The organism is Chryseobacterium viscerum, from assembly GCF_002899945.2.
GTDB lineage: Bacteria > Bacteroidota > Bacteroidia > Flavobacteriales > Weeksellaceae > Chryseobacterium > Chryseobacterium viscerum.
This window is the reverse complement of the sequence record NZ_PPEG02000002.1, coordinates 286,477-344,147: the sequence shown is the minus strand read 5'-3', so window position 1 is coordinate 344,147 and position 57,671 is coordinate 286,477. Positions and strand designations below refer to the sequence as shown.

Below are 57,671 nucleotides of genomic sequence, written 5' to 3'. Positions count from 1 at the left end.
TTCCATTCGGTGCCGTTATAAAGCTTCACACATTTATCCTGGATATCATATAAAAGCATTCCTTCTTTCGGATTGGCGATGGCATCATCAGGCTGTGGAGTCTGGCTTACATGCTGTACTCTGGTCATGACAAAACCTTTATTTTTCGATTCCATTGCTAAGAATCCATTAGGTATATTTTCAGGCCATGCCGTATTCTTTTGCTGTACGGTAATCCCGAATTTGGTATACCCATGAGGGGTTCCGGCAGCTCCCGGCTTGGTACAAAATCCGTCAATATCATCAATAATAACCGGAGCATTCCCACAACTTACTTTATCTTCTGACAGGCCTTCAGGCCAAATATTGGGGCACATTGCTTTTGTTGCATTAGGTCCACAGAAACTGGAGTTCCCCATTCCCAATCCTGTTACAGATCCCATGGCAATGACAACAATCTGACTGTCATCACTAATGATAGAAGCCCCTCCACCTCCACTTACGTCTGCTTTTGTAATATAGTAAGCTTTTCCGGTAGGAATTCCAATATATTCAACTGATGGATAGGTAGTAGACTGTTGGGTAAATGTTCCGCATATTTCCACAACACTATTGGTTCCCAATTCAATGATAGAAGTTGTTCCAGGATAAAAACCTCCAAAGGTTGGATCTTCCTGAATAACCGATCCTATAAGAGATAAAAAAGATTTGGTTCCTAATTTAATTTTCGAATTTTTCTGAGATCCGAAAGTCCCCACCTTCACGGTCCCAGTAGACTGAACACTTGCTCCACTCCCAATTTCCAAAATCCCATCTACCTGGATACTATTAGACTGCAGCTGTCCGGACTGAATAATAAGTGTTGCCCCATTTGGGATACTGATATTCGTACTTACACTGAGGCTACCATTAAGACAATAGGTATTTCCATTTGTCATCGCCTGCCCTGTGTAAGGAATACACTGAGCATAGGCTACAGCATTGAAAGCAAGCATTAATAAAAAAATCACTTTTTTATTAATATTAAAAAAAATCAAGTTATTCATGTACATTTATAATATTTTAACATATTATTATTATTTTAATGAAAAATATTTAAATTTTCATCAGCATCGACGGACTATTAAACAATTAACATACCAAACGTTTGTTTAATTTTTAGATAATCATAGAATACTTTATTAGGATGTGTATTCCAAATGCGATGAAACATATACAAAGAAGTGTATTACAAAATATTAACCCTTTAATAAATCACTTATAATGAAGAGACTATTTTATACTATTTAAAATTTAAATAGTATTTTCTTACATCAATAGATTATAGTTTAATAAATAAAATCTGTGTTTTTAAATACAGCCTCCTCATTTATACCACAGAATGATCAAAATGACGATCAGTTTTACTCATACTATCTCCTTCCTTATTTTCCTTCTGAATAAAACAATAGATAATCTGAATAACAGATTCCGGCGAAAATTTATATTAAAAAACGTAAATTTGCATCATGAATAACGATACGATATGTGCGCTGGCTACCGCCAATGGAATAGGTGCTTTAGGCATCATCCGGGTTTCAGGAAATGAAGCTTTGTTTGTAGTTCAGAAAAGTTTTCCGGCCAAAAAACTGGAAAAACAGAAGTCCCATACCATTCATTACGGTTATTTTATGGATGAGGAGGAAGCTATTGATGAAGTAATGCTTTCAATCTTCCTGGCTCCGAAAAGTTTCACCACTGAAAATTCTGTGGAAATTGCTTTCCACGGATCTCCGCATATTGGAAAACGTATTCTTGAAACCCTGACCAAAAATGGAGCAAGAATGGCCAAAGCAGGAGAATTTACACTTCGTGCTTTTATCAACGGAAGAATTGACCTTTCTCAGGCAGAAGCTATTGCTGATGTGATTGCTTCGGAGAATGAGGCTTCCAGAAAAGTTGCCATCAACCAATTGAAAGGGGGAATCACTAATGAAATCTCTATATTAAGAACTGATCTTCTGAATTTTGTCTCCCTGATTGAACTGGAGCTGGATTTTGCCGAAGAAGATGTAGAATTCGCGGACAGAAGTGCTCTGAGCGGACTACTGGATAAAATTGAATTAAAATTAAATTCTCTTATTGAAAGTTTCCAATACGGAAATGCCATTAAAAACGGAACAGCAGTCGCCATCATCGGAAAACCAAATGCCGGAAAGTCTACTCTACTGAATTCCCTTTTAAAGGAAGAAAGAGCTATTGTAAGTAATATTGCCGGAACTACCCGGGATACCATTGAAGAAATTCTTCATATCAAAGGGCATGCTTTCCGTTTGATTGATACAGCAGGATTACGTGACACAGTAGATGAAATAGAAGCTATCGGCGTAAAAAAAGCCAAAGAAAAGGTAGAAAATGCTAATATCCTTGTTTATCTGGCTGATGCTGCTACTGAAGATTTTTCAGAGGATATTGAAATGATCCAATCTCTGTTGAGAGAAGATCTGAAACTGATTATTTGTGCTACAAAAATTGATGAGGTTACTCCTACAAAATACGAAACGGTAGAAACGATCTTCAGAAATGCGATCTCTAACGAATTTGATTTTATTAAAATCTCAGCGGTTGAAAATCAAAATATCCAGGATCTGAAAAATGAATTATCGTCTTATGTTGAGCAATTAAAAGCTTCCGAAAACAATGTGGTCATAACCAATCAACGTCACTACGAGGCTTTACAAAAGTCTTTACAGGCTGTAGATAAAGTAAAAGAAGCTATTTCTTTCCAGATTTCCACAGAATTGCTGGCTTATGAATTGAGAAACGCTTTAGAACATCTTGGCGAAATTTCCGGTGAGGTTACCAATGATGAGGTGCTGGGGAATATTTTTTCTAAGTTTTGTATCGGGAAATAGAATTTGCAAACCATTGATATACAGCAAGTTACTGATTTAGATTTTATTTTTATAACACGCTGATTTAATGTAACTTATGGAAATTTTAAGTTTCTAATGTTAAAACTTTTGTCCCTTTTCTTGTCCCTTTGACATTAAAGCACAAAATTTGAGCAAAAGAAAATGGAATTGTTATAGAATTTCATGGTCTAATATACTCTAATGAGTATTAAATGATCTTTAAAGATGGCTATTGTATTCTATATACTCTTAATTTGGAGAAATCATTAATTTTTCAAATCCAAACGTATTGATTTGTAAAAATTGCTGTCTAATTTAAAAATCCTTCAATCGAAATGAGCAAAGAATGTTTAATTATTTTTCTCAAATTAATCTATTCTTTGGGATAGATTTTGCATTAGTTTAGATTGTATTGATCCTGAATAAAAGGAGTATAATGATACCCCAAATGTCATTATTGAAGCCTCTGGTCTAAAAAAGCATTCTTCTTGATTTAAAGAAATCTGATCATGACCTCAACTATCAGAATTGAAAAAGTCTGCCAATATTGTGGTACAAAATTTATAGCCAAAACAACCGTTACCAGATATTGCAGTCATAGCTGCAATAAAAAAGCTTATAAACTCGAACAAAGAAATACAAAAATAGATTATGCCAGATATGCAGTTCGCAATGTTGAAGAACTAAAATACCAATCTATGGGCCCTCAGGTATACCTTACCGTTAGAGAAACTTCCGCAATATTAAAATGCAGTACAAAAATGGTGTATTTCTTAATCAGTACTGGCCGTTTAAAAGCCATTAACCTCTCCGTGAGAAAAACAAGAATCAAATTACAGGATCTAGCACTAATTTATTAAAGTCAATCAATAACATCTATTACAAAAAATTGGCTTGATAATATTTTAGAGGGCTTCAATAGCTTTTTGCTATGAGTCAATTTGACAATACCAACCATAATCTAATCCTTAATACCAAAATCATGACAATTGTAAAGTTACGCTTTAAACCCATAAGCAAAGAAAGACAAAGCTTATTTTTAGACGTTCATCCCCCTGTCCAAAGTGAAACAACGGGCAAGCTACTTAGAAAATTCTATCTTAAATTATTCGTTTACAACAGGCCAAAATCTGAGGCTGAAAGACTTCATAATAAAGAAACAGTTTCTTTAGCAGAGCATGTACGTCTCCAAAGGCAAATTGATCTACAGAATGCCGACTATGGCTTTATAAATAAAACAAAATTCAATTCTAATTTTATAGAGTTTTTCCAGGCAGAAGCTGACCAAAAACCTGGCTCAATACACTGGAGTATGGCTGTTGCTTATTTTAAAAAATTCGTAGGCGGGGTATTTTTGTTTAAAAATCTTAATGAAACAATCTGTGAAGGATATAAAAATTACCTTTTATCTTCACCTTCCATTGGACGCTCAAAAAGAAAAATTCAAAAGAATACTGCAGCAACTTATTTCTCAAGGTTCAAATCCACTTTAAAAAAAGCCTACAGAAATAAATTCATTTCAGCAGATCTGGGAAACGTTATTTATAATATTAAAGTCGATGATTCGCACCGGCCCTATCTTTTTAAAAATGAATTGCAAAAAATGGTTGACGCTGAATGTAACTCTCCAATAGTCAAAAAAGCAGGTCTGTTTTCTGCATTAACAGGACTTCGTTATTGTGATATTGAAAATCTAATGTGGAGTAATATTCAGGGTACTACAGGAAATTATTACATATTATATAAGCAGAATAAGACAGGCAAGGCAGAATACTATCCGGTTTCAGATGACACCCTTTCGCTGCTGGGACCACGTGGAGAAGATGACATAAAAATTTTCGAAGGCTTAGAATACAAGCTTGTGATCAAATATCTTCCCCAATGGCTTAAAAATGCTGGAATAAAGAAACATTTTACATTCCATGGTTTTCGCCATACATTCGCCACATTACAGCTGACATCTGGTACGGATATCTATACGGTCTCAAAATTATTAGGACATAAGGATGTTAAAACTACGGAAGTCTATGTGAGGATTGTAGATGAATTGACAAAAGAGGCTTCAGAAAAAATTAAATTGGATTTAAACAATAAAATTAAATAAAATATATTTGAGACACCAGTATGTAGAGATTTTAAACTGATGTAATTCGTTGCATTTTTTTCATCTATTAGCATATGAGATTTTTTGTGGAAGTCTGGATATTTATTTTTTATTACACTATAAAATAGTGTAATAGGTCACCTCTATAAGAAATCGCTGTACATTAAGTTACGAAAACTAAAAAAATCAATATCTTTACAAAATATGCAAATTATATGAGCAAAAAAGCAATTAATAGATTGAAAGTAGTACTTGCCGAGAAAAATTTGAGTAGCAAATGGCTTGCGGAACAATTAGGCAAAAATGAAGCAACTATATCAAGATGGTGTACAAATGAAGTACAGCCTCCTATTAAGACTTTTGTTCAAATTGCAGAAAAGCTAAATATAAGATTAACATCCCTATTCAATGACTAATACCACAATAAAAATACCATTTAAAGTTTCTGCAAGAGCAGGTAAACTTTTAGGTAGAGAAAATTTCTCTAACCCCGAAGGTGCTATTACGGAATTAGTAAAAAATTCCTATGATGCGGATGCAGAATATTGTGTAGTCATTTTTGATATACCGCTTATAGAAAAAGAGGATGAAAATGGAGATTCTTATACCGTTCCTGACAAAGAAAATAGCGTAATATATATTATCGACAATGGAGAAGGAATGGAGAAAACAATTGTTGAAGACTATTGGATGCAGATAGGAACAGGTAATAAAGAGCAGTTCCATTTATCTGATAATCAAAGAGTAAAAACCGGGGCCAAAGGTATTGGACGTTTTGCTTTAGATAGGCTTGGTATACAGACTGAAATGTGGACATTGTCTAAAAAAAGTGAAAATGGGGAAGGATTGTTTTGGAAAATGAATTGGGATCAGTTCGACGATTTGGAAAAAACAATTTCGGAAATAGAAGCAGATTTGACAGTTGAACAATTAGATTTAGAGGAAAAAATAAAGGATCTACTAGGTCCTGATTATGACTATACAGATGTTCAGCAATACCATTTTAAACACGGTACTATTTTGAAAATTAGTAACTTAAAGGATGAATGGCATTCTGATGATATTGATGTTGTTTTTCAAAGTCTTGAATCACTTATACCACCAAAGGAGTTAAACATACCATTTCAAGTTTATTTCAAACATTTCCAAGTTCCTCTAAAATATGGAATTGTTAATACAGCCTTTTATAATGATTTTGATTATAAGATAATAGCAAAGTATAATTCTGAATCGTTGATAATTGACTTTATTATGGAGCGTAACGAATTAGATCTTACTCAGCTCAATAAAAAATATAAACATCTGTTTGAAAGCTTATCTTCTCCGTTTGATATAAGTACCATTAACGAGCGAATATTTACTTATTCTAAAAGTGTTGGGAAGATGCTCAATTGGGATTTGAATGAAGCAAGAAAAGAATTTTTAAAAGGTATTGGAGACTTTCAATTTTCATTCAATTTCATAAAGCTTACAAATTCCAAAAAAGAGGGTTATCCCTATAAAAATATTATTTCTAAAGAAAGAAGAGCAACATTAGAAAGATTTGGAGGTATTAAAATTTACAGAGATTCCTTTCGTGTTCGTCCGTATGGAGATCCTAAAAATGATTGGTTAGGTTTAGGATTTAGAGCGGCGAAAAGTCCAGCAGGAGCAGGTCAAAGAATTGGCGACTGGCGGGTTAACAATGAAAATGTAGCAGGTATTATTACTATTTCGAGAAAAGCAAACCCCTTATTAGAAGACAAATCGGACCGTGGAGGTTTGCAAGAAAATGAAGTATTTCAAACATTTAAGAATATTATAATAGGCATCATACATGAATTTGAAGTTGATCGCTCAAGACTTCTCAACCCAATTTATCTTTTTAACCAGCAAAAAAAGAAAAAAGAGCAAGAAGAAGAAATTCAAAGGCAGGCAGAAGTAATTGCAAGAAGAATAATAGAAGAACAAAAAAATAATCCAGCACCAGACGAAAATACAGAGCAAGAACGTGTAGAAGCGTTTTTTAAAGAATCCGTTAGAACCATTATTGAAGATAAAAAAGATGAAGAAAATCAAGAAATCGTTCAAGTAAGATCTTTGGCAAGTCTAGGTTTAATTGTTTCATCTTTTTCACACGAATTAAAAGAAGTAAGCAACAATGCTTCTGAAATTGAAACGTTAGAAAAATATGCTTTGGCACTAATCCCGGAAGACAAACATAAAACAGTTGAGTATAATGATGTAGTCGATATCTTTGAGTTACTAAAAGATGATAAGGATAAAATTAAGCATTGGGTTGATTACACTCTTACGGCCATAAAGAAGGACAAACGAACTCGAACTAAATTATATTTCAGTGCTTTCTTTGCCCAACTACAGGAATCTTGGAAAAGAATATTCAAAAGAAAAGATGTCAGTTTTGTGATAAATGATAATATTAAAGAATCACAATATGAATTCAGAGCTTTTGAAATGGATATGACCACCATTTTTTCTAACTTAATCAATAACTCTATTGATTCATTTGAACAACGTACATCCGTCGATGATAGAAATATCAAAATTGATTTAGGCATCGTAAATAATCAAATTGAAATCATATTTTCTGATAACGGAAAAGGATTAGATAAAGAATTTGAGAATAAAGAGGATATATTTTTGCCATTTACAACGTCAAAAAGAGATAGAAAAGGAAATGAAATTGGAACTGGGTTAGGAATGTATCTTGTGAAGTCTGTTATTGATGATAATAACGGAAACATTGAAGTCTTAGAGCCACAGAATGGTTTTGCTGTGAAAATAACTTTTTCACTTATAAATAAATAACAATATGGACATGCATTATAAAATAGGATATATAGACGAAGATACAAACCAAGTCAAATTATATAGAAGAAAACTTAGGGACTTTGGTTTTGAAGTCGTTGGCTATGATTTTCATAAAGGAATAACAATTGAAGAATTAATGGAACAAGTGTATAATTCAGACATTGATTTACTGATGATTGACTTTCGTCTGAATGAGAGCAATATCGTTCCTTTCAATGGTGATGCTGTTGAGCGTGAGATTTATGAGAAAAAGCCTTTGTTTCCTCATATAATCTTCACTAATAAAGCAGACCAGGCAGAACCCGAAGTTGATGATTTAAAAATAATTTTTGACAAGGAAGTCGTATTTCCATCCGATGATGAAAGTGAAAATCCACAGACCAGACGCTTTATTGATACACTTACAAAAAGTATTGAACAATATAAACGTCATATTTCTAAAAGAAAAGATATTATCTCGGAATTATTAGAAAAAGAACAAAACGTTACATTGAGTACTGAAGAAAAAAACTTGTTATTGTCAACTCAAAGAGAGCTTTTAAGTCTTGATACATTACGAATTTCAGAAGTTCCAGAAAGCTTAACGTCAGTTGACAGTTTAGATAAAATTGCTAAAGCAAGGCAGGATGCAGAAGCTTATATTAAATCATTATTACAAAAAGGAAGTGATGAACGTAAGGGATAATTTACCACAAAGAAGGCCAAACCCTACTAAAAATCCGACTGGCAATAATTGGTCAAAACACAAACCTGATTTAAGAGAGGATTTTCATAAACATTGTGCTTATTGTGGTTCTTATGATGGATTTAGTCATACTTGGTTTGAAGTAGATCATTATGTTCCAAAATCCCTTTTTGTAAAAACGGGAAATATAGGATTATGCCAATATGATAATTTGGTATACTCTTGTAAGTTTTGCAATAATGTAAAACTTAGTAAATGGCCATCTAATGATGAAACAATACCAATTATTGATGATAAAGGATTTGTGAATCCTTGTAGTATTGATTACGACACCCACCTATATAGAACAAATAAAGGTAGTATTAGATGGAAAACAGATTTAGGCAAATGGATGGTTGAAATTGGTTTTAAGTTTGATGAAAGAGACTATTGTGTTAAACTATTATGGGAGCTAAATCAATTGAGGAAAGCTTTCGAGTTTTTAGTTGAAGAAGCAAATAAATATGACATCAATAGTGTTGAATACAATAACATAACAGCCCAAGCAAAAGACAGCGCATATTATTATTGTCTTTACCGTAATGAATTAGATGAATATTACAAGACAATGTAATTAATGAAGAATATATTTAAATATCTTGAATCATACTCTCCAATTCCAGAAGAAGTGGATAAGCTCATTGTGTCTGCTTTTATTGAACTCAATGATTTACAGGTAATAAGCAATAGGTTTCTCAAAAGCTATTCAATCTCAAAGCGAAAATCAGCAAAAAGAAAAAAGCTGTTACAGTTTATTGAGATTGTACGAAGTGAAATAGAAACTTTTGATATCGAAAAACTCATTGAACTATTTGAGTTTGTTATTTCTCCCTCAGATAGAATAATTAATGGAGCAATATATACCCCTTCGAACATTAGAGAATATATTATTGAGCAAGCTTTTCGAAGAGAAGGCTATAATATCGCAAATGCTAAAATAGCAGATATTGCTTGTGGTTGCTCGGGATTTTTATATACTGCATCCAAAGAATTAAGAAGAAGAACAGGCAATAGCTACGAATATATTTTTCAAAATCAGATTTTCGGCTTAGATATTCAAGTATACTCGGTGATACGTAGTAAATTATTACTAAGTTTATTAGCATTATCTGAAGGAGAGGATGTAGAAGAGTTTCATTTTAATATACATCAAGGAGATGCATTAACTTTTATTTGGAATGAACATTATGCTGATTTTAATGGATTTCAAATTATAGTAGGAAACCCGCCTTATGTGTGTGCAAGAAACTTGGAAGATACAGTAAAAGAGAATCTGAAAAATTGGGCTGTATGTTCTTCTGGAAATCCAGACCTTTATATCCCTTTCTTTCAAATTGGTTTCGAAAACTTGGCAGAAAAAGGCATTCTTGGATACATTACAATGAATACTTTTTTCAAAAGCCTAAACGGTAGAGCATTAAGGAACTATTTTGAAGAAAACAAAACTACTATAAGGATTATTGATTTTGGGACACTTCAGATTTTTAAATCTAAAAGCACTTACACCTGTATTTGTTTTCTTGAAAATTCACAACAAAATTATATCGAATATTATAAATCGACTCAAAAAGAAGTACCGACCAATAGAAATCAATACAGTAGAATCAACTATCAAAATCTTGATGCAAAAAAAGGTTGGAATTTAAACGACAATGTGATTATTTCCCGAATTGAAGCAACAGGAACGCCTTTCGGAGAAAAATACAAAACAAGACACGGTATTGCTACATTGAAAAATGACATTTACATTTTTAAACCAGTAGCTGAGGATGATGATTATTTTTATCTCCAAAATGGAAGTCTATATCCAATTGAGAAAGGAATATGCAAAGATATTTTGAACTCAAATAAATTAAGTAGAGATATTAATTTTGATACAGTAGTTGAAAAGGTGTTATTTCCATACAATGACGAGGTAAAGCCAAAAGCACTTGATGAAGATTTTTTGAGGGAAAAGTTTCCAAGAGCTTTCGAGTATCTGCAGGTAAAAAAGAAAATTTTAGCAGGAAGAGATAAAGGTAAAGGTAAATACGAAAAATGGTTTGCTTTTGGAAGAACTCAGTCTTTAGAAAAGGTTGGTAATAAATTATTTTTTCCAAAGTTTTCAGACAAAATTCCAAGTTACTTAATCAGCAATGATGATGATTTATTGTTTTACAATGGTCAGGCAATCATAGGGCATTCAGAAGATGAAATGTTATTAATTAAAAAGATTTTAGAATCACGTTTATTTTGGTATTATATCAAAACGACAAGCAAACCCTATTCGTCTGAATATTATTCTTTAAATGGAACTTATATCAAGAATTTTGGTATTCCTGATTTTACTGAAGATGATATTGATTTTCTAATCAATGAACCTAATCAAAATATTATTGATGCTTTCTTGGAAGATTATTATGATGTGCAATTAAACGAGGAATTAATTCCTAGATAATCTAAATATGTGAAATGGAGGAAGACATACATAGTCACAACAGAGAAAAGTACGAAAGTCTGAGTGAAGATGATTTTTTTAATAGAACAGAATACTCTCTTTTGTTAGAATATGCTTTAACTGATGGATATAAGGAATATTCAAAACAAGATACAAAGAGTAACAACGGCTTAATCACTACAGTAACGAGTGTTGTTCAAGGTTTTTTTGTTGATGATAATAGAACAAGAGCTATTATTAGTGATGTTGCAAACCTGCAACTGATTCCTGAAAAAATTTCAAATCAAATACAAAATCTTATTCTGATAGACCATATTTATGAAGGCTATGAATATTTACTTGTAAAAAGCAGAGACAAAATTTTCACTTTCAATATTCAACTTTATTTTAGTATTAAAGAGTTAGTTCGGTTGATGGACTTGTATGTAAGTTGTAAAATTGAAAAGTTCTTAACTAATAAAGACGGGACACTTTTAGTTTTGGACACTGGTCAAACAAAGTTCTTAATTTCTGGTATGCTTACAACAGAAACACAGGAAATTGAACGTGCTGTATTAACTTCAAAATTGGAGGAGGCTAAACCTTTTTTTGAATTTAAAGCGATTAAAAAAGTTGATTGGTCAAAATTAAAAGACAACAAAGGAGATTATTTTGAAAAACTAACGGAAACATTATTGCCCTTAGAGCCAAATCTTACTGATATTAAGTCAATAGGAAAAACTAATGCCTCAGATAGGGGGAGAGATTTTCTAGTTGTAGAAAAAAGTTTTGACACTTTTGGCAATCCATTCGAAAAAAAATGGTTAGTACAATGTAAATTTTCAGAAAAAAGTATTTCTCCAAAAACAATTCCTGATTGGGTCAACAGGACAGTTGAACACCAAGCTGATGGTTATTGGTTAATTACAAATAATGACCTCACACCTGATTTATTCGACCAATTAAATGATGTTCCAAAGAACAAGCATTATAAATTTGAGACAAGAATGTGGCAGAGAAATACATTTGATATAAAATTAGCTACGAGACCAGAAGTATTTGTTACTGGACTCTATTTCGACTAAATAATTAATAAATCGATGAAAACGACTGTGTATTGAATTAATTTATTTACTTAATTTATTTGTTTACATAATATTCGTAACTTTGATGTGGCTATTATTGGTTTGTGGAGATTTACCCCTTATTTGTCCCTCAATGGCGATAAATAACTGATAGTAAAGCTTTTCGAAGTTTTGTATTGGGAAATAGAACAAATTATTAAAAACTAGAAATGCACACGCTTCAGATTATGATACACTGGTACTACTGGGAGGTGTCAACAATCCTGATCAGTTAAGAACCAATGAAGAAGCGATTTTCTTTGTTAAATTTTTTTTTTGAAGACCTTCCCGCTTTTAATTCAAAACCGGTAAAAGACACAAATAAAGGGAAGCACTAAGAACTCTAAAAGTATCCTTTATCAAAAATAACTTATATGTAGCAGCCTTTTTAAGGCTGCTGTTTAATATAGTAATGCAAAATTATAAGTCGGTTGGAATAAAATTACTTCAGCCTATACCGTAAACAAAATAAATTTTAAGCATCTTTAAATGCATATTCATCATATACAATATTGATCAGATTATCAGCATGGATATTCCGTGAAAAAATAGGATAATGAAACCGGTCCAGCTTATTAAGAATCCGTATAAGATCCATTTTTTCATTGTGGTTGAGATTTCCTGTAACAATATTTGTGGCCTGACGTATTTTCTCCATTTGTTTTTCAAGAATCAGCAGTCCTCGGTCAGAAATACGGATTAATTTACTGCGTTTATCTAAATCCGAATCTGTCTGTTCGATAAGCCCTTGACGAAGCAGCCTTGCAATGATAAGCATACCTACCGGTTTATCATGAATATTTTTCTTAATGAGTGCCATCTTGCTCATCTCTCCGAAAGCCTTCAGGTTGATCAAATAGATAAAATCTTCCTGAGTAGAAAATTCAGAATCTGAAATTGCAGATTTTGAGTAGGTTTTCGCATAACGGTTAAGATGCACAAGCAATGTACTTATTGCACTTTCCGGTGTTCTTCCATTTTCTTTTCCTTCCCAATACGGCTCTTCACTATTCTCTGCCTGTTCCACATTTTCCTTATCTGAAATCCATCTTTTCAGCCCCTGAATAGTGACGGGATAAGAATTCGGATACAAATCTATATCTGATTCAAATTGCTCAAGCAGCGTCATAAAGTCTTTGATAAGAGTAAAATTCATTTCATTTAAAATAGTTTACAAATATACCTTATTTTATATTAATATAAAGTACTCAAGCAGATACCTATTATAAAATATTAAAAATCAAATATTTAAGTATTCTTTATTTCATAATCGAGTTTACTTTTCAACAAAAAACAATAAGGATAAGATGTATTGTAAATAATTAAAAAAGTAGATGATAAATAAACTAAAATAATCTCTGATAAAAAAAGGCCAGAACTTTAAAAGTTCTGGCCTTTCATTATTAAACTACCATTAATTGGTCTTTTTATTCCACTCTGCTTTTACATCTTCAGCAGCATCTTTAGTTTTTTCCCAGGCATCATCTGCCTTATCTTTTATATCCTCCCATGCATCAGATATGTTGGATTTTACCCTTTCTAACCAGTCTTCCTGGGAAGCTTCCTGATCATTATTCCTTTTTTCATTGATATAATCTTTTGCTTTATCAGCTAATTCACTCACCTTCCATTTTGCATCATTGGCTGCATTCTTTAAAGTGTTTTCCGTTTCGTTAACTGTATTTTCCGCTTTGTTGTAATCTGAATTATTCATAATGTAATATTTAAGTATTTGGTATATAAATAAACAATGTCTGTGCCTAAAAAATAATTATTATGTTAAAATATTCTTAAAATAATTTGACAATTATCCCCGTACCGTTTAAATTCTCTGTAACAGCTTGAATACTATATTTTTGTAAAAGCCAGAAGGAATTATATTCAATATTTATTTTTCAAATGGACTTATTTTATCCTGATTTACCCAGATAAGTTTAGAAGTATCATAGCCAATTTCGCGGGCTTTACTGATAAATTGCTCCTTAATATTCTCAGGAATTGTTTTTTCTCTTGAAAGTATCCATAAATAGTCTAAATCTTTTCCGGCAACCAATGCATACTTGTAGTCTTCCAGTCCCACAACATTGTATCCTGCGTAGAAAGGTCCGAAAAAACTCACCTTTAAGGCGGCTGTTTTCTTATCTCCTCTGAATTTGGCCGTACCATCCACCGATACCCATTTGTTCTTTTTAAAATTAAAGCCACTGTTGACCACTTTTACGCTGCCATCTTTATTCAGGCTGTATTGAGCCATGGCATTGTCCAGGTCTTTTTCAAACCGATAATCAAATCTTGCAATTTCATACCAGGTTCCCAAATACCTGTTGACGTCAAAATTTTTAACAGCTTCTGCTTTTTCAGGCATAGAAGAACAACCTATCAGAACACTCAATAGTGTACAGGTTAGGAAGAATTTAAAAAATGTTTTATTTTTCATTTTTAGTTAATTTTTTAAAGAAATAAATATTAAGTAAGAACTGACTGTATCCATAGACAGCATCTTCAACAGGAATGGTCGTCATTCTTATTCCCATGAAATCATCGGGGTTATAATTAACAACAGGAGAAGGAATCACAGATCCCGTCAGTATTCCGTTTACAGCAAAAAAACCAGGCATCAAAATAAAGTAGACAAAACCTGCCCTCCCAATCCATTCTTTTTTAGCCACAAAATGCAGATAACAAAGTGTGAGTATTGTTACAACCACAGTCAGCAGAGTATATATTTTCTCATAAAAGAGAAGTCCTGTCACCGCAAGAACAATAACAGCCGTAAAGACAATCAGATTATTAAAAAGATCAGCCCATTCCAGGTTAAAAAACTTTTCGAGGCAATAGTAAGTAAAAACACAGGCAAAAGGAATACAGTAAAAAAACAACCATTCCTCTACTGGAAGTCCTGCAATTTTAACTCCCAAAGTATAATGCACATCAAACCACCACACCCCCATTTTGGTAAACCAGATATCCCACAAAATAAAGGGAACGGCTACAATGGTGGACGACAAAAGGAAAGTTCCGAAATGCTTATTAAATTGTATTCTCCTGTCAAAAGATGCCAAAAAGCAAATAATGACAGTGAAAAAATTAATCAGGATATAGGTATATGACATCATTTTTTATTAAAATACATTTTAAAATATTTAAAGGGTACCCAAAGAAAACCGAAACACTCCCCTTCTTCTTTTCCGAGATGCTTATGGTGTTGTTTATGGGCACGCCGTATAGCAAGAAAGTAGGGATTTTTTGTTTTTGTAAAGATCTTTGCTCTTTGGTGGATAAAGATATCATGCACAAAAAAATAACCCATTCCATAAAGGCTTATTCCCAAGCCGATAAAAAACCAGCAGCTGAATTCCTGCTTTACTCCAAGATATAATAATGCTATGGCAGGGCTCGCAAAAATGAAAAAGAAAAGGTCGTTTCTTTCAAGTTTTCCCTCATTGCTATGATCATGGTGATCCCGATGCAGAGACCACAGAAAGCCATGCATAATATATCTGTGGATAAGCCATGTAGCACCTTCCATAGAAATAAAAACAGTCAAAACGATCAGGAAATTCATATTACTTTTTTTTGCTGTTAAAAAGATCATCCAGCACTTTGTATCTGAAATTGAAAATACTATTCAGTTTTTCTTTTACAAATAAATAGTGCGCTATCCTTCCTAAAAACCCTAAAGGGAGCTGATAATCTACGGTATCTTTCATTAATACTCCATTTTCATTCGGGATAAACTCGTGAAAATGATTCCAGTATTGATAGGGCCCTTCTTTCTGGAAATCGGTAAAGCTTTTATATTCATCCACGTGACTGATTATCGTTTTCCAACCCATAGAAATCCCTAATAAAGGTGAAAAACGATACTTAATTTCCATTCCTTCAAAAACAGGTTCTTCAGGAGCTGAAAGAATTGTAAAATTCATACTTTCCGGTGTTATTTCAGATAAATTATGAGGGGATGAAAAAAAATTCCATGCTGTCTCAATATCGCAGTTCAACTGCTGTTCTCTATATAATCGGTATACCATTTCTCTTTTTTAACAGTTAATTTTAACAGGTTATCTTTTACCCTATTGGCTTTATGTTATAAATAAGCAGATTTATAGCGGATGTAACTTTTGAATGCAACAAATATTTTTTGTGAATTGGCAATCCTGATCCTGTTTTGTAAAATATGATGGGAGGTTGTTCTTTTTATTTTTTCAAACAGCAGCACATAGTACCTGTATGCCAGATAAACTCCAAACATAGAAGAGCCCGGTAGTTTTTTAATCCCTTTTAAAGCTTCTTTAAATTCTTCTTCGATATCCTTCTCTATCATAGCTTTCACAGAATTATCAAAAACAGACATATCCAAAGATGGAAAATAAGTACGTCCCAGAATCTGATAATCATCTTTCAGGTCCCGCAAAAAATTAACTTTTTGAAAGGCAGATCCCAGCTTCATGGCAAATGGTTTAAGTTCTTCAAATTGCTGCTTGTCACCGCCTGTAAATATCTGCAGGCACATCAACCCCACCACTTCTGCAGAACCGTAGATATATTCATTATACAGTTCTGAATTATAATCGATGGCATGAAGATCCATTTCCATACTGTGCAGAAACTGATTAATAAGCTGGATATCTATATTATATTGGCGAACCGTTTCCTGAAATGAATGTAAAATAGGATTAAGCGATATACCATCTTCCAATGCACTGTAAGTTTCGGCCTTTAACCTCATCAAAAGTTTTTCCTGATCATACCCCTGAAAACTATCCACAATTTCATCGGCAAGACGTACATACCCATAAATAGCATAAATAGCAGGTCTTACGGAAGGCTTTAATGCTAATATCCCTAATGAAAAACTGGTGCTGTATTTCTTTGTAGTATGTTTACTTACATCATAAGACAAATCATCAAACAATTTTTTCATATTATTTTATTTTTAGTTTATTAACTTCTGCAGCTACGATCTTTCCAGAAATCACGGATGGTGGTACACCTGGTCCGGGAACAGTCAACTGCCCCGTATAAAAAAGATTTCCAATCTTTTTATTTCTTATTTTAGGTTTTAAGACAGCCGTTTGTGATAAGGTGTTGGATAATCCATAGGCATTTCCCTCGTACGCATTATAATCTGAAATAAAATCACTTACACAATAGCTTTTTTTATATTCAATTCTCGAGATAAGATGGCTGGCTCCCGTATGTTTTTCAACTCTCTCAAGCATCTCCTTCAGGTATTTTTCCCGGGTAGATTCGTCATCGTATATTCCCGGCGCAAGAGGCAGCAGCAAGAAAAGATTCTCACATTCTTCAGGGGCCACATCGGGGTCTGTTTTTGATGGGCAGCACAAATAAAAAAGTGATTTGGCAGGCCATTTCTTATTTTTATAAATACAGTCTATATGATCATCAAGTTCATTTTCAAAGAATAAGGTATGGTGCTTTAAATGAGGAATTTTCCCTTTGATTCCAAGATAATAGATCAGACAGGAAGGCGCAAATGTTTTAGCTTTCCAATAGGCGTTATTGTAATTCCTGAGAGATTTTGGAATTAATGTTTCCGTATGATGATAATCTGATGAAGCAATAACTGCATCAAAATCATGGTCTTCACCATCTATCCTGACGGAAACCACTTTACCATTTTCTGTATTGATCTTCTCAACGTCATGATTAAAATGGAAAACAGCACCCTGCTTCTCTGCCACCTTCTGCATAGCAAGAACAAGCTGATAAAATCCTCCCATGGGATAATGGGTTCCCAATACATAGCCCCCATAATTCATTAAACTATAAAGAGCCGGAATATTCTGAGGGGAGGCACCAAGGAATATAACAGGAAATTCCATCAGAGATCTTAGTTTCGGGTCAGAAAAATAGCCTGAAACATATTTTCGGAAATTACTGAGGAGATCAAGCTTCAGCGCACTGCCTGCTATTTTTAGGGATGCAAATTCCAACCAGTTGTAACATGGCTTGGTAACAAATTCTTTCATGCCTACCTCATATTTAAATTTGGCAGACTTCATAAATTTATCATATTGCTCACCTGCTCCGTTTTCTATTGTTTCAAATAGCGCCCTAATTTCAGCGTTCTTCCGGGGAACAGACACTTTTTCTTTTGAAAAAACCATCTCAAACTGAGGATCAAGAGAAACCAGGGTAAAGAAATCCTCAACTTTCATATCAAAATCACGAAAAAAGTCTTCAATAATATCAGGCATCCAATACCAGCTTGGGCCCATATCAAAGACATATCCATTTTCTGTTTTAAATTGTCTTGCTCTTCCGCCAGGTTGATTATGTTTTTCAAACACATGCACTTCATCTCCTGATTTCGCAGCATATGCCGCGGCCGAGAGCCCTGAAAACCCAGACCCTATAACCGCTATTTTCCTCCTTAAATTTCCACTGCCCATTGCCATTTTTTTAATAGTTTTGAAAGACGTTTTTTAGTATCAGATCAGTTCAGCTTTTTGTACGCACTATCCAATAAATGTGTTGTTTCCAGATTCATATGATACACAGAATGATGAAAATCATCTAACTTGGTAAGTATGGCGATGAGCAGCATTTGCTCAGAATGAGTAAGGTCTCCTATTACAATTCTGGAAGCTTTACGGATTTTATCCATATGCCTATCAAGTATATCCAACCCCTTTTTCGTTATCTGAATATGTTTTGTTCTTTTGTCTTTTTCGGAAACAGCCTGTTCTACCCAGCCATTATGGATCAGGCGATTAATAATGAGTATACCTGCCGGTTTTTCATGTACATTATGCCTTATCAATTCCATTTTCGACATAGGCCCTGTCGATTTAAGACTTATAAGATAAATAAAGTCATCCTGGCTTGAGAAAGCAGAATTATGGATTGCAGATCTGGAATAAGATTTCGCATACCTGCTCATTCTTACAAGCAAAGTATTGATGATGCTATCAGGACTTCTTCCCATCTCCTTCCCTATCCAGTCAGATTCTTCAGATCCCGATACCTCAGCTTGAGAAGCATTAATCCATTCTATAAAACCATGAAGATCATCGTTATAGTTAGATCTACCCTCATTTTCTTCCATAAATTGCTGAACAAGTTCTACAACCGCTTTTATAAGATCATAATTCATATCATGAAAATTAGTATACAAATATACATATAAAACAATAATAAAGTTTATAAATATACTTAATTATTGTTTTAATTCTATCATTCAACTCATTAATAGTTTAATAATGAACTAATAGATGTTAAAGCTGTACGAATATCTGTGTGTTTAAATATGGAGGAATTGCGGTCAGAATAAAGCCAGAACACTTTGAGAAGGTTCTGTAGTAAAAGGTATACAACGAAGAAATTGAAAAAAAACATTGAAAATGGATCTCCAATGTAAAAGCCTAAACTTCTACTCAAATTCACGATACTTTCATACTCTCCTGACCGCTTATGATCAAAGAAGCCTCTTTCTTATTAGCACGTTGAATAAGAAAAAAGGAAAGCTATTTTTAAAGGAAAATATAAGATTTTAGAGAGGAATTAAAATTTTATGACATAAAAACTATTGATCGATTGATGAAATCATTATTTATATGGGATGTATTTTTCACTTAGATTTTAATGTTTATCAGTTTCCAAAATTCACAAAATGCGGAACCTCTGTCGCAAAACTGTTCATTGGTAAAAGATTATTTCGGTTGCTGTTAAAATCAAAGACTGAATTATTATCAAAAGGAACACGGGGATAATAGGTAAAAGAAATCTGAATCCTGTTGAAAACCAGAAACGGATTATTAATTAAGACACCAACTCCTATTTTAGTGTTCATTTTTGTATTGAGCAATTTATCATCCGGCATCCCCAGCCATCCTGCAGCCATTGTTAGATAAGGACTGAAATGGAAATTTTTCCAGGTCTTATTGATAAACAGCTGAAGCTGATATCTTAAAACCAGTTTTTTAGTTCCAATATAATCCGAGTTGTACACCGGAAATTCATCTGCAGAAGAAAGATTGATACGGTCTATATAAGAATAATTATGCTGTGGATTTCCTAACGCCAGAGTCGGAGAAAAGAAATGTCTCACTTTGGCAAATTTCCAGTCCATGAGATTGGTAAAATAAGTACCATCCAGGCGGAATGACTCACGATTTTGGCTGTCCTCATTAAAGAATCTTCCGAACTGAGCTTTCACAGTGAAATATCCAAGGCGTGTAAAATCCCCATAAGATGCAGAAATCCCCACATAAGGCTTCACATTACTGCTTCTTGATAAAGCTCCACCGATAATATTCACCGAATTACCATAGGCAACATCTTCCGGCAGATCATATTGAAAAATATTCTTTTGAACTGAAAAGTTCCTGCGGATAAATCCTACAGACATCAGAAAACTGTTGTAAGACTTGAAATACTTGTACTGGTCGATTCCCGGGCTGTCTTTATACTGGTAGTTTTGAACCCTTCCTATGATGGCAATATTACTGGATACTTTTTCGCTTGCACCAGAGGAAAGAGGAATCTGATAACCACCCCATAAATCCTGGCTGTACGCTTTGATCTGAACTTCAGGATAAGTAGTATCTGTTTCTATCGGAAGTAAAACATTTCGCTTAAAATATTCGAAGGTAAACCCACCTGCCCATTTCGTAAGGGGTGAAAAGAAGTCTCTTCGGACATTGAAATTAATTCTTTCATTCCTCAAAAAATCACGTTCCCCAAGAAGCTGGGCATTGATATAAGAACCGAAAAGATTATATGCGGTATAACTTCCCTGAACATAATTTTGTCTTTCTTTGGAATCATTTCTATAAAGGAAATCAAATGTGTGACCCAACCCCAATACATTTTCTTCAGTAACGCCCAATCCAATTTTGCTTCCAGAATAACTGACTCTCGGTTTCAGACTCCAGGAATCAAGAACTCTTACAACCACATCAATGGAATCTTTACTGGAAGTACTGTCGGAAACACTGATATTAACTCTGTTTACAAAAGGCATTGTTCTAAGCAAACGTTCGGATTCGTAGAGTTTCTGAGCATTGTATTGTTCACCTTCCTCAAAAAGCAAATAATTATTCACCGTAGAATTTTTTGTTTTGGAGTGAAGATGATCTGTCAGCCAGTCGTACCACTTCAATCTTTCTTTATTATCTTTTGAACTGTATCCGAAAGGGTCAATGGTTTCTATCCGGATTTTTCTGATATATTTTTTGTTATAGGTTTCCTGCGACAGTTTTTCAGTCCGGGACTTAACGGAAGTAGAATCCGCCTCTCTTCGGAATATGAGGCGGTGAATAAATTTGGTAACTTTTCTTTGATCTGAAAATTCTTCTATTTTATAATAAAGCGAATCCTTTTTTTCCTGTGCCTTTAAAGAGAAAAAACCAATTAAAAAGAAAATTAAAACGATAGCTGACTTGTTCATTAATAATCAAAATTCAATAAGGTTTGTATCATCAATTTATAAGCCAATAAGGGCTTAGCAGATGATAATATATTTTTAATGTGAAAAAATAAATGTAAGCAAATTTTTAAGTTGATTAGTTTAAAAACGCAGACTATTACCCATAAACAGCAAGCTTTTAGAATTTTATAAACAAAAATCTGTGAAAATTTTAGAATCCGCCGGAAATACAAACATCGATTTGATAAAACAAAAATAAATGTCTCAATATTGAGACATTTATCGTAAATTTGAGGCAATTAAAAAATAATGGATACCCAACAAAGAATTATTGATACAGCCATAATAGTCTTAAACGAGAATTTTTCGGCAACTATTGAAGAGATCGCAGCAGGCTGTAACCTTAACCGCAGAACTTTGCACAGGTACTTTAAAAGCCGGAACGAACTATTAGAAGCTTGCAACAAAAATATGATGACAGCCTGGGAAGAAACAGCTATTAAAGCCTGCAACAGCTCTACAAATCCCATCATACAGCTGGAGAATCTATTATATGCAGGTATTGACAGTGGAACAAAGTATGCCTTTTTAATTAAACTGAATGAAGTGGAGCCTACTTACGAAGTTGAAATAAGTAAAGACTATTTAAAAGCAAGAAATGGTTTATTCGATGCCATACTGAAACTGCAAAAGGAACAACTGATAGATAGCCAGCTGCCATTACCCTGGATAAGAATTCTATTCACCAGTGTTATTACGGCAACCATCACCGCTTACAGATCCGGAGATATTGCTCCCAATGAAGTAAAAAAACTAGCCTGGGGTTCATTCAGCAGAAGCATAGGCTTACCATTAAATAAATAAAAATGATACATTCCTTTTTAATGATAGGCCAGTCCAATATGGCCGGACGTGGCTACGCAAATGAAGTCCCTCCTATCTTTGATGAGCATATTAAAATGCAGAGAAACGGATTATGGCAGATTATGTGTGAGCCTATTAACTATGACCGCCCCAGTTCAGGTGTCGGGCTTGCTGCCTCATTTGCTGCTTCCTGGAGACTGGATAATGAGCAAAACGAAATTGGATTGATTCCGTGTGCGGATGGAGGTACAAGCCTTGATGACTGGGCTGTGGGTGGTGCTTTATTTGAAAATGCAGTGTCACAAGCCAGGCTTGCCCAGCGAACAAGCGAGATTAAAGGAATTTTATGGCACCAAGGCGAAAGTGACTGCTCTCCTGAAAAGGCAGGCAAATACCAGGAAAAGTTTTCTGCCATTATGGATGCTTTGCGGAAAGAATTACATATTCCTGAAGTTCCGCTTATCATTGGAGGTTTAGGAGATTATTTATCAAGCGGAATATTTGGTCAGTACTTCACTCATTATCCTTTGGTCAATAAGGAATTGGAGCTTTTTGCCCAACATCATGAAAACTGTTATTTTGTTAGCGCAAAAGGGCTTACAGCGAACCCTGACGGAGTTCATTTCAATGCTCATTCACAAAGGATACTGGGAATAAGATATTACCATGCATACCGTGACCTTAAGAATTTTTTAGATCCTATCATGAATGAAGCCAGTGTATTAGACAAAATCTATAATCGTCATTACACCAAGACAGAAAAGATTAAACTCCTGGAACACGAATTTGCAATCGGGAATATTGAAAGTAAAGATTATTTAGCTCAGTTAAAAGCAATTGGACAAGAGTAAAAGAACATTCTATCTTATTATTTCAACATACATTGTCAACTATAGAAAAATCCAACATCTTTTCGATATTGGATTTTTTTATTAAGCTCAGTGGATGCTTTATTCAAGATTAAATATCGATAATCATTAGCAGATCAGAAGTAATCGATATTCACCATCGTTTTCTACAGGTGCTCTATGAACACATGGTAATGCTTTTTGTGCCGGATGATCTACAGCGATCCGCCAAAGGTGTCCTACTCCTAAATTAACGGGTTCTGCATTAGGTTTAGGCTGATAATGCAGATCGAAGAAATAGTCTTTCAGAAAGTCTTCAAATTCTTCTTCCGGACCGTCATGTAATTCTTTGAGCTTTTCCCGGATTTCCGGAATCATGATTTTCTGTTCTACCTGATCATTTGGGATGATATCACTTGCAGCCCCATAATAGGTACATAAAAAAGTGTCCGTTGCAACAGGTGAACGATCCACATGATATGAATATACATCGGTTGAAATGAAACCAAGTTCCTCATCCCGTTCATACTTTTTAAGCAAATTAAGAACTGGGGAAGCTCCAAAGTCTGTCAATAACTGAAAATCATTTAAAATAATTTCCCTTGCCAGATTCCCTTTTTCCGACAGCTTTAATGATAAAAGGTCTTGAACGGAAACTTCGGTAATATTTTCATCTAACTGAAGTTGAGACACAATTTCTTTAAAGTCCCCTGCTAAATTTCTATGCCAGCAAATTGCATTCATCGCTCCTTGAAAACGGGTATCCACGAGTTCAGAAAAGTTGGATACCACTTCAATTTGATGATTATCAGAAAATATATTGCTCATATTTCAGAATAAAAAATTCAGTTTTTTAATTCTCTGCAAAAATAAGGAATAGATGAAAGGTACTGCTATATTATTACCTTAAACATCAAAAGAAAAACATACATCATGCCCTTAAAATATAAAAACAGCATCCTCTTTCGGAGAATGCTGTTCGTATATAAGGTTATTAATTTCCAGTTTTGTTTTTACTTCTTCAGTATTTTTTCTGTTACTGTAGAAGATTTTGTTTTAAGTTTAATGTAATATACTCCTGTCTGAAGAGAAGATAATACTACCTGTTCCTGCATCATTTTCAAAGTTCCCTGTTTTACGAGTTGTCCCGTAGCCCCAAAGATTTCATAGGAAACCAAAGGTTCTTTACTTCTGATAGTCAACACATCCTGAACCGGATTCGGGAACAATTGTATTCCTGCCTGAACAGCTGTTTCTTCTACCGACATCTGACTGCATGCTGATTTCGCATATTTTGTAATAAAAGACTGGGATTTTCCTCCCATTACATTCACCGTCATCGTATTGACATTATCATTGGAATCTGTAAACAGCTGGTCATGAAAAAGACCACCTAATACATAATTTCCATCTTTATCTACAGCAATTGCTGTAAATTCATCCTGAACCTGAAAATTACTATGAATCTCCCCGGTACCAATTACAACTCCTGTATCTTTATTAAAACGTACCAGCAAAGGATCTGATAAATCTGAATTGGGACGCGTCATTGAAAAACTTCCCCAAACTTCATTAAAGCTTCCTTTAGCAAATCCTAATTCATTGCCATTAAGAGCAATTTTCCCTTTCATGAAACGATAAGCGGAAAAGCTGGTAAGCCCATCTGGAACTTTTGCCCATTGTACTACCCCATCCGCATTAAGCTTCATCACAAAAGGAGTCTGTCCCTGATAATTCTGTACAGGAAAAGAATAGCTTCCGAAAGTTGTAGGAACAGTTCCGGAAAAATAACGTCCAGAAATATAAATATCTGAAGAGCCTGAACCTTTGATAACAGAATGAATTTCATCATCCATAAATCCTGGTAAGCTATTATCAAATTCTTTTCTCCATAACTCTGCTCCTGTAGTTCCATTAAAAGCAAGCACATAAGCATTTTTTGTAAACGGAATATTATTGTACGAGAAACTTTCCATTGCAGTTCCATAGTTCCCAATCATTCTTTTTCCTGCCAGATAATAGCGATTTAAGCTTTCATCATAAAGTAAATTCACTTTACCATCGGTTCCTCCTGCTCTTAATCCTCCTGTTATAGGTAAAAGCAACGGAGCAACAGGTGTCATACTGCCGTTATTATAGTTAAATTTAACCAGATAATATTGGAATGATGAGGTATAGGAAGATGGTACGGTAATCAAACCGTCTAAATGGGTTCCTGCTTTAAAGCCCATCACCGCATGAATATTTTTGGATGAATCCATGTACATCATCTGAACATCGCAATCACGGGTAGGATAATTTATATCTCCCTGCAAAGCCTTGCTCCATGCCAGATTGCCATTAGAGGTATTATACTTCAGTAAATAAGCCGCTTTGTGTGCAGGATCTATCGTCTGATCATAATAGGTATACAGTGGCATTGTGTGAGTGCCATCAAAATGCATAGGAACAGCACTTGAATCTCCTACATAAGAATTATTATAGAGTGTAGCCATTACATATAATCCACCATTATTATCCACCTCAATATGCCATGCATTTTCACCATCTCCGGAACCTCCTACCGTTGTAGACCACAATACATTACCCTGACAATCTGTAGCAAACAGCATCAGGTCACGAAGTCCATAATTAGGCACAGATACCCCGTTCAGATTTTGATCTCCATCCCATACACTTGTCAAATAGTAGGTATTATTATTGTTATCTACTACAATATCCCGAATAGATTCATCATACTGATAATTAAATCCTCCATCCGCTGAACCTACTTGTCCTCCCGCCTGCTTTCCCCATTGCCATTGGTAAGTCTGGCTAAATGATAAAGCCGGTAATATCAGAAGTAATCCCCACAGTTTGTTTTTTAATTGTCTCATATAAATTCATTTATTATCATATACTATAAAAAAACAGCGCTCTCCGAAGAGAGCACTGATTTATAAGTCACTAATTTTTAATTAGTTTTCCTTGTAATGATGTGTCTCCCGTTTGTACAATGACAATGTAAACACCTTGCAACCAGCTGGAAATTTCCACGTCTTCCTCTCCGGAAGCCGCTTTCACTTCTTTACGGAATTTGATATTGCCCATGGCATCAAAAACTGTAATCTGTTTTGCCAGTAATTTTTCATTACCTGTATTATACGAGATTTTCACTTTTTCCTTCGCAGGATTTGGTATCATTTTCAGAGAAGAAACTGCAGAAACAGTAACGCTTCTTGATGCACTTCTCATACCCATCCAGTCCGGATCTACCGCTTTGGTACTAAACTTACACGTTTCATTAGAGAATAAGACCTCGTCCGCTCCTTGGAAATTTGGATTTGGATAGAATGCCAATGGATTAGCATTCATATCATACACTCCTCCCGCCGGAATCGTAATAATAGATGGAATATAAGTTCCATATCCATTAACACTTGAAACGTTAAGACTTATTGGCTGACCTCCTGCATTGTGAATAACCCCAAAAACAGCGTAATGATCTCCAACCCACTTCATTCCTTTAATTCCTCCTTCAATCTTACAATCTGTTTCGTATCCACATTCTTTACCAGGATAGTAATTCATCGTTCCGGATGTATACTGACATCCTAAATGATTCACCTGTAACTGGTAGGTACCTGGAGCTCCAATATATAATGGGAAAATGAAATTATTGTTTCCAGTCTGAATACTGCTTCCGAACAACATCCAATCATGGTGATCAAATACTCCTTTTGGTCCCAGAATATAATTCTTCTCTCTAAGACATTCGTCATAGCATCCTGTAGGGAATACCCACATAAGACTTTCAAGACTTAATGGTACTTCTACATAATTAGATACTTTACAACCGCTTGGTGCAGTATAAATAACCTGATAAGCACCTCCTTCATTGACAGTGATTGACTGACCTGACATTCCATTGCTCCAGTTATAATTTCCTGCAGATGGTCCTGATGCCGTTAACTTAATTCTGTAAGGCTGGCAGCTCACCAAGCTATAAGCTATCGTAACCGGTGATGGCGGAGCACTTACTGTAACGGTAAAGTTTTTAGAACTTACACATCCTGATGCACCCGGAGTTCTTACTTCCAATGTATAAACATACGTACCTACTGGTAGCGATCCAGTATTGAAAGTAATTGGATAAGGGGCAGACATCCATGAAGCTGATGCCAGAACACCATTTTTCTTCCATTGGTATTGCAATGTATTATCTGTTACAAGACCACTTAGTATTGTAGAAGATCCTTGACAGATATTCGCTGTTCCTGATATGTTAACATATGGAGCATTTTTAATCGTTACCGTTGCCGGCTTAGTACTCATAATACTTGTTCTACAAAGATCTGTTGACACCAATACCGGCCAATAAGTTCCTGACTGAGTCGGAGTAAAACTTGCCGAGTTTGGAGCTCCTGATACCGGTTGGTTACCATTCATCCAGATATATTGATAAACAGTTCCAATTGAAGTATTATTAAATGTAATAGTCGGGGCGCTTCCTGCACAAGCAACGGCATTGAGAGGTACTAAATCACCATTAAGGAAAGCCTCATTAACATTAATATTATTAATCGGAGAAAGATATACACATCCCTGAGGACTCGTGATTTTTAACTGAATTGTTTTCGCACCACTTGTATTATAAGTAACCGTAGCATTTCCTCCTGAAGCAATATACGAAGTACCATCAAATAACCAAGTATATGTATACCCTGGAACATACGTTAAAGGAGAGAAAGTAATCGGCTCACGTACGCACAATCCAAATGGAATCAGGAAGTTGGTACTAGGTACCGCTGCCAATGTAATAGTCTGCGTAGTAGTACACGTTGGTTTACCAGGTGCAGACATTGTCATTGTAAAGGTATAAGTACCTGGCGCAAGATTATTATAAGTAGCTGTCTGTCCTGTTTGGGTTGGCTGACCCGGACTCGTAAACGTATAAGTAATAGATGACGGATTAATTTCAAATATAGTAGAACTATTGAACAAAGTCACATTGTATCCACTTCCATTACATACTGTACTTACATTGAATTTAGGCTCGTAGTTCTTTCTTACTTCTACTGCTTTGCTGTACCAGCATGTACCATATCTAAGACGTACAAAAACAATATGTGCTCCTGCAAGATTAGTCTGATATACCGGTGAAGCTGTTCCCTGCCCGGAAACTAAAGTAAGTACGCTGTCTGATGACCATTGGATCTCATCAGGAGTTCCGTTATACGTTAAACCTGAAACAGAAATCGTATTACAACCTGACCATGAAGCAGCAAAGTTGATCTGAGGATCTGTATTACAAGTTCCACTGCTTGGGCATAGCTGACTCACATTAATGTTTTGTGAGAAAACCACACAACCATTAATATCTACTGCCTTTACTTTATAGGTTCCAAAAGCACCTGCACCCCCTATGGTGTATGAGTTCGTTGTAGCACCTGGTATGATTCCATTATTTTTATACCATTGCCAAGATACAATATTAGTAAGTCCTGTAGAACTGTTAGCCGTAAGAGTATACGGTGTCATTGTTGTAGGATCACATACTAGAATATTATATACCGGAGAAACCGTAATAATGGTTTCAGGATATATGGTAAAGGTAGCATTTGCTGTTGGCTTATAATTACATCCGTTAGTTCCTGAATACGTTACAGTAACTACCTGAGAAATATTACTTCCTGAGTTATTTGAGATATACCCATTATTCGGGAAACTATAATTTCCAGCTGGATTGAAAACTGTAGTAAATGTCGTTCCGTTAGCAAATGTGAAAGTAACATTTGTAGCCGAAGTAATCGTTCCCTGATTGACAGTGAAAGACAGGTTCGAACCTAAACAAAGTCCTCCTACATTCGTAAAGCTAACTGTTGGAAGCGTTAATAAAGATATTGGAATACTGATATTTTTTGTTACTCCACATTTCACAATTCTTAAGTTCAGTGTAGTGCTGTTTGTTAAAGAAATTTCGTTGAAGTTTACAGTAATATTATTTGTACCCTGCCCACCTACAACACTTCCGAAGTTTGTACTTCCAAACGTCCATTCCATAAAGTCTGGAACAATACCATTCAGATTTGCACTGAAAGTCTGAGTACTACTCGGACAGAAAGGTCCTGGGTTAGGATTAATCGTAATCGTATTAAGATCCAATGGCGTTACATTGAACGAAATTGGAGCCGATAGACAACCTGCATTACTCATCGATTTATTCTGTGCAGACACCGTATATGATGAAGCACCAGCATTAAATATAACCGTTACAGAAGGTCCTGCATTACTACCCTGGATTGTTCCGTTGGTAACACTCCAAACTGGTACCATTCCTGCATCAACAGAGCTGATGGTATACACATAAGGTTTTCCAGGACATACCTTCGTCTCTCCTGAAATAGTTCCTGTAGGCGGCTGTGGAATTGGTAATACCTTGATAATTCTTGAGTTGCTTTCACAACCTCCTCCTTGCTTAACAGCAGTAATAGTATAAGTACCTGCTGTTGTAAAAGGATAAGTAAATGGTCCGGATACCACTCCCGATGTAACAGTAGAACCTCCAGTGGTTACTTTCCAGATAACAGGTACATTAGGTGTAGCTGTAAATGTCTGGCTTGTTCCTGCACAGATTTCATCTGCACCACCGCTTATTGTTACCGGTGTTTCTACTACGATATCAATAGAAGCAGTTCCTTCACATGATAACAAAGTATTGAAATACGTTGCTTCCAGATGATAAGTACCTGGCTGAGTTGCTGAGAAAACAATTTCGTTTCTCTGCTGAGTATTCACCAACTGACCTCCTGCAGGCCCTGATACATTCCAGTTAACTTTAGTGGTAGGCCATTGAGGAATTGAATAGGTATACTGCTTACCAGCACATACCACTTCCTGACCTTTCACTTTTGCATTCTTTAAAATCACAGGGATTTTAATAGTAGTCCATTCAGGGCAAGCACACTCAGACATGTACATTACATATCCAAAACCGTCAAGCGGATCTACCTGATCCCAAATTACTTCAATGTCGTTACCGTTATTAGCAACAATTTGTCCACCGATAACTTTCCATTGTCCTTTATTACATCCATCCTGTGCGTTATACTTCTCTCTGCTTCCTTCGCATACTACAGAAGCACAGTTGATCTGTACAGGATAAGATTTCAGTACCTTAATCTCTTTTTTAAATTTACTCTGACATCCGCACTTATTGGTTACAGTAAGCTGAACCGTATAATTACCAGAAGTCGTGTAGGTGTGAGACGGCTCAAAAGCGGTGGATGTGGAAGTTACTCCATCTCCGAATTGCCAGTAATAATTGACAATATCTGACCCTCCGTTTTGCTCAGAAAGGTTATCAAAATACACCGTTGTATTATTACATACGGTATAATCCAGATTTAACAATTCAAATTTAGCAATAGGTCTGTTGATTTTTTCAATACAGATGGTCTGTGTTTCCACAGTTCCGTCGTTGTAAGTGATCACAGCCTGTAAAGAACCATTACCGGCAGCTCCCCACGTAACATACGCTAAGGTATTCCCGGTTCCGGTAATGGTAGCAGTTCCTCCTGAAACCGACCATTGTACATTAGAAACGTTGGATCCCTGAACCAGATATTTGACAGGGTCTAATGATTTTTCGCAGACCCGGAGGCACTGGGAAGAATTGATGTAGGAACTGGCGATTCCGTTGTCAGGGATCTGACCTTCTTTTTCGCCGCGGAATTCCTGGCATCCGACCTGTTCGGTCCATGTAATTTGAGCTTGTGCTTGTAGTGCCCAGGGCACCAAAAGCCAACATAGCAGGAGCCATCTGAAGACGTGCTGCCTACCAAAATAGGTGTTGTTTTTCATAGTTATTAAAAAAGTGTTATTAATTTTTTGTCAAATTAATAAAAAAAATAATACAAAAATCATTTAATAGTGAAAAAATAACATTCTTTCACAGTTCATACCCAACGATATACACAAATTCCTGCATTTATGTTATTTCACCCATGTATTAGTTATGTGAAAAAATTCAGGAATTCCCCAATTACTGACACTTTAGACAGTTTTTCAACAAATAAAATCCTATATTTTAATCATATTAAAAACCAAAATAATGACCAAGAATTAAATTTGTGTATTTTTTCCTAAAAAAATAAGATTTAGATTAAAATTAATCACATTTAAAACAACAAGAAAAACAGACCATTTTTAAATACTATATTTACTCTTACAACAAGCTTTTATGCGATCTTTATTTTCTGCTTTATAACGAAACACTACAAACATCTATATCTATCACAAAGGAGAATTGCTGACAAGATTAAAATACTTTATCTTTGTTTTTCGAGGCTTATCATAAATATTTTATTTGAAGATCTTCCCTATGAAAAACAACAGCTTTTTATTTTCCGCAAAAGGAATTTTTACCGCAGCTTTTCTATCTTTAAACACCATCGTTTACGCTCAGAAAACAGCAGACATTTCAACTATTTCGGAAAAAACACTCAATACTATTCTGGAGAAAAACAGATCCTATTATACACAAGGCAAAGTGGCAGATTACATTCCTGAACTGGGGAAGATGGATGCTAAAGCAATTGCTTTTTCAGTGGTAGACAAAAATGGCAAAGTATTCAGCACCGGTGATGTAAATAAAAAATTCACCATGCAGAGTATTTCCAAAATTATATCATTAATGGTTGCCGTTAATGAAAAAGGAGAAGCACACATTTTTGACAAAATGGGATATTTCGGTTCCGATAAACCTTTTAATCATTTTTCCAATCTTGAAACTACAGGTAAGCCCCTTAATCCAATGATGAATGCAGGAGCTATCCTTACCACTTCATTAATTTCTGGGGAAGGCGAGAAACCATTCCTTAAAATACTGGACATGGTAAGATACATTACCAAAAATCAAACAATAGATTATAACAAATCTGTTTATGAGTCTGAAAAATCTACTGGACACCGTAACCGTGGGATGTTTTATATCATGAAAAACAGTGGATTGATTTCAGGAAATGAGGATCAGCTGGATAACTATTTCAAACAATGCTCTATTGAGCTTACTGCTGAAGATCTGGCGAAAATAGGATATTTCTTTGCCAACCAATGCGTAAGATTTGATGGTGATTCAATGTATAAAAATACGGACATGGCAAAATTAGTAGAATCACAGATGCTAACGGCTGGAATGTATGAATTCAGTGGTGAATATTCCAGAATGGTAGGACTGCCAAGCAAATCTGGCGTAGGTGGTGGAATTACGGTAAGCGTTCCCGGAAAAATTGGAATCGGGGTATTCAGCCCTGCTCTGGATCAGCATGGAAATTCATTAGCCGGTTACCATATGATCTTAGACCTGGCGAAACAGTATGGATTAAGTATTTTTTAATTTTTGACAACCTATTAATTTACACTTAATAAACAATAGGGGTCTATAATTGATCCCAAACAACCTTTTAAAGGTCAATAATCAGAAAAATCCTTAACGATTAACCTATTCAAAAACAGTAAGTATATCAGATACTTACTGTTTTTTTTATGAATTTCGAAAATATAATTTAATTATTTGTTAAAATTCCTATCTGTTTATTTATCAAAATGATAGATAAAATTCATAAATAATTCAGATTAAATCACAATATATTGATTAATTTTACCTAAATTCACCTATCCGTTTTATCATATTGATAAAGGGTATTCTGACATTTCCGGACCTTATTCATGGTATATTATCTTTTTGTAATATACCCGAAAACAAATCTCCCTTTTTTGAAATATTTTATTTTTTATTCCTATATTTGCTTAACATTTTTTTAACTATAACTATTTATATTTAAAATTACTAAGATTGTATTGTCACGTTTCTAAGAATAAGAAAACAATAAATATACTTTAATAGTATTTGAACAATTGATATTTTTCTATTAAAAAATCATTATCAAATTGCTTTTATGATTGAAGATATATTATAATTTTATTATTTTTATTTCCTCATAACGGGATATCGTCGTTTATACCGATGATATTGATGTTTTGTTATGAGATATCATTAATCATTTCAATACCGTAAATGCTATGAAAAACTTGACTAAAATCAGGCTAATGCCTTTTGAAAAACCGGAAATCACCCTACTATCAAACAATCTATTAAAAAGTAATAGATTATTGAAAAGTTACTACAAAACGAATCAAACCGTTGACGATTTAACAAAAACCAATTTTATTATATCATAACAAAAAAAGCTCTTGCCTTATTACCGAAAGGCACAGCGTTTTGTTATGAAGCTCTTGCTATCATTCAATAATTATCACGCCATGAAAAAACTAACCATTATTGGACTGACGCCTTTTGAAAAACCGGACGTTAACCTTATCCCTAGACTACATCAGGCGGGTGCATTTCCCGTTCTAAGTTTAGGAAATGAGTTGACAGCCGCACAGGAAGCGTTACATCAACTTGACCAGATAGACGTACCATCGTATGGTATTTATTTTTCTAACGACAATTTCACATCTCTTCAAATTTCTGAAAAAGTAAGATTTGCGATCCTTCCATTCGGAATGTCAAACCCTTCCAGCCTGCCTATCGTTTATCAAATAAGCAGTGTGGAAGAAGCCAGACAGGCTGAACAACTGGGAGCAGAAGGAATCATTATAAAAGGAAATGAAGCAGGTGGGCTGGTAGGCTATGAATCTACGTTTATATTATTCCAGCGTGTGATCAAAGAAATCCAGAACATTCCGGTGTGGGTACAGGGAGGAATAGGTCTCCATACCGCAGCGGCGTTTAAAGCATTAGGAGCAACAGGAGTTGTACTGGACAGCCAGCTGGCTCTGTTTCCCGAAAGTTCAGTTCCTAACGAACTGAAAGATGTATGCTCAAAACTGAATGGTACAGAAACTAAGGTGATTGCGAACCATCGCGTATTGGTAAGACCCAACTCACCTGCATTACCTGAAAATGCAACGGCTGAAGATCTGAAACAATACTTTACAGGTCTGGATCTTAGTACATGTTATATCCCGATGGGGCAAGACATTTCGCTGGCAACCGACCTGTATGAAGACTTCAAAACCCTGAAAAAAATGATTTTCGGATTCAAAGAAGCCATGTATGGACATCTGAAGCAGGCAAAAGCTTTGAAGGTCGTTGATAAAGATAACAATATGGCTAAGGAATTGGGTCTGAGCTACCCTATTGCTCAAGGTCCTATGACCCGTGTGAGTGATGTTCCTTCATTTGCCAATGCTGTTGCTGATGCCGGAGCCTTACCTTTTGTTGCGCTGTCCTTATTGAAAGGAGAATCTGCAAAATCTTTGGTGATGGATACCAAAAAACTGGCCGGTGAAAAAACATGGGGCGTAGGGATTCTTGGATTTGCACCGCAAGAATTAAGAGAAGAACAGACCTCTTATATATTAGAAGCGAAACCTCCTGTCGTTTTGATCGCAGGCGGAAGACCCGCTCAGGCTAAAGTGTTTGAAAAAGCAGGAATAAAATCCTTCTTACACGTTCCATCCCCTGCCCTTCTGGATATTTTTCTGAAAGAAGGCGCCAAGAATTTCATTTTTGAAGGACGTGAGTGCGGAGGCCATGTAGGCCCACTCTCAAGCACAGTACTTTGGGAAAAACAAATAGAACGTATCTTAAAAGAAGATCATCCTGAAAACATCAGTGTCTTTTTTGCAGGTGGAATCCATAATGCTTTTTCAACAGCATTTGTTTCTATTATGGCAGCTCCATTAGCTGCAAGAGGAGTAAAAATTGGAGTATTGATGGGAACCGCTTATCTGTATACTCATGAAGCTGTACAGACCGGAGCCATTCAGGAAGAATTCCAGGCACAGGCAATGCAGGCAAAAGATACAGTCCTGTTGGAAACAGCTCCGGGACATGAAACACGTTGTCTCAACACTGCATTCGCCAACCATTTCAGTGCAGAAAAGACAAAGCTTCTTACTGCAGGAATGGATAAAAAACAGGTATGGGAACAACTTGAAAAATTAAATGTAGGCCGTTTACGTATTGCAGCTAAAGGTATAGAACGTCAGGGCGACAAACTTGTCAATATTCCTAAGGATGATCAACTTGACTTAGGAATGTACATGATTGGGCAGGTAGCTACGATGCATAATCGTGTGATCTCCCTTGCAGCTCTTCATCAAAGCATCGTTGACAATTACGAGCATGTTAAGAATGCTGCCTTATCTGAAGAGCCGGTTTCAATGGAAAAACCATTAGACATTGCCATCGTAGGGATGGAATGTATCTTCCCTGGTGCTAAAAATCTTGATGAATACTGGAGAAATATCATTTTAGGAAAAGACAGTGTTACCGAAGTACCGGATGAAAGATGGAATAAAGAATTGTATTACCATCCTGATTCTGACGGACCGGATGTCTCTCACTCCAAATGGGGAGGATTCATTCCTAAAATAGATTTTGATCCATTAGCATTCGGAATTCCGCCACAATCCCTTGCAGCCATTGAACCTACACAATTGTTGACCTTACTGGTAGCAAAACGTGCAATGGAAGATGCCGGATATGGCGAAAAACACATCAACAGAGACAACATTTCTGTAATTATAGGGGCTGAAGGTGGTAATGATCTTGCCAACAGTTATAGTTTCAGAGGATATTATAAGCAGGTTTTCGGAGAGCTTCATGAAGAAGTAAAAGAAGCTTTCCCACATACCACAGAAGATTCATTCCCGGGAATTCTTGCCAATGTAATCGCAGGTAGGATTACGAACCGACTGGATCTTGGCGGTAGAAACTTTACTGTAGATGCGGCTTGTGCTTCTTCTTTAGCAGCTCTTGATCTGGCTTGCCAGGAACTTGTATTGGGCAAATCTGATATGGTTCTTGCAGGAGGTGCAGATTTACATAATGGTATCAATGATTACCTGATGTTCTCCAGCACGCATGCTTTATCCAGAAAAGGAAGATGTGCCACATTTGACAGTGATGCAGACGGTATTGCTCTTGGAGAAGGTATTGCGATTCTGGTATTAAAAAGATATGAAGATGCAGTACGCGATGGTGACCGTATTTATTCAGTCATCAAAGGAGTGGGCGGATCCAGTGATGGAAAAGCTCTTGGGCTTACTGCTCCAAGACAAATAGGCCAGGTAAGAGCACTAGAACGTGCTTATTCCCAAGCTGGGATCAGTGCGGCTTCTGTAGGTTTAGTGGAAGCTCACGGTACAGGAACCGTTGTAGGTGACAAAACAGAATTAAGTGCATTAACTAATTTGTTCAGTCGTTCAGGGGCATTACCTGGACAGACTCATTTAGGTTCTGTGAAAACACAGATCGGACATACCAAGTGTGCGGCAGGATTAGCAGGATTAATTAAAGCTTCCCTTGCTGTATACCATGGTGTAAAACCACCTACCCTTCACCTTCAGCAGCCCAATGCTTATTATAATGCTGAAACCAGTCCATTTGCATTCCATGCAGAAAGTGGATTATGGGGTGAGAAAAACCGTTATGCAGGAATCAGTGCTTTCGGATTTGGAGGAACCAATTTCCATACGGTAATTGCGAATCATCCTAAGCAGGATAATTCAATTGTCATGCAGTCATGGCCTTCAGAATTATTTGTTTTCCGCGGAGACACTTATGAAGAGGCGAAAGGACAATCAGGTCAGATTAAAGCTTTACTAGAAATTAATGATGGTATTCCATTAAAAGATATCGCTTACAGTTTAAGCATCAGTTCAGAAAAGCCAATCCAGTTCAGTATTGTTGCTGATACCGCTGAGGACCTCATGATGAAGCTCGAACTAGTCCTGCTAGGGATTGAGACAAAAGATACCTTTACAGTCAATAAAAAAGAAGGTAAAGTAGCTTTCACATTCCCTGGACAAGGTAGCCAGAGAATCAATATGGCTCGTGATCTATTCGTAGTCTTCCCGGCTATGCGTAAGATTATCGATGATTATCCTGAGCTTGAAAAAGTAGTTTTCCCGGTTAAAACCTTTAATGAAGCTGATTTAAAACAGCAAAAAGAAACCATTAAAGACACTCGTTTAGCACAACCGCTTTTAGGAATTGTTGATCTTGCATTAGCTAAGTTCCTAGAATCATTAGGGATTGTTCCGGATATGCTGGCAGGTCACAGCTATGGTGAAATACCGGCTTTATGTTTTGCGGGTGTATTTGGAGAAGATAAACTGGTTGATCTAAGTGTTAAAAGAGCTCAATCTATTTTAGATTCAGTAGAAGGTGGAGATCCAGGTTCAATGCTGGCAGCAAGTGCTACCCCGGAACGTTTACAACCGATCATTGCTAAAGTGGAAGGATGTTATCCTGTGAATTTCAACGCTCCTACTCAGTGTGTTATTGCAGGAAGTACTGAAGCAATCAACAAATTACTGGAAGTACTGAAGCAAGAAGGTATTTCAGCAAAAAAACTGGAAGTGGCCTGTGCATTCCACAGCCCATTACTGGCAAAATCCAAAGGTTTATATGCTGAGGTATTACAAGATGTTCCTTTTGGAGAAATGCAAATTCCTGTTTACTCAAATACTACAGCAGAAGTATATCCTACGAATCCATCAGAAATAAAAGAAAGACTTACCGATCATTTGGTACAGCCTGTAAAATTCGTAGAAGAGCTTCAGGCAATGTACAACGACGGTGCAAGAATATTCATCGAAGTAGGACCTGGAAAAGTGCTTACAGGATTGACCAAATCTTGTTTAGAAAAAGATCAGCTTACCCTATATGTTGAAGACAACAGCCGAAATAAGTTTACCCATCTCCTTTGCATGCTTGCCCAATATTTAGGGACAGGACGCAGTTTCAATATTGATAAACTTTTTGACGGCCGAAGCGTTAAGGTTATTGATCTTAACCAGCCTGAGCTTTATAAGAAAAGCCCTGCCATCTGGCGTGTTAACGGGCAGACTGCCCACCCAACCACTGGTAATCTGCCATCTAATGGTGCATTACCACTCACAAACCCTATTCCCATGAACAATTTTACGACTCATAACCAGCCCCCTGCAGTGGAAGCGCAATCTACCGCTGAACGTATGCTGCAGGAATATTTAAACAGCATGAAACTAATGATACAGGCACAGCGTGATGTGATGCTTTCCTTTATGGGACAGAATCCTCAGGCATTCCCTGCTCCTGTATATACTTCTCCGGTTGCGGCACCTGCTCATCAGCAAATGTCTGCTATTCCGGTTCAGCCTGTTCATCAAGAAAAACCAGTAGCCGTTGCTGCTGTGAAACAAGCTCCATCAAGAGATATCAAATCCTTATTACTACAGGTAGTGAGCGATAAAACAGGATATCCTCAGGAAATGCTGGGTATGGAAATGGACCTTGAAGCTGACTTAAGTATTGACTCCATTAAAAGAGTGGAGATCATCGGAACACTTCGTAACGAACTCGGAACTTTGGGTAACGGAAATACCAGTGAAGATACCGTCATGGAACAGTTGGCAGGAATCAAAACATTAAGTGGCTTGGTTTCATGGCTTACTGAATTCTCTGGGGCAGATAAAACAGCTACTCCCGAAAGTAATGGTTCAGCAGCTGAGTCTAACACATCAAAACCACAAGCTCAATCTACCTTATCACTTGAAGATCTTCAAAATGCTATTCTGAATATCGTAAGTGAAAAAACAGGCTACCCGAAAGAAATGTTAGGGCTAGACTTAGATTTGGAAGCAGATCTTAGTATTGATTCTATTAAGCGTATGGAAATCATTGGTGATCTTAAAACCAAAATTGGTTTTGGTCAAAACCTTGAGCAGGCTGATGATGTAATGGAAAAATTAGCGGCTATTAAAACACTTCGTGGTTTGGCAAGCTGGATCAGCGAAATGAGCGGTGAAACTCCTGAAGTTAAAAATGAAATAAAGGAAACAGCCACTCCTGAAACTACCAATAATGTATTGTCACGTCTTCGTTTCGATATCACTCCAACCGATGCTTCTTTGGTACAAAACACTGAAGTTCTGCAGGGGAAACGTTTCGCCATCACACAAGATGACAGCAAACAAACCTCAGCGATTAAAAGCGAATTGGAAAAACATGGAGCTATCGTAGAATTGGTAGATACAGAAAAAGATCTTTCAAACGTTGACGGATTAATCATGCTAGACCTATTCTCGGCAACTGATAAACCAAGCATTATCGATCATGTTGACTTGATTAAAAAACTGGATTTTGATAAAGTAAAATGGGTGTATTTAATCTCAGATATTCCTGCACATCTTCAGGAAATCGCTGATGCAAGTGTATTACGCCATCACCAGGGATATCCGGGACTTTTCAAAAGTTTGGCAAGAGAATTTGATAATACCACCTGCAGACTCATCAGCCTAAGCACTCCTCAGGAAGTAGATCAGATTGCTGAAATCACTTTAAAAGAGATCCTTACCAACGATAAACCTGCTGAAGTTATTTATAAAAACGACCAGCGACATAGAGTAGACATCATTCCTTCCCCATTGTCAACAAGTCTGAGTGAAGCTCATATTCAATTAGATCAAAAATCTGTGGTATTGGTATTGGGAGGTGCACAGGGAATCACTGCTGAATTGGCAAAACACATGTCTCAGGCGTATCCTTGTACCTATATTCTCGTGGGAAGATCCGCTGACCCTAGAAATGAAGCATCTACTCTGAAGGAATTTGAAGGGATGAAAACCAAGGAAGAAATAAGAAGTTTCCTTATCAAGTCCGGAAAATTCACTTCTCCTGCAGAAATAGAAAAAGAAACGACAAGAGTTTTCAAAAACAATCAGATCCTACGCACGATCCGTGATATGGAAGAACTTGGAAACACCATTATTTATCAATCATTAGACCTTTGTGATGAAGAAGGTTTAGGCAACCTGATTAGCAGTATTTACGAAAAATATGACCGTCTGGACGGAGTTATCCATGGAGCAGGTCTTTTAGAGGATAAATTATTCAAACAAAAGACGACAAGTTCTTTCGGACGTGTATTCGACACCAAAGTGAAACCACTTCGTGTATTGGCTGAACAGCTTCGCTCAGACTGCCAGTTTGTAGTTCTGTTCTCAAGTATTGCTTCCGTATACGGCAACAAAGGCCAGACAGATTATGCCGCTGCAAACAGTGTACTGGATGATTACGCGAATGCTTTAAACAAAAGATTAAAAGGAAAAGTAATCTCTATCAACTGGGGACCTTGGAAAGGAGCCGGAATGGTTTCTTCCACCCTTGAATCCGAATACGAGCGTAGAGGTATTTCCATGATTCCATTGGATGAAGGGAAAGAAATCTTCCTTAATGAGATAAAATACGGAACTGAAAGCCAGGTGCTGATCATGTCAGGAAATAATTGGTAAAACTCTGTATAAACTAAAGTATGAAAAAAACAGATGTTGCTGTAATTGGTCTATCCTGTGTCTTTCCCGGGGCACAGGATGCCAACACTTTTTGGCAGAATATTGTCAATAAAGTCGATTCTACCGAGCTGGCTCCGGCTGATCGGATAGATCCGGTTCATTTCAGTGATGCTACAAGTCCCGTTGACCGTTTTTACTGTCAGCGTGGAGGATTTATCCCTGATTATACATTCGATCCTACAGCATTTGGTATTTTACCATTGGCTGTTCAGGGAACGGAACCTGACCATTTGCTTACCCTTGATCTGGTACAGAAGGCGCTGGAAGATGCAGGGGTATTTCAAAAGAATACTTCCCTTGAAAAAACAGGAATCATCATTGGTAAAGGAAACTATACAGGTCCTGGCGCTACCCGTGCTATCGAAATTGTAAGAACCGGAGAACAGATCTCCTCATTATTACAGGAATTGCTGCCTCAGGTTTCTTCTGCAGATATTGAAAAAGTAAAACACGCTTTTCAGGAACGCAAAGGACGTTTCGCAGCAGATACGGCTATGGGATTAATCCCTAATCTTGTTGCTTCATTGGTAGCCAACCGCTTCGATTTAGGAGGCGTTGCTTTTACCGTGGATGCTGCTTGTGCCAGTGCTTTAATCGCTGTAGACCATGCCGTACAGGAACTTCAGAGAGGACGTTCCGATATCATGATCGCAGGAGGGGTACACACTGGACAGAATGCTGCTTTCTGGAGTATTTTTGCCCAGTTGGGAGCCATGTCTCATCAGCAGCAGATCAAACCGTTCAGCATGGATGCTGACGGCCTATTGATCGGTGAAGGGTGTGGTTTCGTCGTGTTAAAACGACTGGAAGATGCCGTTCGGGATCAGGATAAAATCTATGCTGTGATCAAAGGGGTGGGCGTCAGCAGCGATGGTAATGGAACCAGCGTGATGAGCCCTTCCGTAAAAGGTCAGCTGAAAGCCTTAGAACAGGCCTGGATCAATGCTGATTTAGATAAAAATAAAGTGGGATATCTTGAGGCTCATGGCACAGGAACACCCCTTGGAGATAAAACAGAACTTCAGACCTTAGCTCAGTTCTTCGGAAAAGAAGAAGCGGCTCCGGCAGCGGGTATCGGATCTGTAAAGTCCAATATCGGGCATGCTATGCCAGCTGCAGGAATTGCAGGATTGATTAAAACCTGTTTAGCATTACATCACGATACTTTACCCCCAACCCTATACTGTGAAAATCCAACTTCGGATATGCAGAATACAAGGTTTGAGCCGGTACAGGAAGCCAAAAACTGGTCAAAAACAGGACTTCCAAAAGTAGCGGCAGTGAATGCTTTCGGATTCGGAGGAATCAATGCACACGTTGTTTTGGAAGGCTATGATATGCCGAAAAAAGATCATGTATTGATATTGGCAAGACCTACCCACGAAGAATTGCTTTCAGCATTACAAAATAATGAAACGACCATTGGTGAAGGAGATTTCAGGGTTGTGATATTCGATCCTACCCCTGCAAGAGTAGAAAAAGCGATTAAAATTGTTTCCAAAAACCTTACTTGGAAAAACAAACAGGATATCTGGTATACCTCTACCCCATTATTAAAAGATGGCGGAAAAGTAGCCTTTGTATTTCCTGGTTTAGATGGTCTTGCAAAAGGTGAAGTAGATAGTGTGAGTCGTTATTTTGGACTGACAGCTCCTATCGAAACAGAAGGTGAAGGTCTTTTAACCGATGCTTTAAACATCTTCAACAACTGCAGTATCCTTGATAATTCATTAAAAAAACTGGGAATTATTCCTGATATGAATGCAGGACACAGTTTAGGAGAATGGCTGGCAGGTTACTCTTCAGAATTAGCGGAAGCCAATTCTGTAAAAGCCTTAATTGATGTGCTGAATCCTGAAACTTTTGAATTAAAAGATTCAAAATTCATCGCCATAGGAGCCGGAATTGATGTCATAAAACCTTTTATTGCTGAAATTTCAAATCTTTATGTTTCCAATGACAACTGCCCTAATCAGGTGATTCTTTGCGGAAGCAATGCTGCTTTGGATGAATTGGTTCCTTTGTTAAAAGCAAATCAGATCTTCCATCAGGTATTGCCGTTCCAATCCGGATTTCACTCTCCATTTATCGCAGATAAGCTGGATGTGATCCTTGCAGGAATGGAAAAAGCACAGTTCCAGCAGACAAAAATACCATTGTGGTCTGCTACCACATTAGAACCTTATCCTGCAGATCAGGCAGCGATCAGAAAACTGAGTGCCGAGCATTTGGTTCAGCCTGTTCGTTTCCGTGAACTGATAGATAGATTATACGAAGAAGGCGCCAGAGTGTTCATTCAGGTGGGTACCGGAGGGCTGATCGGATTTATTGATGATACCTTAAAAGGAAAAGCCTTCAGTACAATTGCTTCCAGCGTTCCTACCCGTTCTGCATTAGCACAATTACAGCGTGTTGTAGCTTCATTATTTGTAGAAGGAAAAACGATTGCCCTTGACTTTCTGGAGATTCAGAATCATACGAAAAGAGCATCAGGAAAAGGCATTAAACTGGAGTTAGGTTCTCCTATTATCCGTAATTTTAAAGAAGTGAAAGCGATGGCTCAATCATTTGATACGCCAAAACAATATACCGCAACTGCTTCAGCAATTGCCACAAAAAGCGGTCATCCGCTGGTACAGGCATTCCAGGACAATGTTACCGATATGATCCGTATGCAGGAAGAAGTACTCACTTTATTCCAAAACCGTCCGGAAATTACAATACAAAGACCTGCACCTGTAACCCATTCAGCTCCAAAACCAGTAAGAAGCACAACCTTCTCAAAAGACTTATACGTCACACTGGAAAGTCATCCTTACCTGATCGATCACAGCTTATTGAGACAGCCTAAAGGATGGGCTCATGTAGCCGATATGGAACCGGTCATTCCAATGACCATGATATTCGAACAACTGGCAGAAATTGCAGAAGCTGAAATTCCGGGAACATTGGTACATAAAATCATGAATGTAAGTGTATTCCAATGGATGAATGTAGCCAAACCTTTCGAAAAAACCGTAAAAGGAGAATGGCGTGGTACCAACCATGCTTACCTGGATATTGAAAACTTTGCGAATGCAGAAGTAATCTTAAAGACCTCTCCAGTTCCAACACCCACTTTCAATCTTTCCATCGGTAATCTTTTACCTATCGAAAGAACCCCTGAAGAAATCTATGACATGCACATGTTCCATGGAGATAAGTACCAGGGAATTACTGAAATTTCAGCCGTTGGAGACAAAGGAATCGTAGGAAAAATCAAAGGAAACGGCGGAAAAGGCTCTTTACTGGACAATGCAGGACAGCTATTCGGGCTTTGGCTTCAGCTTACTTTGGTGAAAGATCGTATTGCATTCCCTGTAAAAATCAGAGATATTGAATTCTTTGGAGACATGCATGATCAGGAAGGTGTTTTTGAATGCACCTGTATGCTGACCGAGCTTAATGATGAATTTGCCATCGCAGATATCATCCTGAAAAGAGACGGAAAAGTATGGTGCGCGATTACCGGATGGCAGAACAGAAGACTGGAGATTGATGCTCCCTTATGGAATGTTTCCATGTCACCGCTGCACAACCGTCTTTCGGAGGAGATTGCTCCTGAAGTATTCTTTTTCCACCAGGCGTATACCAGAGTCGCTTCATGGGATTTTATCCTTAAAAGATATTTCAACCAAACGGAAAAACAGCATCACCAGCAGCTATTACCCAACAAGAAGAAAAACTGGATGGTAAGCCGTGTAGCGGTGAAAGATGCCGTAAGAAACCTTCTTCGTCAGGAAAAAAATCATGCCTGCTTCCCGATTACTTTTGAAATCCGTTCCGATGAAGTGGGGAAACCTTACCTCATCAGTGATTTTACAGAAGACATCCATATTTCTTTAGCTCACAAAGGAAAAGAAGCCGTAGGGATCGCCAGATATGGAAAATCTGTAGGAATCGATATGGAACTGATGGAAGAACGCAGCTCAGGATTCTACGACATGGTATTTACCGACAAAGAATTAGCCTTATTAAAAGACAGAGATCAGGCAGAATGGACCACCCGTTTCTGGGTAGCAAAAGAAGCTTACGGAAAATTCATGGGAACAGGACTGAAAGGAAACCCTAAAGCCTTCGAAGTCGAAGTGATAAAAGACGATCACTTGTGGATCAACAACATTGAAATCAAAACTATTAAACATAAAAATTATATTATCGGATGGACACTGTAAACGCAACATTAAAAATGAACCACGAAGAACTTTTTACTTTATTAAAAGGTTTTATTACTGAAGTGATAGGTGCTGAATTTGTAGAAGAGATGGATATTACTCCTGAAAGTTCATTTACCAAAGATCTTGAAATGGACAGCATCGAGATTGTCTCTTTCTCCGAAAAGATCAAGGCGCATTTTGGCGATCAGATCGACTTTACAGGTTGGTTATCATCTATGGATCTTGACCAGCTGATCAATCTTGACCTTAGTATGATCATCAATTATATCTACGAATGCCAATAATCACTGTCAATAACAGACAAGTTCATATACAGGAACTCAACAAAGGAGCCGAACAAACCGTGGTACTCATCCACGGTATGTTCAGTAACCTGTCCATTTATTATTTTAATATTGCCCCTGTGCTGGCAAAGCATTTCCATGTGGTGATGTACGATCTGAAAAGCCACGGTATGAGTGAACGCTTTTTGGATGGGTACGACCTTGACAATATGTCATCCGATCTGATGGGTTTAATAGATTACCTTCAACTGGAAAAAGTACACCTTGTCGGCTATAGCTTCGGAGGTCTTATCGCATTAAAAACAGCATTAGAATATCCTGACCGCGTGAATCAGCTCGTGGTGATGGAAGCTCCGGATCCTCAGGACGAAAAAGCCCGTAACATCATTGATGAATACAGCAAAGAATTCCTTGAGCATTATGTAGCCAATTTTACAGATACCACCAAAGTACAGATGGGCAAAAGACAAATGGAAAAGAACCATCGTATGTATGAATTTCTGTTTAATCAGACCAGCATAAAAGCGGATATGATCAGGGAAAAACATTTTCTTGATGAAGCTAATTTCAATGGATTGACAGCTTCCACTTTATTGCTTTATGGCGCTGATTCCAACTGCAGGCCTACCGGTGAGTGGCTGCAGTCTCAAATCAGCCAGTCTGAACTTGAATTAATCCCAGGGGATCACAATATTCCTATCCAGGAACCTCAGCTCATTGCTGAAACGATCTCTCAATTTTTATCTAAAATTTTAACACAAAACCATGGCTAAATTTGCATTTATAGTTCCACCATTGACAGGACATGTCAACCCTACCCTAAGCATCGGTGCTACTCTGCTGGAAAGAGGACATGAAGTAGCCTGGATCAGCCTTGACCCGACTTTAGAGGCTAAACTTCCCGAGGGGGGAAAATTATTACTGATCCAATACGATCAGACCGACGAAGAAAAGAAAGAAAGTGAACAATATCTGGATATTATTTCCAAAAAAGTAGTGTACGGCATAGACAGCGTTAAGTTCCTTTATGAAGAGGTTCTTATCCCGCTGAACAGACATTGCTATAAAGGTGTTGTTTCTTTATTAAAAACATATCAACCTGATTTGATTATCGGAGACCATCAGTTGTTTGCAGCCCCGGTTGCAGCGAAAGCTCTTGGAATTCCTTATGCCACTTCCGTTACTGCTCCGGCTGCGATTAAAATCATGAATGAGCTGCCAAAAGTACATGAATGGGAAGTAAATCAAATTGTGGCACTACAAAAAGAATTAGGAGTCAATGAAGAACGCTCCCTGGCGACTTCAGATCTGCTGACTCTTGTTTTAACCTCCAATTATTTCTTTGGGGAAATGGAGGATCTGCCTTCTCAATACCAATTCACAGGTCCGGTTCTTACCGAAAGACGTATCTCATGTGAATTCGATTGGGAAAAATTAAAAAGCAAAAACAATAAAAAGATCCTGGTAAGTATTGGCACTACCTTCGATCACGATCATAAAAAAGCATTTTTCCAAAAGGTAATTGATGCCTTTAAAGATGAAGATTTAACCGTTGTTCTCGTTTCCGATCCACAGCTTTTTGAGCAATGGCCGGACAACTTTATGGTCTATCAGCAGGTTCCACAATTGGATCTGTTACCTCATCTAGACGGTGTGGTTTGCCATGGCGGTCACAATACCGTTTCTGAAACATTATCACACGGTATTCCTTTGGTAGTGATCCCGATTGCGTATGACCAATCCCATGTAGCGGGACGTGTTGTGCGTACAGAAGCGGGTGAACGTCTTAATTTTAACCGATTTAAAGGAAATCACCTGAGAGAAGCTGTACAGCAAATTCTGAATAATCCTAGCTACAAAGAAGCGGCTCAGAAAGTGGGACAGTCTTTTGTGGAAGCCGGAGGTTCAGCTACTGCAGCCAATTTATTGGAACAAGCGATATTGAAAGCTTCAAAACCTGAAAAACCCTCTAAGTTTTTATTCGTTATCCCTCCATTTTTCGGACATGTAAGCCCTACATTAAGTGTGGGAGCAAGTCTGATTGCCCGTGGTCATGAAGTAAAATGGTTCGGAATTACGCCTTTAGACAGCAAACATATTCCGGAGGGAGGATCTTATTTCTATCCTGAAGAAGATCTTGTTCCGTATCAGGAGGAAATTGCCCGTATTTTAAAAAGACAGGATGACGGACCAGCGTGCTCAGGACCTGAAGTGATGAAACTCGCATTAGAAGAAACGTATGTTCCTTTTGCAAAAATGATGATGCCGGGATTAACCAGACTGACAGAAAGCTGGATGCCTGATGTGATCGTGAATGACTGTATCACTTTCGGAGGGGCTCTTTTCGCTCATAAAAACAATATTCCTTGTGTAACCACTACTCCAGTACCACCAGATGTCATGGGAGATACGGAAAAAAGTGCTCCTAAAATCTGGGAATGGCAGCAAAACCTGATCAAAGACTTACAAAAAGAAGTAGGCATCCATGAAGAAGGTATTTACATCCATTCTCATAAACTGAATATGGTGTTTACTTCGCAGGCATTTGCAGGTTTTGAAACGGTTCCTTCTCATATGAAATTTGTAGGTCCTGTAAAAGGCCGTCCGAACGACGCCCCATTTGACTGGGATAAACTGAATGCCTCTACCACTCAAAAGATCTTTGTATCATTGGGAACACTATTGGTAGATATCAGAAAGGCATTCTTTGAAAAGATTATCGCAGCATTTAAGGACCAGCCTGTAACCGTGATTGCCGCTACTCCACCGGAAATCTTTGAAGAGTGGCCGGACAATTTTATTGTGAACAGCTTCGTCCCTCAATCTGCGGTGATGCAGCAAATGGATATGGTAATTTGCCACGGTGGTTTCAATACCGTTAATGATACTTTCCGTAATGGTTTACCGATGCTGATCACTCCCATCGCGTATGATCATTTCCATATTGCAAAACTGATTGAGCAGGCAGGCTGCGGAATCAGCATCCGATACAAAAGACTGCGTGTAGATGCGCTTCGTGAAACGGTTTTTGAATTGTTGGAAAATCCTAAATACAGAGCCGCCGCTCAGGAAGTCCGCAATACATTTACCCTTGCCGGAGGAAATGACAAAGCAGTAGAACTGTTAGAAAATTTTGTACACGAACATTCAACACTAGCTTCAGTGTAGCCTATGAATCAAACAATAAAAAGAAGATTGCTATTTGGAGAACGTATGTTATTAGGGGATGGAACAGAACCTTTTAACGCGGTCATTCCGTTCAGACTGAGAGGTACCTTTACATTAAAAGATATCCAGCAGGCTTTGGCCCGGATCCAAAATAAACACCCATGGCTGAAAGCATTAATCAGCCATGATGAAAAAAATATTCCTTGGTTTAATGTTCCTGAAAAACCTATTTCTATTCCTGTAAGAATTATCACCAGGCAAAGTGAAGATCAGTGGCAGGAAGAATCCAGGAAAGAATGGAACACCACCTTTAATTACGAAAAACTACCACTGATCCGGTTTATTTGGATCAAAGGAGAAGACGTTTCAGACATGCTGTTTGCGTTCCACCATTGTCTTTGCGATGGTGGTTCTGCAATGGCCTTTTTAAAAGAATTTCTCATCGTACTGGACAATCCGGCTGCCAATATCGGGATAGAAAACCCAATCTTAGGCATCGAAGATGTAGTTCCGGCCCATATTCTGAACAGCCGCAGACAGAAACTGAAAGCCAGATTTATCGGAAGACTGGCAGCTACTGCCATCAAATGGCTTCCGGTAAACAAAAAACCTGTTGAAAGACAGAATGACTATCTGATCCATGGAAAGCTGGATGAAAAGACAAGTCAGGAAGTAATCGCTTATTGCAAATCCCAGGAAATTACCGTCAATACATTTTTGAGTGTAACACTATTGCATGCATTTAAAAAAGTGAGGGGTAAAAAGTCCTTCAACAAAGTTTCCTGTCCGGTAGACATCAGACGTTTTGCCAAGCAGGTTAAAGAAGATCATATCTTCGCTTTCGGGCTGATGATCGTGATTTCTTATGATGAAAAGCTAAGCTTTACAGAGAATCTCCGTGCAATGCAGAAATCTGTTGAACAAAAGGCCTCAAAACTGGATCCGTATATCACTATGATGGTGATGGAATCTGGGCATGATGCACTGAAAAGTTTCACCAGGCTGTTAAAGAACGGAAAATCATCCAACGACTGTATGTTTTCTAATCTGGGACCTCTTCAGATTCCCCATGAGTATAAAGAGTTTACCGTAGAAACGATCTTCAGTCCATCGGTAATTGGTCCGTTGGGAAATACCACTACTCTGGTGGTTTCTACCTTCCGTGGAAGAATGGATTTTTCAATCATGGGAAGCGAAGGCTATTTACCTTATACTGAAGTAACAGCCATCCGTGATGAGGTTCTGAGGACGATTTATTCACAAGTTAAAAAGACAGCAGTATCATGATCAAAAGACCTTTAATGATGGTGGAAAGGATCATGTATGTAGATCCTGAAACGCCTTTAAACTGTGTTTATACCGCAAAAATAAACGGACAGATTTCTGAGGAAACTTTTAAAATAGCCTTAGTTAAAATCCAGCAGAAACATCCGATGCTGAGAGCAACTATTGAACACAAAAGCGGACGTTATCCTCTTTTTGTAGGGCAAAAGGATATTGAACCTATTCCACTCCGTATTGTGGAAAGGAAAACAGACGAAGATTGGTTTAAAGAATCTGAAAACGGATGGTTTAAGCTGTTTGAAGAGTCCAAAAAACCATTGGTCGAAGTGGTGTGGATAAAGGGACAGGATGCTTCCGAGATCCTTTGGATCATTCCTCATTGCATTTCCGACGGGACAACCGGAGTGACCTTAATGCGCGAACTTCTTGCTTTGCTGGATAATCCTTATTCACCCTTAATTCCTTATATTGCTTTTGAATCTGTGAATGATTTCTTGCCTTCGGATTTTAATACAGGAATTAAAAAATATAAGGCCAGCCTCTATTTGCTGTTCGCAAGGATATTCTTTTCTATCCAGCGAAAAAGTAAAAAGAGAAATCTTGGGGAAAACTACGCCATTCACTGGAAAATGACTCCTGAAGATACAAAGTTTATCACTGAAAAATGTAAAGCCAACGGAATTTCCGTACATGCTTTGCTGTGTTCTTCTGTAATGCAAGCTTTCCGGGATGTTCAGGGAGACCGTGCCAAAGGTAAGGTGATCAGCCCTGTAGATGTGCGCCACTTTATTCCGGAAATCAAAGAAGATCATTTATTTGCTTTTGCCCCAACGGTAGAGCTTTCCATAAAAAAAGACAGCAAGGACATTCTGAACAATGCCAAGCAGATCAAAAAAGACCTTACGGAGAAAATCAACAAGATGGAAGCCCGCGAACTCCTGTGGATGGGTGAACATATGCACCCCATTGTGGACCGCATGATCAATATGCTGAAATCCAGCGAAGGCGGGCATGATGTGACCTTATCCAATATGGGAAAGGTAAATATCCCGAATGATTATAAGAACTTCAAACTGGAAACGGTGATCAGTCCTACCGTAGCTTTTCCATGGCTGAACTCGAACACTTTAGTAACCAGTACATATAACCAGCAAATGGACTTCACCTTCATGTCCAATGAAAATTTTCTTCCCAAAGAGGAAGCCCATCTGATAAAAGATAAAGCCATCGAGCTATTGACCACCTCTCTATGAAATTTAAAATAAAGCCTCCAAAGCCAAAACCCATCAAGAAAACCACCCTCAAACGCTTTCTCATCAAGCGTACGATTTATTATGTCCTTCCGAATGTATTTTTTAATTTCATTATCGCCTATGCCAGCTTTAAGGAATTAGGCTATACCCATTTCTTTTCAGGAACCCAAAACCTGGCCCGTCTTACCCTTCCGATGGCTATTTTCCTCCCGGTAGTCCTTACCATTGATATCCTCAAAAGAGTAACAGATGCCGCCAGCCAGGAAGCCATAGAGTTTACCGTAGACGAACAGCTGAATATTAAAAAATTGATGACCAAGCTAAGCATCCTACACGGTCTGATTACAGGTTCATTAGTACTCTCCCTACTCTTTATAGGGCAGTATAATTTCTCAAAAGATTATAAGCTGGATGCTACAGCAATGGCTGTGGTAGTGGGAATACTGGCGGGAATTTTGTCTGTGATTTTTGTGTATCTGCCAGTGTGGAGATTGAGGAGGTGGATGTGTAAACGAACACAGACTGTTGTTGTAGACTTAAATCAATAGTATATCAAGGATTTGAAACTTTCATTAACATCACATAAAATTCAAAAGTCCAAATGTTAGAGCATTTGGACTTTTAAATTTATTTATTGAGTGGTTCTTCTTTCTGAATATCTGTATAATCCGAATCAGTATTTTCATGAAATATAACAAGCAAACCTAATAAATCAAAAATTATAATTATTGAGATTATGATTCTTTTCAGCCAGCTATCATCATTATAATTTTCAAATGCTAATCTCACATAGCTGTCTTCTAAACTAACAGCTAAAATAAGCAACAGAATAGTGGCAAAGCAAAGATATTTTTGATTCTTCAGACTAGTGTTTTCATTTTTACTGTCTTTATAATAATTATACATTGTCTGATTATTAGTCCTAACAGCCTTGTTAAGTATCTCTGAATACCTATAGTTCCCTTTCTGAAAATCAATATTATTATCTTTAATGAAAACATTTGGCATAGCGAGTCTTACCAAGCCAAGTGATTTATAAATAATTAAAGAGGTAAGAATGAACAGAGTATGAAAAATAAAAATCATAATAATATCACTAATCTGTATTACAGAAAAGATTTCTTCCAATGATTTTTTCAAAAAAAATACACCTACAATATCAGCTGATAAAAACCAGCTCGTCAACAGAAGTAACCAATAAAATAGTTTACTGAAATCATTAAAAAAGTTATATAGCCCGTTTATCATATTAATTGTTTTTAAAAAATTACTTTTAAGATTAATAAGTTTATAAATAAACAAATATAATATCTAACCTATATTTTTTATTACGGAAACCCATAGCAAAACAAAAAATAGAAGAAAAAATAAAAAAGTATATATGGTCAATTTTTATCGAATATTATGAATTTTATATTCTCAGAACTTAAGACATTCTCCTTTTTCTCCATTTCCTTCTTTACACGCTCTTTTTTTCTTCAAAAAATAATAAAAACATAACTCATTTATACTATTTGAATTATCTAATGAACGTCTCCTGAAAAATTCACTTCATATTGATTTTCTATCACTATACTTATTATATTTGAAGTAATTCTTTGTGACCACACAAACGCCTCAGTAAACACCTATACAATCAGCCTTAATAAAACCTGAAGCAATTCAACTTTTTCTCAAAGAGCACGTGAAAGCGTGCTTTTTTTATACTAAATGTAGAATTTTATTAGCTATTGTATGTCAATAAAGAAAGTGGATATACTCAAAAAACACAACCTTTTTCAAAAGACATTATCGGTTTTTGTGGTATTTAATTTAGTATGTTTTTGTAATTTAGGCACCTTAATTAAAATAATAAAACTAGACCTTTAAAATTTAAATGGACAACAACACTTTGATAACAGGAAAAAAATATATAAAAGATATATTTAGCCCTGAACAGTTCTATAATATTCCCGAATATCAACGCCCTTATGTTTGGGGAATAGATCAAATCGAAAATTTTTTAGATGATATAACAAATGCACTGGAAAGTAATAAGGAGAAGGAGTATTTTTTAGGTTGTATGATCTGGAATACACGTGAAAATATTTCTAATGACATAAAATACAAATTTCAAGATATCCTGGATGGGCAACAACGTTTTTTAACACTTTTCTTATTACATGCTTCTCTACGTAATCTATCCCAAAATGCTGATCTTAAAAAAAATGTTCAAAATAGATTAATACAAGAAGCTGATGAATTCAACAATGTTCCTGCAAGAAATAGAATAGAGTTTGACATCAGGGATGATAAAGAATTTATTGATAATTATATCATTACTGAAGTTGAGCTTAGTGTTTCTCAATTGGAACAAATTTCAAACAATCATGAAAATAGCACTTCTGTAAGAAATTTGGCCAATGGATTAAGTATTATCTTGAACTGGTTCAATAATAAGGAAAAAGAAAACCAGGAAGAATTTCAAACATTTCTCAACGAATTTTATAAATACTTATCAACAAAAGTCTTAGCTCTTTATTTAGCCACACCAAATAATCTTGACGATGCATATAACCTCTTTACTGTGTTAAATAGTAGAGGGTTACAATTACAAGTTAGTGATATTTTAAGAGCTCAAAATCTTAGGGTCATTGCAAATGATAAAATAAGACGCGAATATGCAAACAAATGGTCTGATTTCGAAAATAAAATAAACTTACCTTATAAATCCTTTGATGAGTTTTTATGGGCTGTCGTTTTTGTTAAAATGAAATATAGAAGTGATGATAATCAAAGTTTAACAAAAGCTTTTGATTATATGTTCAAAAAGGGGATCATCACAAAAGGGGCAGAAACATTAGATTTAATTGAAAAATATATTAAACACTTTATTGCATTAAATAATTCCAGTATAAGTACAAAAGAATCTGCAAACTTATTTTCTAATATAAATTTTATTCTTTCCAGTGTATATGGTTCACAATATTTAACACCTTTAATGCATTTTAGAGAAATTTTTGGAGACAATAACATTATCGAATTTTTGATTAAAATTGATAATCTGTATTCTTTAAGTTGGCTTTTAGGTAGAAGGCAATCAATGACCAGAACATTCAATATTCTTAAAAAAATAGACTTTTACGGAGATAAAGTTCGTAATAAGGAAATAACTACTGAAGAAGGGAGTGTTTTAATGATTAATGATAATTGTTTAAAGTATGATTATTTTGACGAAAATATAAGCTCAGAAAAGCCTTTGGATATTAATGATCTGGAAGTAAGTCTCAAAAATGATAAATGGGGAGGGTTTAGTGGAACCAAAGTTAACAAAACCAGATACATTTTATTAAAATTAGATTTGCTAATGGGTAACAAAAATAATCAACTTCAATACAATAAGAACTCATCAAGTATAGAACACTTATTACCTCAAAAAATTGAAAACACATTATGGTCGATAGATTCTGATTTTCATAAAGAGTGGCTTCACAAAATTGGTAATCTAGTTTTGATCGATAGAAATAAGAATTCATCATTAAGCAATAAAGACTATGAAACTAAAAAAAATAAATATAAAGGAGCAATTGAAGCTAGAGCCAATACTAACTTTGTTTTAATGAACTATGATGAATGGAACAAAGACTCTATAATTTCTAATCAGGATAGGATTGTTGATTTGATTATGAAATATTATAGAGGTAATTCACTTAAAACATTTTTAGAATTAAAGAAACATTAATTTTATAATTAATTACGAATATGAGACCGCTTTTCGGAGCGGTTTTATTTATCAAAGAATAATAAAGAAAGATCCCATCAACATTGTCAGTTATTAATTCCTACGCCATTCATAATACTTTAACATCCATTATACCCTATCCCCAGATAAATTTTCGTTCTTTTGCAAAAAGTTTTAATTTTTGAATAATTGCATGTCGAAGTTTGATGAAATCCGGTATTTTTCTGATCAGGAAGTAAATGAAAGATTAGGGAGTATTGCCCATGATCCCATGATGAAAGCATTTATGAATTTTACTTTTCCTGGTGCAGATGAGCAGGTTTGGCTTGAACAGTTTAAAGAGGTTCATTCCATAAGTGATTTTCAGCATCAGTTTGTAGCCTATGCCGTTCGTCAGATCCTTGCGAAAAGTTCTGAGGGTTTAACAACTTCCGGCTTCGATAAGCTGGATAAAAATACCTCTTACCTTTTCATCTCGAACCACAGGGATATTGTTCTGGATACTTCACTGCTTAATCTGGTATTGCTGGAAGGTGGTTATATTATGACCGCTTCGGCCATCGGTGATAATCTTGTCCGTAAAAAGTTTTTGAATGTACTGGCTAAATTGAATCGTAACTTTTTAGTACAAAGAGGATTATCACTTCGGGAACAACTTAAAAGTTCACAGACCATGTCTGAGTATATTGATGAGCTGTTGCATAAGGAAAACCGCTCAGTATGGATTGCCCAGCGTGAAGGCCGTACAAAAGACGGTAACGATTCTACCCAGCAGGGCGTTTTGAAAATGCTTGCTATGGCATCCGGAGACCAGTCGCTGACGGATTATTTTAAAACATTAAAGATTGTTCCGATCTCCATCTCTTATGAGTACGATCCTACAGATTCCTTAAAAATGCCTCAACTGCTGGCACAGCACAGAGATGAGGAATATATCAAAGGTAAAAATGAAGATTTTACCAATATATTGAGTGGAATTCTTGGACAAAAAAAACGCATTCATCTGCATGCCGGTGATGTTATTGATACAGAACTGGATGATATTGCAGCCACCATTGATAATAAAAATAAACAGCTGCAAGCCATTTCACAGGTTATTGACCGTTCAATTATCAGTAATTATAAACTTTGGCCAACGAAGTTTATTGCTTATGACCTGCTTCACAACACCAATATCTACGCATCTGAATATACTGAACAGGAAAAACAATTGTTTGTCCGCAGACTTGAAATGCGTATTGATCCCTCCGAACCTGTTTCGAGAGAGTATTTCTTAGCGATGTATGCAAATCCTTTGGTGAATAAGCTGAAATTGGAAGAAGGTTTCCAGAAATAAGTACTACGATATAATATTAATAAAAACCACTGCTGTTGAGTAGTGGTTTTTGCTTTTATTGAGGGCACAAGCAGGGAATTTTACAAAATGGCTAAATCCTTAGATGCTCTCTACCCTCGATAAGATTATAATTCTAATAAGACTGTTATTATACCTTATATCCGGCAGATTTTTATTGGTTCTGTGACATAGAACCCACCTCTATGATCGCATCTGCAAATGCTTTTGGAGCCTCTTGTGGCAAATTACGTCCAACCCCACCCGTAAGTGTATGATGTGCATATTTGCCTGTATATTTGGAAGCATAATTTTCCGGAGCAGGAAACGCTGCTCCGTTTGCATCGCCTTCCAAGGTAACTGTTGGGACTGTAATAGCCGGAGATTTCGCCAGTTCGGCTTCAAGCACATCGTATTTTTTTTCTCCATTAGCCAATCCCAGGCGCCAGCGGTAATTGTGGATCACAATATCAACATGATCTGGATTATTGAATGCTCCGGCAGAACGTTCATAGGTCTGGTCATCAAAAGCCCATTTTGGCGAGGCAGTTTTCCATATTAATTTATTAAATGCTTCTGTATTGGCTTTATACCCTTTATATCCTCTTTCAGTTGAAAAGTAATACTGATACCACCATAAAAATTCAGCATTGGGTGAGAGAGGTTTTTCATTAGCCTTTGGACTTCCTATTAAATATCCGCTTACCGCCACCAGTCCGGAGCAGCGTTCAGGCCACAGTGCTGCCATGATATCCGCTGTTCTGGCTCCCCAGTCAAAACCGCCAATGACCGCTTTATCAATTTTCAGGGCATCCATAAAAGCAATGATATCCAATGCAACAGCACTCTGCTGACCATTGCGTTTTGTATCCGGAGATACAAAAGTAGTTGTTCCATAACCTCTTAAATAAGGAACCAAAACACGGTAGCCTTTTTCAGCAAGTATAGCAGAGGACTGTTCAAAACTATGGATATCATAGGGCCATCCATGAAGAAGGATGACAGGTTTCCCGCTTTCAGGTCCTATTTCTGCATAGCCTACCTCCAACAGTCCGGCTCTGATTCTCTTTGTATTCTGAAAAGCTGATCTTGCAGCTGCGTTTTCAAGCTCTTCTCCGCCAGTGGCATAAGCCTGTGCTTTTAGAGACAACAACCCCATTCCCATAAAAATAGCAAGGGATAAAATGAATTGTATTTTTTTACTGAAATTCAATGTAGTATTCATAATAGTGATATTTTGTAATGGTAAAACTATTGTAAAACAGAGATAGAAATAAGGGTAAATACTTTGAACAGGTCATATTGAAGGGGGAATACTGATTTTCCGGCGTTAAACCAGACAATTGCTTCCCTACTCTTCTTTTTTCAGCTTTTACGATCAACTGATAGGATTTCTGACAGGTAAAAAAAATACCACATCTTGTAAAAACATTTTGAAAATCACTCCATTAAAAGTAAAATTGTTTATATTTAATTAGATAAAAGGCAAAGGAATTGAATGTTATGAAAGGCAGGATAATTGCAGCCATCTAAAAAAACCACACAAAATAAGGCTTATGAATTTACAGTTAGATCCACATTCTAAGACTGAAAAAGAGTCTGTTGATCATTTCCGTTTGGACGTTCTGAATGGACTGCAGCATACTCCCAAAAAATTATCTTCAAAATACTTCTACGATAAAATCGGCGATCATCTTTTCCAGAAAATCATGGCCATGCCTGACTATTATCTGACCCGTTGCGAGCTGGATATTTTTCAAAATAAAACGGATGAACTTACCCATCTTCTCATTCCTGAAAACGAATCTTTTGATCTGATTGAACTGGGAGCAGGCGATGCTATGAAGTCAACTTATTTACTG

39 protein-coding genes and 1 pseudogene (2 of these 40 only partly in view) are annotated in these 57,671 nt (G+C 36.6%); 24 read left to right on the top strand and 16 right to left on the bottom strand.

What is annotated here, in order from left to right:
- Positions 1-989 carry the 5' portion of a hypothetical protein gene (locus C1634_RS05210; protein ID WP_123921382.1) on the bottom strand. Its footprint begins 28 nt before the window's first position, so only the first 989 of its 1,017 coding nucleotides appear in the window; it begins with the start codon at positions 987-989; its stop codon lies off the left edge, out of view.
- Between the two features lie 498 nt (positions 990-1,487).
- Here C1634_RS05210 and mnmE point away from each other — a divergent pair, with 498 nt between their 5' ends.
- The 10 genes and pseudogenes from mnmE to C1634_RS26500 form a co-directional block, all read left to right on the top strand.
- Complete coding sequence (mnmE, locus tag C1634_RS05205; protein WP_109737991.1) at positions 1,488-2,873, top strand: tRNA uridine-5-carboxymethylaminomethyl(34) synthesis GTPase MnmE; 1,386 nt, start codon at positions 1,488-1,490, stop codon at positions 2,871-2,873.
- A 509-nt stretch (positions 2,874-3,382) separates the two neighbouring features.
- Positions 3,383-3,733 carry a helix-turn-helix domain-containing protein gene (locus tag C1634_RS05200; RefSeq protein ID WP_103233815.1) on the top strand — a complete coding sequence of 117 codons (351 nt, stop codon included), beginning with the start codon at positions 3,383-3,385 and terminating at the stop codon, positions 3,731-3,733.
- Between the two features lie 122 nt (positions 3,734-3,855).
- A complete protein-coding gene (locus C1634_RS05195; protein ID WP_228409988.1) occupies positions 3,856-4,977 on the top strand; it encodes a site-specific integrase in 1,122 nt (373 codons plus the stop codon).
- A 215-nt stretch (positions 4,978-5,192) separates the two neighbouring features.
- Positions 5,193-5,393: a helix-turn-helix transcriptional regulator gene (locus tag C1634_RS05190; protein ID WP_103233817.1), complete on the top strand. Its 201-nt coding sequence runs from the start codon at positions 5,193-5,195 to the stop codon at positions 5,391-5,393.
- Positions 5,386-7,785, top strand: coding sequence for an ATP-binding protein (locus tag C1634_RS05185; RefSeq protein ID WP_109737990.1), 2,400 nt, complete (start codon positions 5,386-5,388; stop codon positions 7,783-7,785). Before C1634_RS05190 ends, C1634_RS05185 begins: the two co-directional genes overlap by 8 nt.
- 10 nt (positions 7,786-7,795) lie before the next feature.
- Complete coding sequence (locus tag C1634_RS05180; protein WP_165835261.1) at positions 7,796-8,473, top strand: response regulator; 678 nt, start codon at positions 7,796-7,798, stop codon at positions 8,471-8,473.
- Positions 8,457-9,086, top strand: a complete 630-nt coding sequence (locus C1634_RS05175) for an HNH endonuclease (protein ID WP_165835260.1) — start codon at positions 8,457-8,459, stop codon at positions 9,084-9,086. Before C1634_RS05180 ends, C1634_RS05175 begins: the two co-directional genes overlap by 17 nt.
- A 3-nt stretch (positions 9,087-9,089) precedes the next feature.
- Positions 9,090-10,949: an Eco57I restriction-modification methylase domain-containing protein gene (locus C1634_RS05170; protein WP_103233821.1), complete on the top strand. Its 1,860-nt coding sequence runs from the start codon at positions 9,090-9,092 to the stop codon at positions 10,947-10,949.
- A gap of 14 nt (positions 10,950-10,963) precedes the next feature.
- The gene (locus C1634_RS05165; RefSeq protein WP_103233822.1) at positions 10,964-12,013 is read left to right on the top strand and encodes a restriction endonuclease; all 1,050 of its coding nucleotides are present in this window, start codon (positions 10,964-10,966) and stop codon (positions 12,011-12,013) included.
- Positions 12,014-12,233: 220 nt separating this feature from the next.
- Positions 12,234-12,332 (top strand): annotated as a pseudogene (locus C1634_RS26500) (protease); the annotation flags it as partial.
- Positions 12,333-12,527: 195 nt separating this feature from the next.
- Here C1634_RS26500 and C1634_RS05155 read toward each other — a convergent pair.
- From C1634_RS05155 to C1634_RS05110, 10 genes are all read right to left on the bottom strand, one after another.
- Positions 12,528-13,208: a MarR family winged helix-turn-helix transcriptional regulator gene (locus tag C1634_RS05155; protein ID WP_109737989.1), complete on the bottom strand. Its 681-nt coding sequence runs from the start codon at positions 13,206-13,208 to the stop codon at positions 12,528-12,530.
- 258 nt (positions 13,209-13,466) lie between these two features.
- The gene (locus tag C1634_RS05150; protein WP_103233824.1) at positions 13,467-13,766 is read right to left on the bottom strand and encodes a hypothetical protein; all 300 of its coding nucleotides are present in this window, start codon (positions 13,764-13,766) and stop codon (positions 13,467-13,469) included.
- A 174-nt stretch (positions 13,767-13,940) separates the two neighbouring features.
- Positions 13,941-14,489 carry a lipocalin family protein gene (locus C1634_RS05145; RefSeq protein WP_109737988.1) on the bottom strand — a complete coding sequence of 183 codons (549 nt, stop codon included), beginning with the start codon at positions 14,487-14,489 and terminating at the stop codon, positions 13,941-13,943.
- Positions 14,479-15,168 carry a lycopene cyclase domain-containing protein gene (locus tag C1634_RS05140; protein ID WP_109737987.1) on the bottom strand — a complete coding sequence of 230 codons (690 nt, stop codon included), beginning with the start codon at positions 15,166-15,168 and terminating at the stop codon, positions 14,479-14,481. The genes C1634_RS05145 and C1634_RS05140 overlap by 11 nt, the downstream gene beginning before the upstream one ends.
- Positions 15,165-15,617 carry a sterol desaturase family protein gene (locus tag C1634_RS05135; protein ID WP_103235140.1) on the bottom strand — a complete coding sequence of 151 codons (453 nt, stop codon included), beginning with the start codon at positions 15,615-15,617 and terminating at the stop codon, positions 15,165-15,167. The genes C1634_RS05140 and C1634_RS05135 overlap by 4 nt, the downstream gene beginning before the upstream one ends.
- Before the next feature lies 1 nt (position 15,618).
- Positions 15,619-16,083, bottom strand: a complete 465-nt coding sequence (locus C1634_RS05130) for an SRPBCC family protein (RefSeq protein ID WP_103235137.1) — start codon at positions 16,081-16,083, stop codon at positions 15,619-15,621.
- Positions 16,084-16,139: 56 nt separating this feature from the next.
- Positions 16,140-16,976 carry a phytoene/squalene synthase family protein gene (locus C1634_RS05125; protein WP_103235138.1) on the bottom strand — a complete coding sequence of 279 codons (837 nt, stop codon included), beginning with the start codon at positions 16,974-16,976 and terminating at the stop codon, positions 16,140-16,142.
- Between the two features lies 1 nt (position 16,977).
- A complete protein-coding gene (locus C1634_RS05120; RefSeq protein WP_103235141.1) occupies positions 16,978-18,468 on the bottom strand; it encodes a phytoene desaturase family protein in 1,491 nt (496 codons plus the stop codon).
- Positions 18,469-18,512: 44 nt separating this feature from the next.
- Positions 18,513-19,172 (bottom strand): MarR family winged helix-turn-helix transcriptional regulator, encoded by a 660-nt coding sequence (locus C1634_RS05115; RefSeq protein ID WP_103235139.1) that lies wholly within the window; start codon positions 19,170-19,172, stop codon positions 18,513-18,515.
- A gap of 495 nt (positions 19,173-19,667) precedes the next feature.
- Complete coding sequence (locus C1634_RS05110) at positions 19,668-21,467, bottom strand: BamA/TamA family outer membrane protein (protein ID WP_109737986.1); 1,800 nt, start codon at positions 21,465-21,467, stop codon at positions 19,668-19,670.
- A gap of 288 nt (positions 21,468-21,755) precedes the next feature.
- On the opposite strand from C1634_RS05110, the gene C1634_RS05105 reads away from it, so the two are divergent.
- Both C1634_RS05105 and C1634_RS05100 read left to right on the top strand, forming a co-directional pair.
- Positions 21,756-22,310, top strand: a complete 555-nt coding sequence (locus tag C1634_RS05105; protein ID WP_103233633.1) for a TetR/AcrR family transcriptional regulator — start codon at positions 21,756-21,758, stop codon at positions 22,308-22,310.
- A 2-nt stretch (positions 22,311-22,312) separates the two neighbouring features.
- Positions 22,313-23,161 carry a sialate O-acetylesterase gene (locus C1634_RS05100; protein WP_109737985.1) on the top strand — a complete coding sequence of 283 codons (849 nt, stop codon included), beginning with the start codon at positions 22,313-22,315 and terminating at the stop codon, positions 23,159-23,161.
- Between the two features lie 126 nt (positions 23,162-23,287).
- Here the strand turns inward: C1634_RS05100 and C1634_RS05095 are convergent, their stop codons facing one another.
- The 3 genes from C1634_RS05095 to C1634_RS05085 all read right to left on the bottom strand — a co-directional run bounded on the left by C1634_RS05095 (position 23,288) and on the right by C1634_RS05085 (position 31,000).
- Positions 23,288-23,986: a DUF1826 domain-containing protein gene (locus tag C1634_RS05095; protein WP_103233631.1), complete on the bottom strand. Its 699-nt coding sequence runs from the start codon at positions 23,984-23,986 to the stop codon at positions 23,288-23,290.
- A gap of 185 nt (positions 23,987-24,171) precedes the next feature.
- On the bottom strand, positions 24,172-26,034 hold the full coding sequence (locus tag C1634_RS05090; protein WP_103233630.1) for a T9SS type A sorting domain-containing protein: 1,863 nt from the start codon (positions 26,032-26,034) through the stop codon (positions 24,172-24,174).
- A gap of 70 nt (positions 26,035-26,104) precedes the next feature.
- Positions 26,105-31,000 carry a PKD domain-containing protein gene (locus C1634_RS05085; protein WP_103233629.1) on the bottom strand — a complete coding sequence of 1,632 codons (4,896 nt, stop codon included), beginning with the start codon at positions 30,998-31,000 and terminating at the stop codon, positions 26,105-26,107.
- Between the two features lie 520 nt (positions 31,001-31,520).
- Here C1634_RS05085 and glsA point away from each other — a divergent pair.
- From glsA to C1634_RS05040, 9 genes are all read left to right on the top strand, one after another.
- Positions 31,521-32,534: a glutaminase A gene (gene glsA / locus C1634_RS05080; RefSeq protein ID WP_103233628.1), complete on the top strand. Its 1,014-nt coding sequence runs from the start codon at positions 31,521-31,523 to the stop codon at positions 32,532-32,534.
- 926 nt (positions 32,535-33,460) lie between these two features.
- Positions 33,461-40,489, top strand: a complete 7,029-nt coding sequence (locus C1634_RS05075; RefSeq protein ID WP_103233715.1) for a type I polyketide synthase — start codon at positions 33,461-33,463, stop codon at positions 40,487-40,489.
- Between the two features lie 20 nt (positions 40,490-40,509).
- On the top strand, positions 40,510-44,763 hold the full coding sequence (locus tag C1634_RS05070) for a type I polyketide synthase (RefSeq protein ID WP_103233714.1): 4,254 nt from the start codon (positions 40,510-40,512) through the stop codon (positions 44,761-44,763).
- Positions 44,751-45,050 (top strand): acyl carrier protein, encoded by a 300-nt coding sequence (locus tag C1634_RS05065; protein WP_002977699.1) that lies wholly within the window; start codon positions 44,751-44,753, stop codon positions 45,048-45,050. The genes C1634_RS05070 and C1634_RS05065 overlap by 13 nt, the downstream gene beginning before the upstream one ends.
- Positions 45,041-45,823: an alpha/beta fold hydrolase gene (locus C1634_RS05060; RefSeq protein ID WP_103233713.1), complete on the top strand. Its 783-nt coding sequence runs from the start codon at positions 45,041-45,043 to the stop codon at positions 45,821-45,823. Before C1634_RS05065 ends, C1634_RS05060 begins: the two co-directional genes overlap by 10 nt.
- Positions 45,816-48,218, top strand: coding sequence for a glycosyltransferase (locus C1634_RS05055; RefSeq protein WP_109737984.1), 2,403 nt, complete (start codon positions 45,816-45,818; stop codon positions 48,216-48,218). The genes C1634_RS05060 and C1634_RS05055 overlap by 8 nt, the downstream gene beginning before the upstream one ends.
- 3 nt (positions 48,219-48,221) lie before the next feature.
- The gene (locus C1634_RS05050; RefSeq protein WP_103235007.1) at positions 48,222-49,505 is read left to right on the top strand and encodes a condensation domain-containing protein; all 1,284 of its coding nucleotides are present in this window, start codon (positions 48,222-48,224) and stop codon (positions 49,503-49,505) included.
- Positions 49,502-50,755: a phthiocerol/phthiodiolone dimycocerosyl transferase family protein gene (locus C1634_RS05045; protein WP_103235008.1), complete on the top strand. Its 1,254-nt coding sequence runs from the start codon at positions 49,502-49,504 to the stop codon at positions 50,753-50,755. Before C1634_RS05050 ends, C1634_RS05045 begins: the two co-directional genes overlap by 4 nt.
- A complete protein-coding gene (locus C1634_RS05040; RefSeq protein ID WP_103235009.1) occupies positions 50,752-51,303 on the top strand; it encodes a hypothetical protein in 552 nt (183 codons plus the stop codon). The genes C1634_RS05045 and C1634_RS05040 overlap by 4 nt, the downstream gene beginning before the upstream one ends.
- A 79-nt stretch (positions 51,304-51,382) precedes the next feature.
- Here C1634_RS05040 and C1634_RS05035 read toward each other — a convergent pair whose 3' ends face one another.
- Positions 51,383-52,003 (bottom strand): hypothetical protein, encoded by a 621-nt coding sequence (locus tag C1634_RS05035; RefSeq protein WP_103235010.1) that lies wholly within the window; start codon positions 52,001-52,003, stop codon positions 51,383-51,385.
- A 628-nt stretch (positions 52,004-52,631) separates the two neighbouring features.
- Here C1634_RS05035 and C1634_RS05030 point away from each other — a divergent pair.
- Positions 52,632-54,476 carry a DUF262 domain-containing protein gene (locus tag C1634_RS05030; protein WP_103235154.1) on the top strand — a complete coding sequence of 615 codons (1,845 nt, stop codon included), beginning with the start codon at positions 52,632-52,634 and terminating at the stop codon, positions 54,474-54,476.
- A 193-nt stretch (positions 54,477-54,669) separates the two neighbouring features.
- Positions 54,670-55,812, top strand: coding sequence for a 1-acyl-sn-glycerol-3-phosphate acyltransferase (locus C1634_RS05025; RefSeq protein ID WP_103235153.1), 1,143 nt, complete (start codon positions 54,670-54,672; stop codon positions 55,810-55,812).
- Between the two features lie 172 nt (positions 55,813-55,984).
- Here C1634_RS05025 and C1634_RS05020 read toward each other — a convergent pair whose 3' ends face one another.
- A complete protein-coding gene (locus C1634_RS05020) occupies positions 55,985-57,034 on the bottom strand; it encodes an alpha/beta fold hydrolase (RefSeq protein WP_103235152.1) in 1,050 nt (349 codons plus the stop codon).
- 331 nt (positions 57,035-57,365) lie between these two features.
- Between C1634_RS05020 and C1634_RS05015 the strand changes: the two genes are divergently transcribed.
- Positions 57,366-57,671, top strand: partial view of an L-histidine N(alpha)-methyltransferase gene (locus C1634_RS05015; RefSeq protein ID WP_103235659.1) — the 5' portion only. 678 nt of this gene lie beyond the right edge of the window; the window shows 306 of its 984 coding nt (coding positions 1-306); it begins with the start codon at positions 57,366-57,368; its stop codon lies off the right edge, out of view.

Excerpts from the sequence above, each read along its gene's own strand:
- C1634_RS05145 (WP_109737988.1), bottom strand. The coding sequence starts at position 14,489 with ATGAAAAATAAAACATTTTTTAAATTCTTCCTAACCTGTACACTATTG.
- C1634_RS05030 (WP_103235154.1), top strand. The coding sequence starts at position 52,632 with ATGGACAACAACACTTTGATAACAGGAAAAAAATATATAAAAGATATA.
- C1634_RS05125 (WP_103235138.1), bottom strand. The coding sequence starts at position 16,976 with ATGAAAAAATTGTTTGATGATTTGTCTTATGATGTAAGTAAACATACT.
- C1634_RS05070 (WP_103233714.1), top strand. The coding sequence starts at position 40,510 with ATGAAAAAAACAGATGTTGCTGTAATTGGTCTATCCTGTGTCTTTCCC.
- C1634_RS05095 (WP_103233631.1), bottom strand. The coding sequence starts at position 23,986 with ATGAGCAATATATTTTCTGATAATCATCAAATTGAAGTGGTATCCAAC.
- C1634_RS05020 (WP_103235152.1), bottom strand. The coding sequence starts at position 57,034 with ATGAATACTACATTGAATTTCAGTAAAAAAATACAATTCATTTTATCC.
- C1634_RS05100 (WP_109737985.1), top strand. The coding sequence starts at position 22,313 with ATGATACATTCCTTTTTAATGATAGGCCAGTCCAATATGGCCGGACGT.
- C1634_RS05200 (WP_103233815.1), top strand. The coding sequence starts at position 3,383 with ATGACCTCAACTATCAGAATTGAAAAAGTCTGCCAATATTGTGGTACA.
- C1634_RS05025 (WP_103235153.1), top strand. The coding sequence starts at position 54,670 with ATGTCGAAGTTTGATGAAATCCGGTATTTTTCTGATCAGGAAGTAAAT.
- C1634_RS05090 (WP_103233630.1), bottom strand. The coding sequence starts at position 26,034 with ATGAGACAATTAAAAAACAAACTGTGGGGATTACTTCTGATATTACCG.
- C1634_RS05045 (WP_103235008.1), top strand. The coding sequence starts at position 49,502 with ATGATCAAAAGACCTTTAATGATGGTGGAAAGGATCATGTATGTAGAT.
- C1634_RS05195 (WP_228409988.1), top strand. The coding sequence starts at position 3,856 with ATGACAATTGTAAAGTTACGCTTTAAACCCATAAGCAAAGAAAGACAA.
- C1634_RS05050 (WP_103235007.1), top strand. The coding sequence starts at position 48,222 with ATGAATCAAACAATAAAAAGAAGATTGCTATTTGGAGAACGTATGTTA.
- C1634_RS05140 (WP_109737987.1), bottom strand. The coding sequence starts at position 15,168 with ATGATGTCATATACCTATATCCTGATTAATTTTTTCACTGTCATTATT.
- C1634_RS05165 (WP_103233822.1), top strand. The coding sequence starts at position 10,964 with ATGGAGGAAGACATACATAGTCACAACAGAGAAAAGTACGAAAGTCTG.
- mnmE (WP_109737991.1), top strand. The coding sequence starts at position 1,488 with ATGAATAACGATACGATATGTGCGCTGGCTACCGCCAATGGAATAGGT.
- C1634_RS05180 (WP_165835261.1), top strand. The coding sequence starts at position 7,796 with ATGCATTATAAAATAGGATATATAGACGAAGATACAAACCAAGTCAAA.
- C1634_RS05065 (WP_002977699.1), top strand. The coding sequence starts at position 44,751 with ATGGACACTGTAAACGCAACATTAAAAATGAACCACGAAGAACTTTTT.
- C1634_RS05075 (WP_103233715.1), top strand. The coding sequence starts at position 33,461 with ATGAAAAAACTAACCATTATTGGACTGACGCCTTTTGAAAAACCGGAC.
- C1634_RS05060 (WP_103233713.1), top strand. The coding sequence starts at position 45,041 with ATGCCAATAATCACTGTCAATAACAGACAAGTTCATATACAGGAACTC.
- C1634_RS05130 (WP_103235137.1), bottom strand. The coding sequence starts at position 16,083 with ATGGTATACCGATTATATAGAGAACAGCAGTTGAACTGCGATATTGAG.
- C1634_RS05035 (WP_103235010.1), bottom strand. The coding sequence starts at position 52,003 with ATGATAAACGGGCTATATAACTTTTTTAATGATTTCAGTAAACTATTT.
- C1634_RS05190 (WP_103233817.1), top strand. The coding sequence starts at position 5,193 with ATGAGCAAAAAAGCAATTAATAGATTGAAAGTAGTACTTGCCGAGAAA.
- C1634_RS05040 (WP_103235009.1), top strand. The coding sequence starts at position 50,752 with ATGAAATTTAAAATAAAGCCTCCAAAGCCAAAACCCATCAAGAAAACC.
- C1634_RS05155 (WP_109737989.1), bottom strand. The coding sequence starts at position 13,208 with ATGAATTTTACTCTTATCAAAGACTTTATGACGCTGCTTGAGCAATTT.
- C1634_RS05110 (WP_109737986.1), bottom strand. The coding sequence starts at position 21,467 with ATGAACAAGTCAGCTATCGTTTTAATTTTCTTTTTAATTGGTTTTTTC.
- C1634_RS05150 (WP_103233824.1), bottom strand. The coding sequence starts at position 13,766 with ATGAATAATTCAGATTACAACAAAGCGGAAAATACAGTTAACGAAACG.
- C1634_RS05085 (WP_103233629.1), bottom strand. The coding sequence starts at position 31,000 with ATGAAAAACAACACCTATTTTGGTAGGCAGCACGTCTTCAGATGGCTC.
- C1634_RS05105 (WP_103233633.1), top strand. The coding sequence starts at position 21,756 with ATGGATACCCAACAAAGAATTATTGATACAGCCATAATAGTCTTAAAC.
- C1634_RS05115 (WP_103235139.1), bottom strand. The coding sequence starts at position 19,172 with ATGAATTATGATCTTATAAAAGCGGTTGTAGAACTTGTTCAGCAATTT.
- C1634_RS05170 (WP_103233821.1), top strand. The coding sequence starts at position 9,090 with ATGAAGAATATATTTAAATATCTTGAATCATACTCTCCAATTCCAGAA.
- C1634_RS05120 (WP_103235141.1), bottom strand. The coding sequence starts at position 18,468 with ATGGGCAGTGGAAATTTAAGGAGGAAAATAGCGGTTATAGGGTCTGGG.
- C1634_RS05175 (WP_165835260.1), top strand. The coding sequence starts at position 8,457 with ATGAACGTAAGGGATAATTTACCACAAAGAAGGCCAAACCCTACTAAA.
- C1634_RS05135 (WP_103235140.1), bottom strand. The coding sequence starts at position 15,617 with ATGAATTTCCTGATCGTTTTGACTGTTTTTATTTCTATGGAAGGTGCT.
- C1634_RS05055 (WP_109737984.1), top strand. The coding sequence starts at position 45,816 with ATGGCTAAATTTGCATTTATAGTTCCACCATTGACAGGACATGTCAAC.
- glsA (WP_103233628.1), top strand. The coding sequence starts at position 31,521 with ATGAAAAACAACAGCTTTTTATTTTCCGCAAAAGGAATTTTTACCGCA.
- C1634_RS05185 (WP_109737990.1), top strand. The coding sequence starts at position 5,386 with ATGACTAATACCACAATAAAAATACCATTTAAAGTTTCTGCAAGAGCA.